The organism is Gordonia sp. (in: high G+C Gram-positive bacteria) (assembly GCF_047602025.1).
Classification (GTDB): Bacteria; Actinomycetota; Actinomycetes; order Mycobacteriales; family Mycobacteriaceae; genus Gordonia.
In genome coordinates this window covers 1,414,479-1,471,216 of sequence record NZ_JASGII010000001.1, presented here as the reverse complement: position 1 = coordinate 1,471,216, position 56,738 = coordinate 1,414,479, and the positions used below count along the sequence as shown (strand labels likewise).

Sequence of the window (56,738 nt, the reverse complement as noted above, 5' to 3'; positions counted from 1 at the left end):
CGGTAGACGAAGTCCCAGTCCGAATCGTCGTTCACGTCAGCGACCGCAGGATCAGCGCCGAGGCGAGCGCGGCGTTCATCGCCTGCGCTCCCTTGTCCTCGGTGGAATCGGGCAGGCCGGCTCGGGCCAACGCCTGTGCCTCGGTGTCGACGGTGAGGATTCCGTTGCCGACCGGCGTGGACTCGTCGAGGGACACCCGGGTCAGCCCGGCGGTCACCGCGTCGCAGACATAGTCGAAATGCGGCGTCTCACCGCGGATGACGACGCCGAGTGCGACGACCGCGTCATAGCGGCGGGCCAGTGCCTGAACGATGACGGGGAGTTCGATAGCCCCCGCCACCCGGACGACCACCGCTTCGGCGACCCCGGCGTCGGTGGCGGCCCGGGTCGCGCCGTCGAGCAGTGCGGTACAGATCTGCTCGTGCCACTGCGACGCGACGATGGCCACGTGCAGCGCGTCGGCGCGCTTGAGGTCCAGGGTCGGTTCGCCGACACCGCTCATGACCGCTTCCCTTCCTCGGGCAGGTCCTCATCGTATTCGTCGAGGCCGACGAGGTCGTGGCCCATCCGATCGCGCTTGGTGCGCAGGTACCGCAGGTTCTCCTTGTTGGCGCGCACCGGCATCGGCACCCGCTCGGTGATGGCGAGGCCGTAACCGTCGAGCCCGACGCGCTTGGCCGGGTTGTTCGTCAGCAGCCGCATCGACCGCACGCCGAGGTCGACGAGGATCTGGGCTCCGATGCCGTAATCGCGCGAGTCGGCGGGCAGGCCGAGCGACAGGTTGGCATCGACGGTGTCGGCGCCGGCGTCTTGCAGCTGGTAGGCCTGCAGCTTGTGCAGCAGCCCGATCCCCCGGCCCTCGTGGCCCCGCATGTAGAGCACGATCCCGCGTCCCTCGTCGGCGACCATCTGCATGGCGGCGTGCAGCTGCGGGCCACAATCGCAGCGCAGCGAACCGAAGACGTCGCCGGTCAGGCACTCGGAGTGCACCCGCACCAGGACGTCGTCGCCGTCGTCGGCCGAGATGTCGCCCATGACGAGGGCGACGTGCTCGACGTCGTCGAAGTCGGAGGTGTAGCCGACCGCGCGGAAGTCTCCGTATTCGGTGGGAATCCGCGCGTCGGCGACCCGCGTCACGTGCTTCTCGTGGCGCCGCCGCCAGGCGATCAGGTCGGCGATCGAGACGAGGGCCAGACCGTGGTCGTCGGCGAAGACGCGCAATTCGTCGGCCCGCGCCATCTCGCCCTCGTCCTTCTGGCTGACGATCTCGCAGATGACTCCGGCGGGCGTGAGCCCGGCCAGCGTGGCCAGGTCGACCGCGGCCTCGGTGTGACCGGGACGGCGCAAGACGCCGCCCTCCTTCGCCCGCAGCGGCACGACGTGGCCGGGGCGGGTGAAGTCGACGGCCTTGGCCTCGGGACTCGCCAACAGGCGCATCGTGGTGGCGCGATCCGCTGCGCTGATCCCCGTGCCGATCCCCTCCCGGGCGTCGACGGTCACCGTGTAGGCGGTGCCGTGCTTGTCCTGGTTGGCCGACGTCATCGGCGGCAGACCGAGGCGGTCGCAGTCGTCGCCGGTCAGCGGCACGCAGAGGTAGCCGGAGGTGTAGCGCACCATGAAGGCGACCAGCTCGGGGGTCGCCTTCTCGGCGGCGAAGATCAGGTCTCCCTCGTTCTCCCGGTCCTCGTCGTCGACGACGACAACGGCTTTGCCGTCGCGGATGTCGGCGATCGCCCGCTCGACGGTGTCGAACTGGATCGGCTTCTTCTGCTCAGTCATCTCCGCCTCCGGTCAACTTCTCCACGTACTTCGCGATCACGTCCGCCTCCAGGTTCACCGGGTCGCCGACGGATGCCTCGCCGAGCGTCGTGTGCGCCAGGGTGGTGGGGATCAGCGAGATCTCGAACCAGTCATCAGCGGTGGCCGACACGGTGAGGGAGACGCCGTCGACGGTGATCGAGCCCTTCTCCACGACGTACCGCCGCAACGCCTCGGGCAGGCCGATGCGGATCACGGTCCAGTTCTCGGCCGGGGCGATCGACACGATGGTGCCGACGCCGTCAACGTGTCCCTGCACGATGTGGCCGCCGAAGCGTCCGTCGGCGCGCATGGCGCGCTCGAGGTTCACCGTCGAACCGACGGCCAGTGCCGCCAACGAACTCCGGTCCAGAGTCTCGGCCATGACGTCGACGGAGAACTCGTCGCCGCTCAATTCGGTGACGGTGAGGCAGACGCCGTTGACCGCGATCGAGTCGCCGAACGATGCGTCGCTGGTCACCGTCGGACCGCGCACGGTCAGCCGTGCGGCGTCGGTCAACTCATCACGTGCGGTGATGGTTCCGCGCTCTTCGACGATTCCGGTGAACACCTCGGGCTCCTCTCCTGCTCACCGAGTGCTCGGGGCGGGGGCCACAAGGGTCCGACGACGACGGCGGCGGTGCCGCGCGTCGCGCTGGTTCTCTCGCATCCGGACTATGACCGTCGGCTCCGGAATCACACCGGATCTGCTGACCCCGTCGCGGCCGTGCCGGCCGAACGGGCGCTCGCGGGCTGGATCGATCGCTCGATCATCACCGCCGGTAGGGAATCTCACCCTGCCCCGAGAACTCTGTTGAAAACGCTAGCACGCACCAGCTGCGGCGCGTAACCGCCGACTCCTTGGGATCGGGTCGAATCAAACTTGTCGCGATGACGGCCGACCGACGATGCGGTGTGCGATGCTTGGCGCATGAGTAACGAAGCAAAGAGCGGTTCGGGCATCGAGCACCTGTTGAAGCGGCACTGGTTCACCATCCTGGTGGCGGTCATCGCGGTCGTGTTCATCGCGCTCAACCGCACGCACACGGAGATCAACTTCCTGTTCGCCACGGTCGACACCGCGAAGTGGCTGGCCCTTTCGGTCGCTGCCATCCTGGGTCTGCTCGTCGGCTACTTCCTCGGCCGCAAATAGCGGCCGCGTACCCCGGGCTATAGGTCGGGGTGCCGTCGCAGCACCAGCTTCACATCGGCGTCCGGGGTGACCAACCCGGCCTGGACGATCACGAAGCGGTGCGCCTCGGCGAGCGTCGACACCGTTGAGTCGTCGACGGCATTGGCACCCGCTCCCAGGATCGTCGGCGCGATGTAGGCGTGCACCTCGTCGACCAGTCCGGCGGCGAGGAACGCGCCCAGAACCGCGGGACCGCCTTCCACCAGGACGTTCAGCGCGTCGGGAACAGCGGCCAGAACGTCGTGCGGATCGTGTGATCTCACCAGCTTCGTCGGCGCCGAGTCGTCCAGCACGGCGGCATCGTCGGGCAATTCCCGCTTGCCGACGACGATGCGCGTCGGCTGGTGCTCGTACAGACTTCCGTCCGGCTTGCGGGCGGTGAGCGACGGGTTGTCGGCCAGCGCCGTCCCGGTTCCGACGACGATCGCATCCATGCCGGCCCGTACCCGGTGGGCGTCTTCCCGCGCGCCCTCGCCGGTGATCCACCGGCTGGTGCCGTCGGCTGCCGCGACGCGGCCGTCGATGGTCGTCGCCGTCTTGGCGATCACACACGGCCGCCCGGTCTCCTGCCGGTGCAGCCAGCCCCGTAGCGGCCCGTTGAACGCCTCGCCCCCGCCGACGCCGACGATGACGTCGATCCCCGCCTTCCGGAGCGTGTCGGCCCCGTCGGCCGCCTCCGGATTCGGGTCCGACACCGCGAAGACCACGCGGGCGATCCCCGCATCGATGAGCGCCCGCGTGCACGGACCGGTGCGGCCGGTGTGGTCGCACGGTTCGAGGGTCACGACTGCTGTGGCCCCACGGGCCCTGTCCCCCGCCTCGCGCAGCGCCATGATCTCCGCGTGGGCCCCGCCGGCGGCTTGTGTGTGGCCGACGCCCAGCACCGCGCCCGCGTCGTCGACGATGACCGCACCCACCGGCGGATTGGGCGACGAGACCCCCATCGCCGCGCGCGACTCCGCGATGGCGCGGGCCATCGCCGCCCCGTACGGCTGGTCGGTGTTCATCGCCCTACTCGGTGCCCACGGCCGACGGCCAGTGCGCGGCGGCCTGCTCGCGCAGCGCGGCAACGGCGCGCCCCGGGTCGTCGGCGCTGTAGACCGCGGAGCCGGCGACGAAGCAGTCGACACCCGCCTCGGCGGCTTGCTCGATGGTGTCGGCGTTGATGCCGCCGTCGATCTCCACCAGAACGCTGAGCTCGCCGGCGTCGACGAGGCGTCGCGCGGTGCGCACCTTCGACAGCACCTCGGGGATGAAGCTCTGACCGCCGAAGCCGGGTTCGACGCTCATCACCAGCAGGGTGTCGATGTCGCGGAGGATCTCCAGGTAGGGCTCGAGGTTGGTGCCGGGTTTGATCGCCAGGCCCGCCTTGCCGCCGGCCGCGCGGATGTCGCGGGCGACCCCGCGCGGATCATCGGTGGCCTCGGCGTGGAAGGTGACGTTGTGGGCGCCCGCCTCGGCGTAGGGCGGTGCCCACCGGCCCGGGTCGTCGATCATCAGGTGACAGTCCAGGGGGATGTCGGTGGCCTTCAGCAGGCTCTCCACCACGGGGAGGCCCAGGGTCAGGTTGGGCACGAAGTGGGCGTCCATGACGTCGACGTGCAGCCAGTCCGAGCCGTCGACGGCGGCGGCCTCGGCGGCGAGGTTGGCGAAGTCGGCCGACAGGATGGACGGCGCGATCATCGGCGCGCTGGGTCGCTGGCACATGCTGATCAGTCTATGTCCGGCGGAGCACGGCGAGGAACATCGCGTCGGTGCCGTGCAGGTGTGGCCACAGTTGCACGTGCGGACCGGGCCCGAGGTCGTCGATGGGCATCCCGTCGGTCTGGACGAAGGTGCGCGCGTCGAGCTGTTCTGCGCCGGTGGCCGCGCAGACCGCGTCGACGACGCCGGCCGTCTCCGCCGGATGCGGCGAACAGGTCGAGTACACGACCGCGCCACCCGGCCGCGTGAGGCGGATCGCCTCGGTGAGCAGTTCACGCTGCAGCGGCACCAACTCGTCGACGTCGCCGGGGCTGCGCCGCCACCGGGACTCCGGCCGCCGTCGCAGCGACCCCAGGCCGCTGCACGGCGCGTCGACGAGCACGCGGTCGTAGCCGGGTTCCAAGTCGGTGGCGCGACCGTCGGCGACGTGGACGGTCACCGGCAGGTCGGCGGTGACCGAGCGGATGAGGTCCGCGCGGTGCTCGGACACCTCGACCGCATTCAGCCGTGCCCCGCCGACCTCGGCCAACGATCCGATCAGCGCGGCCTTGCCACCCGGTCCGGCGCAGAGGTCGAGCCACCGTCCGCCGTCGGGACCGTCGAGTTCGGCGCGGGTGAAGGCGATGGCCACCAGTTGGCTGCCCTCGTCCTGGACTCCGGCCAGCCCCTCCCGGATGACGTCGAGTTGGCCGGGGTCGCCCCCGGGAAGGTAGACGCAATAGGGCGACAACCGCCCCTCGTCGCCGCCGGACACCAGCGCCAGCTCGGTGGCGGTGATCTGGCCCGGTCGGGCCACCAGGTGTACCGGCGGACGAGAGTCGTCCGCGGCGAGGGCGGCCTGCAACGACCCGAAGGAGCCGCCGAGGGCGTCGGCGAACACCTCACCGATCCACCTCGGGTGCGCGTAGCGGAAGGACAGGTGACCCACGGGGTCCGCGGCGATGGGCGGGGCCAGCTCGTCGGCCCAGAGGTCCTCGTCTCGCTGGGAGATCTTGCGCAGTACGGCGTTGACGAAGCCCGCGGGCCCCTGACCGTCCTCGGCGCGGACCAGGTCCACGGAGGTCGAGACAGCCGCGTGCGCGCCGATGCGGGTGCGCAGCAGCTGGTAGGCGCCCAGTCGCAGGACGTCGAGCAGTCGCCCGTCGATCTCGTCGACCGGACGCCCGGCGGCGGCGCCGATGATGGCGTCGAGCGTGCCCTGGGCACGAGCGGCACCGTAGGTCAGCTCGGTGGCCAGCGCGGCGTCTCGCCCGCTGATGTCGCGCTCGCGCAGCAGCGCCGGGAGCAGCAGGTTGGCGTAGGCGTCGCGTTCGCGCACCGCGCGCAGGACGTCGCGTGCGGCCCGGCGCACCGGGTCGACGGCCTTGTCGCGGGTCTTGGTCCCCCGCCGCTGCTCGGTCATCGCAGCGACTGTCCCGGTTCCAGGCGTGCGCCGCGCGCCCAGTCGGCCGCCGGCATCTGCTTCTTGCCTGGCGGGACCACCCAGCCGAGCGCGACGACCTCGTCGGCGGTACCGACGTAGACCGCCTTCTTCGTGACGGCGATCTCGCCGGGGGCCAACGACTCCGGGGCCGCGGGTTCGGCGGCGACGCCCCGCCGGATCGGACCCAGGCGCAGGCGGATCTCACTGCCGCCCGCGTCGACCGTCGCCCAGGCGCCGGGGTCGGGCGTGTACGCACGGATGAGGCGGTCGACGATGTGCGCCGGCCTGCTCCAGACGACATGGGCGTCGTCGACGGTGATCTTGGGGGCGTGGGAGATGTCGTGGTCGGGTTGCGCGACCGGCGCCAGCTCATCGGTGGCGATCCCGTCGAGGGTCGCCACGAGGAGGCGCGAGCCCGAGTCGGCCAGCCGGGCGAGGAGTTCACCGCTCGTCTCGGTCGGGCCGATGTCGGTGGTGAGGGTGCCGTAGACGGGACCGGTGTCGAGACCGGCCTCGAGTTGGAAGGTGCTCGCGCCCGTGGTCGCGTCCCCGGCGGCGATGGCGGCCTGGACCGGAGCGGCGCCGCGCCACGCGGGCAGGAGCGAGAAGTGCAGGTTCACCCATCCGTGCGGCAGCAGGTCGAGGAGGCCGGGTGGGATCAACCCGCCGTAGGCGACGACCGCAGCGCAGTCCGGCGCCCACCGGGTGAGGGTGGCGAGCACGTCCGGGTCCACTTCCCCACCGCGCGACAGCCGCTCCGGTTGGCACACCGGCAGACCGAGTTCATCGGCCCGCTGCGCCACCTCGCTGCGGCTCACCTTGCGACCGCGGCCCGATACCGCGTCCGGCCGGGTCAAGACGCCGACGACCTCGTGATGAGGAGAGTCGACGAGTGCGTTCAACGAGGGCACCGCCACAGCGGGGGTGCCGGCAAACAGGACGCGCATTGGGCCAATACTAGGCGGGCCCGACTACGGCGGGTGACCCACTGGTCGGCGCACCGGTGCGACAGTCGCCTCGGCCCCGGCGGCGTCGGATCAACCGATGGTCGGCGGATCGACCTGCACGCGCAGGGGGCCACCGTCGTGACCGCCGACCCGGCGGGCCTGCGCCCGGCTCAGGGCCTCGGCCAATTCCCGGCCGTGGCTGCGGGCCACCCGCAACAGCAGCCGCTCGAAGTCCTCCCCCGGCTCGAACTCGCCGGGCGGCGGACGCACCCCCGGCGGCAGGGGCACCGGGCCGAGGACCTCGGCTCCGGCGGGCAGGTCCATCAGGTCGACGAATTGGCGGACGGCGTTCGGGGTGCCGTCGACCGCGGCCATGGTGACCGCGGGCGGGAAGCCCAATTCGACGCGCTGGTCGAGTTGTTCGGCCGCGAAGCCGACCGGGTCCCAGCGCACCAACGCCTGGACGACGGGCAGATCGTTCTCCGCGAGGAGGACGACGGTGCCGCCGTCGCCGCCGCTGCGGGTGAGGGCGGCGATCGCGAACCAGTGACGGGCCGCGTCCTCATCGGCCCGCAAGTCTTCCCGGTCCAGGTGCGCCCAGGTGTCGACGGCAATGGTCGTCCCGTACCCGCCGGTGACCACAGGCTCGGCGCCCGGCGTGGCAACGACGAGCCGCGCGTCGTCGGGAACCTCGTCGACCATGCGAGAGCCGTCACTGGTGACAACCGGGACGCCGCGGAAGGCGCGCCCCAACTCCTCGGCGGTGCGGGCGGAACCGATTGTGCGCGCCCGGATCTCGGTGGAACCGCACACCGCGCAGCGGGGCGCGGGATCGACGCGGCCACACCACCGGCACGCGACGCTGTGGTCGGCGGCCATGGCCAGCGGTCCGTTGCACGACCGGCAGCGGGCGTGGGTCCGGCATTTCGCGCACGCCAACGACGGCAGATATCCGCGGCGCGGCACGCTGATCAACACCGGGTGTCCGTCGTCGAGGCTCTTGCGGGCCAGGCGGAAGGCGAATTCGGGAACCCGGGCGAGGCGCACGAGGGGGTCGTTCCCGATGGCCCGGTTCTCCTCGGCGAGGGCCTGGATGCGCGGTCCCCGCTCGCGCACCACCGCGCGGTCGGCGACGAGGTCGTGCGCCCAGCCGGCCGCAACCAGTGCTTGCGCCTCCGCGGTGCGCGCGAAGCCGCCGAGCAGCAGCCCGCAACCCTGCTGGTGCGACCGCAGCACGGCGACCTCCCGGGGGTGCGGATACGGCGCCCGCGGCTCGTCGAGGCTCGGATCCCCGTCGTCCCACACGATGACCAGCCCCAGGTTGTGCACCGGTGCGAAGACGGCGCTGCGCGTCCCCAGCACCACCTGCGCCGTGCCGCGCAAGACCGAGAGCCAGCGGCGATAGCGCGCCGTCGGCCCCAGTCCGGCGGCCAGCGTCACACAGCGCTCCTGCAGCGCGCCGCACGCCGCCTCGAGGCGGTCCAGGTCGCGTTGGTCGGGCACGACGGCGATCACTCCCCGCCCCGTGGCGACCGTGTGTCCGATCAACTCGGCCAGTCGGGCCGGCCAGTCCTCGCCGGGTGTCGCCTGCCAGACCGCGCGCGGCCCCCTCCCGTCGGCGATCGCCCCGCCGTACGACGCGGCGCCGCGGTAGACCGACCAGCTGGCCAGGTCCGGATCGGGGTCGAGGAACGGGGCGCCGGGGGCCGACGGCCGTTCTTCCTTCTCCGTGCGGGCGTGCCGGGGCGGGATCGCCAAGCGCACGACGTCGGACATCGTGCCCGCGTAGCGATCAGCGACGGCACGGCACAGCGCGGCGATCTCGGGGGTGAGGACGGGCTCGGGCGAGACGACGCGATCGATCCAGCCGAGCTTGCCGTCGTGCTCGCTGGCGTCCAGCCGGCGCAGCAGGTAGGCGTCGACGAGTCGGCCGGAGAATCGCACCCGCAGTCGGGCGCCGGGCACGGCGTCGGCGTCCTGCTCGGTATCGACGAGATAGTCGAACGGCCGGTCCAGGTGCGCCAGGCCGAGCATCGGCAGCACCTGCGCCACGGGTGCGACGGCCGCCGGCTCGCGGGTGCTCACGAAACGGCTCTTCCCGCTCCGGCTGTCGGATCAGAGTCCGACGGTCGCCTTGAGCTCGGCGGCCTTGTCGGTGCGCTCCCACGGCAGGTCGACGTCGGTGCGGCCGAAGTGGCCGTAGGCGGCGGTCGGGGCGTAGGTGGTGGTCAGCAGGTCCAGGTCGCGGACGATCGCGCCGGGGCGGAGGTCGAAGACCTGGGTGATGGCCTTCTGGATGAGCTCAGGATCGACCTTCTCGGTGCCGAAGGTCTCGACGAACAGGCCCACCGGGGCGGCCTTGCCGATCGCGTAGGCGACCTGGACCTCGATGCGGTCGGCCAGCCCGGCGGCAACCGCGTTCTTGGCGACCCAGCGCATCGCGTAGGCGGCGCTGCGGTCGACCTTCGACGGATCCTTGCCGGAGAAGGCGCCGCCGCCGTGGCGGGCCATGCCGCCGTAGGTGTCGACGATGATCTTGCGGCCGGTCAGGCCGGCGTCGCCCATCGGACCGCCGAGGACGAAGCTGCCGGTGGGGTTCACCAGCAGTCGGGGGCTCGACGTGTCGAGTCCGTCGACCTTGAAGTCGGCCAGCACCGCGTCGAGGACCTTCTCCTTGAGCGCGGGTGCCAGCGTCGAGTCGCGGTCGATCCCCTCATCGTGCTGGGTGGAGATCACGACGGTGTCCAGGCGCACTGGCTTGTCGCCGTTGTACTCGATGGTGACCTGCGTCTTGCCGTCCGGACCGAGGAACGGGATGTCACCGCTCTTGCGGGCCTCGGTCAGGCGGCGGGCCAGGCGATGTGCGAGCGCGATCGGGACCGGCATGTACTCGGGGGTCTCGTTGGTGGCGTAGCCGAACATCAGGCCCTGGTCGCCGGCGCCCTGCTTGTCGAGGTCGTCGTCGGCGGCGCCGGTCTGGGTCTCGTGCGAGCCCGTCAGACCCTGGTTGATCTCGGGCGACTGGGCGCCGATGGCGACGTTGACGCCGCACGATGCGCCGTCGAATCCCTTGATCGACGAGTCGTAGCCGATGTCGAGGATGCGTTCGCGGACGATCGTCGGGATGTCGGCGTAGGCGGTCGTGTTGACCTCGCCGGCAACGTGCACCTGACCGGTGGTCACCAGCGTCTCGACGGCGACCTTGGCGTTCGGGTCCTGGGACAGCAGGGCGTCGAGAATCGAGTCGCTGATCGCGTCACAGATCTTGTCCGGGTGTCCCTCGGTGACGGATTCACTGGTGAACAGTCGCGACGAGATTGTCATCGGGTCCCTCTCGAGCCTCGTGGGTGCGGCGGCCGCGCATCGGCCCGCCGGGTAATCGCTTCCAACCTACACACCGCCGGTGACGCTCTCCGGCGGCGGTCTGGTGCGGCGGGCAGCCTCAGCGCTGCGGGAGCAGCGGCGCCAGCGCGTCCAGGATGCGGCTCGCCAGCAGGGTCTTGGAGGTCAGCGGCAGCGCGGTTTCGGTGCCTGCGCTGCTGAGCAGCCAGCCGGTGTTGTCCTCGGTGCCGAATGCCTTGCCCGAGCCGACCGGGTTCACCACGAGCAGGTCGCACCCCTTGCGCTCGAATTTCGCCCGGCCGTGGTCCAATACGCCGCCGTTCTCGTCGCCGGTCTCCGCGGCGAAGCCGACGATGACGGTGTCGGCGGCCAGCTCGCCCCGGCCGCGCGCCTGCACCAGTCCGGCAAGGATGTCCGGGTTGGTCTCCAATTCGATCGGTGCGGGGCCGGCGGCGCCCTTCTTGATCTTGGCGTCGGAGACCGCGACAGGTCGGAAGTCGGCGACCGCGGCGGCCATGATGATCACGTCCGACTCGGCGGCGCGCTTGGTCATCTCGTCGGAGAGTTCGACGGCGCTGTTGATCTGCACGAGTTCGACGCCGGCCGGATCACCCGCGTCGTTCGTGGAACCGGCGACCAGGGTGACATCGGCGCCGCGCGCCGAGGCGGCACGGGCGAGCGAGAAGCCCTGCTTTCCGGAGCTGTGGTTGCCGAGGTACCGGACCGGGTCCAGCGGCTCGCGCGTCCCCCCGGCGCTGATCAGCACGCGGACGCCCGCGAGGTCGTGCGGGAGGGCGTCGGGATCGTCGAGCAGCAGGTCGCCGAGGAGACCGATCTCGCCGGGGTCGGGCAGGCGGCCCGCACCGGAGTCGCGACCGGTCAGCCGGCCCGTGGCGGGCGGCATGACCGTCGATCCGTGGCGGCGCAGGGTCGCGACGTTGTCCTGGGTGGCCGGGTGCTCCCACATCTCCGTGTGCATCGCCGGGACGAAGAGGACCGGACAGCGCGCCGTCAGCAGCGACGCGGTCAGCAGGTCGTCGGCGCGGCCGGTCGCGGCCCGCGACAGCAGATCGGCGGTGGCCGGTGCCACGACGACCAGGTCGGCCTCCTGGCCGAGGCGGACGTGGGCCACCTCGTCGACGTTGTCGAACACGGTCGTCGAGACCGGGTGGCCGGACAGCGCCTCAAAAGTCGCGGCCCCCACGAAGTTGAGGGCGGCCGCGGTGGGAATGACGTGGACGTCGTGACCGGCCTCGGTGAAGTGCCGGATGACCGAGCAGACCTTGTACGCGGCGATGCCGCCGCCGACGCCGACGAGGATGCGCTTGCGCGCCGGAGACGTTGACGCCATGGGAGGGAGCTATTCGCCCTCGGTGTGCTCGAGCAGGTCGGAGTGGATCTCGCGCAGGGCGATCGACAGCGGCTTCTCGTGCATCCCGGGCTCCACCAGCGGGCCGACGAACTCGAGGATGCCGTCGCCGAGCTGGTTGTAGTAGTCGTTGATCTGACGCGCGCGCTTGGCGGCGAAGATCACCAGGGCGTACTTGGACGACACGCGGTCGAGCAGGTCGTCGATCGGCGGGTTGGTGATGCCCAGCGGGGTGTCGTACGCCGGTGCATCGGCGATCTCGGTGACATCAAGGTTCTGGGTGCTCACGCAAACTCCTGCTCAAACGGGCTTCGAGGATCCGGGCCGGCCCGGAGGTCTGATCGGACGCGGCGACGTTATCGATCGGGTCCGACCAGCAAGGATACCAACTTATCGGCCACCGAGTCGACTTCGCGGTTCACCAGCGTGTGGTCGTAGGTGTGGGCCAGCTCCATTTCGGCGCGGGCCGTCTCCAGTCGGCGCTCGATCACCTCGGGCGCCTCGGTGCCGCGACCGGTGAGCCGTTGCACCAGCGCATCCCAGGACGGGGGTGCCAGGAACACGGTCTGCGCCTCGGGCAGTCGCTCCACGAGGTTGGCCGCGCCCTGGATGTCGACCTCGATCAGCACGGGCACGCCCGATGCCAGCGCGTCGAGGACGGGGGTGGCGGGAGTCCCCGACCGCTGCAGGCCGCCGTGGATCTCCGCCCATTCCAGCAGCTCGTCGTCGGCGATCATCCGGTCGAAGCGCTCGGGGGTGACGAAGTGGTAGTCGCGGCCGTCGACCTCGCCGGGGCGCGGTCCGCGGGTCGTCGCCGACACGCTGAAGAACAGTTCCGGCAACCGCTGCCGAACCGCGTTGACGACGGTCGACTTACCAACGGCCGAGGGGCCGACCAGTACAACCAGTCGGCCCCTCGGCGCGGAAAGCTCGGTAGAGCGATCAGGCAAGGTCAAACTTCTCCAGCAAAGCCTTGCGCTGACGGTCGCCCAGGCCGCGGACGCGGCGGGTGGGAGCGATCTCCAGCTCCTCCATGATCTCGCCGGCCTTCACCTTGCCGACCTTGGGCAGGGCCTCCAGCAGCGCCGAAACCTTCATCTTGCCGAGGATCTCGTTGCTCTCGGCCTCCTTGAGGACCTGCTTCAGGTCCGTGCCGCCGCGCTTGAGGCGCTCCTTGAGCTCAGCGCGGGCCCGGCGGGCGGCCGCAGCCTTTTCCAGCGCTGCTGCGCGCTGCTCGTCAGTCAACTGGGGAAGGGCCACAGGATCCTCCAAAAATAGTGCTTGATCAGGTCTGTCCGAGTCGGAAAACTCGTTCGGCTGCGACCCTACACCGGGTCGCGGCACTGCATAGACGCTACCGAATGGGTCGTCGCCGACTACAGGGGCACCCCGTGAAAACCCCAGGACACAGGTGCTGTAGCGTGCCGCTTTCCACACCGCCGCGGCGACGGTAATCGAAGGCCTGTCGCGGAACATATGCCCAGTTCAGAGGGGATATCGCCCCCGCCCGTCCGCGAGGACGACGACCGCCGGCGGCCCGTCTCCGACCGCAGGTCCGCCAGCCGGCCCCGAGGGTCGAAATGCCCTATCGTGAATCTCGCGTTTCGCGCGTGTCGCGCGAGGTCAGAGCGCCTCGAGCGCTGTTTCCACCTCGTCGCGGGTGCGCTGCGCCGCGGTGGTCAGCGCTGCGACGTCGGGTCCGGCGCCGAGGATGCCCCGCGAGCTGGCCGGCAACAGCCATTCGGTCTGCGCGCCGGCGAAGACCTGGGCGAGATCGGCGGCGGTGGCGCCCTGGGCGCCGAGCCCCGGAGCGAGGACCACGCCGCCCAGCTCCGACAGGTCCAGCCCGTGTGCGCGCGTGGCGCCGACGACGACGCCGACCGTGCCGCGGCCATCGGCGTTGACTGCGGCGGCCTCGTCGACGATGTGCTGCCCGACGATTCCGTCCTCGGTCCGCGCCAGCTGGACCGGGGCCCCTTCCGGGTTCGACGTCCGGGCGAGCACGATGACCGCCCGGTCGGCGGCGCGCGCGGCGTCGACGGCCGGCGCCAGCGACCCGAACCCCAGATAGGGCGAGGCTGTGACGGCGTCGGAGCACAGCGGTGATTCGTCGGCCAGCCACGCCCGGGCATAGGCGGCCATCGTGGAGCCGATGTCGCCGCGCTTGGCGTCGGCCAGGACGATCGCCCCCGCTGCCCGGCACCCGGTGATGACCCGCTCCAGGGCGGTGAAGCCGGCGGCGCCGAAGGCCTCGAAGAAGGCCACCTGGGGCTTGATAACGGCGGCGACGGGTCCGAGTGCCTCGACGCAGATCTCGCCGAAGCGGGTCACTCCGGCAGCGCTGACCGGCAGACCCCACTGCTCGAGGAGTTCGGGGTGGGGGTCGATACCGGCGCACAACCGGCCGCGCGAGGCCACCGCGTCCCGGTAGCGGGACGCGAAGCCGCCGGTCGCGGTGCCGGTCACCGGTCTGCGGCCTCGGGATTGTTGACCAGGGCGGCGTGCAGGTTCTGCAGCGAGTTGACGCCCAGGTCGCCGGTCATCATCGCCTCGATGCCCTGCACTGCGGCACTCGCGCCCTGCACGGTCGTGATGCACGGGATCGTGGCGCTGACCGCGGCGGTGCGGATCTCATAGCCGTCGACGCGCGGGCCGGAGTTGCCGAAGGGGGTGTTGATGACCATGGCGACCTCGCCGTCGCGGATCTGGTCGACGATCGACCGCTCCCCCGCGGCAACCTCCGGATCCGAGTGCTTGCGCACCCGGGTGCACTTGATGCCGTTGCGGCGCAGCATGTCGGCGGTCCCCTCGGTGGCCATGACCTCGAAGCCGAGGTCGGCCAGCCGCTTGACCGGGAACAGCAGGGCCCGCTTGTCCTTGTTCGCGACGGAGACGAAGACCGCGCCGCTCTGCGGCAACGAGCCGTACGCGGCGGTCTGCGACTTGGCGAACGCGCGGCCGAAGTCGGCGTCGATCCCCATGACCTCGCCGGTCGACTTCATCTCGGGGCTCAGCAGCGAGTCGACGCCCGTGCCGTCGGCGCGCCGGAAGCGGTGGAACGGCAGGACCGCCTCCTTGACCGCGATCGGCGCGTTCACCGGGGTGTTGCCGCCGTCCCCGGTGGCGGGCAGCAACTGCGAGGTGCGCAGCTCGGCGATGGACTCGCCCATCATCACCCGAGCACACGCCTTGGCCAGCGGCACCGCCGTCGCCTTCGACACGAATGGCACCGTGCGGCTGGCCCGCGGGTTGGCCTCCAGGACGTAGAGGATGTCGTCCTTCAGCGCGTACTGGACGTTGATCAGACCGCGCACACCGATGCCGTGGGCAAGCGCCTCGGTGGCCTTGCGGACCGCTTCCAGGTCCGCCCGGCCGAGCGTGACCGGCGGGAGCGCACACGCGGAGTCGCCGGAGTGGATGCCGGCCTCCTCGATGTGCTCCATGATGCCGCCGAGGTACACCTCGGTGCCGTCGCACAGGGCGTCGACGTCGATCTCGACCGCGTCTTCCAAGAAGCGGTCGACGAGGACCGGGTGGTCCTTGGTGAGCTCGGTGGCGCGGGCGATGTAGCCGCGCAGCGACTCCTCGTCGTAGACGATCTCCATGCCGCGGCCGCCCAGGACGTACGACGGGCGCACCAGCACCGGGTAGCCGATGCGGTCGGCGACCTTGATGGCCTCGTCGACACTGGTCGCCGTGCCGAAGGCGGGCGCGGGCAGGCCGGCGGCGGTGAGGACCTTGCCGAACTCGCCGCGGTCCTCGGCGAGGTCGATGGCCTCGGGGCCGGTGCCGACGATGGGCACCCCGGCCTTCGCGAGGCGGTGCGCCAGACCGAGCGGGGTCTGCCCGCCGAGTTGGACGATGACGCCCGCGACGGTGCCAGACTCGGATTCGGCCCGATAGACCTCGAGAACGTCCTCGAAGGTCAGCGGCTCGAAGTACAGGCGGTCGGCGGTGTCGTAATCGGTGGATACCGTCTCCGGGTTGCAATTGACCATGACGGTCTCGTACCCGGCCTGCGACAGGGTCATGGCCGCGTGGACACAGGAGTAGTCGAACTCGATGCCCTGGCCGATGCGGTTCGGGCCGGAGCCGAGGATCAGCACCTTCGGCCGCTCGGTCTGCGGCGCGACCTCGCTCGTCGCGGCGGGGTCGAGCTCGTAGGTCGAGTAGTGGTACGGCGTCTTGGCCTCGAATTCGGCCGCGCAGGTGTCGACGGTCTTGTAGACCGGGTGCACCTTCAACTTGTCGCGCAGCGCCGCGACCTTCTCCTCGGTGCCGAGCTTCTTGTCGCCGCCGGCCGCGCGCAGGACGGCGATCTGCCGGTCGGACAGACCCGTCGACTTCGCCTCCCGCAGCAGCGGCTCGTCGAGCTTGTCGGCGTCGCGCACCGTCGCCCCTACCTCGCCGATCCACGCGAACTCTGCCAGGAACCAGGGGTCGATCGCGGTGGCCTCGTACAACTGCTCGATGCTCGCGCCGGCTTCCAGCGCCAGCATGATGTCGTAGAAGCGCCCGTCCTTCGGGGTGCGCACCTTCTCCAACAGCGCCGGCAGGTCGACGGAGGCGGGGTCGGGGCGGTCCGGTTCGGTCCAGAACCCGGCCGCCTTGGTCTCGAGCGAGCGGAGCACCTTGCCGAAGGCCTCGGCGAAGCTGCGGCCCAGGCTCATCGCCTCGCCGACCGATTTCATGGTGGTGGTGAGGGTGTCGTCGGCACCGGGGAACTTCTCGAACGCGAATCGCGGCGCCTTCACGACGACGTAGTCGAGCGTCGGCTCGAAGCAGGCCGGCGTCTCCTTGGTGATGTCGTTGACGATTTCGTCGAGGCTGTAGCCGATGGCGAGCTTGGCCGCGATCTTGGCGATCGGGAAGCCGGTGGCCTTGGAGGCGAGCGCCGACGAACGGGAGACGCGCGGGTTCATCTCGATGACGACGAGGCGTCCGTCCCGCGGGTCCTGGGCGAACTGGATGTTGCAGCCGCCGGTGTCGACGCCGACTTCGCGCAGGATCGCGATCGAGAGGTCGCGCATCTTCTGGTATTCGCGGTCGGTCAGGGTCATCGCGGGTGCGACGGTGACCGAGTCGCCGGTGTGGACGCCGACCGGGTCGACGTTCTCGATGGAGCAGATGACCACGACGTTGTCGCGGTGGTCGCGCATGAGCTCGAGCTCGTACTCCTTCCAGCCGAGGATCGACTCCTCGATGAGCACGTTGGCCGTCGGCGACGCGGCGAGGCCGCCGCCCGCGATCCGGTTGAGGTCGTCCTCGTCGTAGGCCATGCCGGAGCCCAGGCCGCCCATGGTGAACGACGGGCGCACGACGACCGGGTAGCCGAGCTCGGCGACGGTGTCGCGGACCTCGGCCATGGTGTGACACACGCGCGAGCGGGCACTCTCGCCGCCGACCGTGGCGACGATGTCCTTGAACATCTGCCGGTCCTCGCCGCGCTGGATGGCGTCGAAGTCGGCGCCGATCAGCTCGATGCCGTACTTCTCCAGGGAACCGCGCTCGTGCAGCGCCACCGCGGTGTTGAGCGCGGTCTGGCCGCCGAGGGTCGCGAGGACCGCGTCGATGGGGTGGCCGGCGTCGCGCTCGGCCTCGATGACCTTCTCGACGAACTCCGCGGTGATCGGCTCGACGTAGGTGGCGTCGGCGAACTCGGGGTCGGTCATGATCGTCGCCGGATTGGAGTTGACCAGCGACACGCGCAGGCCCTCGGCCTTGAGGACTCGGCACGCCTGGGTGCCGGAGTAGTCGAACTCGCAGGCCTGGCCGATGACGATCGGGCCAGACCCGATGACCAGGACGTGGTTGAGGTCGGAGCGGCGTGGCATTAGGAGCGCTTCCCTTCCGCCGCCGCGCTCATCGCGGCCGCGAACTTGTCGAAGAGGTAGGCGGCGTCGTGCGGGCCGGCCGCTGCCTCCGGGTGGTACTGGACCGAGAACGCCCGGCCGTCGATCAGCTCGACGCCCTCGACCGTCCCGTCGTTCGCGCACACGTGGCTGACGCGCGCCCGGCCGAAGTCGGTGTCGAACTCCTCGCCCGCTTCCCCCTCCAGGGCGAAACCGTGGTTCTGCGAGGTGATCGACGCCTGCCCGGTGGCGACGTCGAGGACCGGGATGTTGATGCCGCGGTGGCCGAACCGCATCTTGTAGGTCTTGCGACCGAGTGCCCGGCCGAGGATCTGGTTGCCGAAGCAGATGCCGAAGAGCGGGTAGCCGGCCTCGATGACCTGTCGCGTCAGCTCGACGGCGGCGTCGGCGGTGGCCGGGTCGCCGGGTCCGTTGGACAGGAACACCCCGTCGGGCTCCAGCGCTCTGATCTGGTCGAGGGTGGTGCCGACCGGCAGGACGTGGACCTCCATGCCGCGCTCGGCGAACATGCGCGGGGTGTTCGCCTTGATGCCCAGGTCGAGGGCCGCGACGCGGAACCGGGTGTCGCCCTCGGCGGGGACCACGTACGGCTCGTCGGTGCTGACCTCCGCGGAGAGGTTCGCGCCCGCCATCGGCGGTTGATCCTGGACGCGCCGGCGGAGTTCGTCGTCGCCGGCCAGCGCGGCGCCCGAGAACACGCCGGCCCGCATGGAGCCGTGGTCGCGCAGGACCCGGGTGATCGCGCGGGTGTCGATGCCGGCGATGCCGACGATCCCCTGCTCGCGCAGCTGGTCGTCGAGGCTGCCGGTGGCGCGCCAATTGGAGACCCGTCGGGTCGGGTTGCGGACCGCGTATCCGGCGACCCAGATCTTCCCGGGATCGGGACCGTCGCCCTTGGTGAGTCGGCTCTCCCCGTCCTCGTCGTTCCAGCCGGTGTTGCCGATCTGCGGCGCGGTGGCCACCAGGATCTGCCGGTGGTAGCTGGGGTCGGTCAACGCTTCCTGGTAGCCGGTCATCGCGGTGCAGAACACCGCTTCACCCAGGGTCTCGCCGGTCGCGCCGAAGGGCGTGCCGGTGAAGACCTGGCCGTTCTCCAGAACCAGTTTTGCGGTATCGGTCATCTGCGTGGTCACTCCGCTGCGTCGGGGTCGGTGGGCTGGGCGGCGCCGGGATAGGCGACGAGCCAGTGGGGGTAGTCGCCCTTGTCGTCGGCGCGCAGGGCGGTGGTGAGGGCGGTCCCGCCGGGCATGGTCCAGTCGAGCGCCAGGACGCCGCCGGCGTGCACGACCTTCCCGGCGGCGCGGTCGCTGGCGCGGACGCCGGTGAGCGACTCCGCGGGGATCCAGAGGTCCGTGGCGCCCTTGCGGGCGATGGCGACGCCGTGCGTGTATCCGGTCGCGGTCGCCTGTGCGCGGTCGCCGAGGCCGTCGATGTGGATGCGATCGATCCAGTTGTCCGCGCGCGTCGTGCCGAGGTAGAGGCCGCCGGTGGGGCCGACGACGACCTCGCCCGGGTTGTCGGGGGCAGCCGGGAGTCCGCCCAGCTGTTCGTATTGGGCGCGTCCCTTGCGCCCTCGGCCGGTGAAGACCAGCCAGAGGAGCCAGCCGATGAAGACCAGGAAGGCGGCGACGCCGGCCAGGAAGACGATGTTGAAGACGATTTCGCCGGCGCTCACCAGCGCACCTCCCCGCCGAGTTGGGTGATCCGGCCGCGCAGCAGCGTGGCCGTGATCGTGGCGGGCATGGTCATGCCGCCGTAGGGCGTGTTCTGCGACTTGCTGGCGAGCTCGTCGGGCTCGACGTCCCAGGCCCGGTCGGGGTCGACGAGGACCAGGTTGGCCGGTTCGCCGACGGCGATCGGCCGGCCCTGGTCGGGCAGGCCGACGATTTCGGCGGGCCGCTCGCTCATCACCCGGGCGACCCCGCGCCAGTCGAGCAGACCCGGCTGCACCAGGGTCTCGACGACGATGGGCAGCGCGGTCTCGAGGCCGAGCATCCCGGGACGGGCGTGGGCGAACTCGCAGCACTTGTCCTGCATGGCGTGCGGCGCGTGGTCGGTGGCGACACAGTCGATGATCCCCTCGGCGAGCGCGGTGCGCAGCGCCTCGGTGTCGCTCTTCTCGCGCAGCGGCGGGTTGACCCGGTTGAGGCCGTCGTAGCCCTCCAGCCGCTCGTCGGTGAGGAGCAGGTGGTGCGGTGTGACCTCGGCGGTGATGGCGATCCCCTGGCCGCGCGCCCACTTCACCAGTTCGACGGTGCCCGCGGTCGAGGCGTGGCAGACGTGGATGCGGGCCCCGGCGTCGCGGGCGAGGAGGGCGTCGCGCGCGACGATGGACTCCTCGGCGGCGCGCGGCCAGCCGGCCAGGCCGAGGCGGGCGGCGGTCGGGCCCTCGTGGGCGACGGCGCCGACGGTCAGGCGCGGTTCTTCGGAGTGCTGGGCGATCAGGACGCCGAGCCCGGTCGCGTACTCCAGCGCGCGGCGCATGACCAGCGGGTCGTCGACACACTTGCCGTCGTCGCTGAACATTTTCACCTTGCCGACGCCGGCGGCCATCATGCCCATCTCGGCGAGCTGTTTGCCCTCGAGACCGACGGTGACGGCGCCGACGGGGTGGACGTCGACCAGGCCGATTTCCCGTCCGGTGCGGTAGACGTTGTCGGTGATGGTGGCGTTGTCGGCGACGGGATCGGTGTTGGCCATCGCGAACACGGCGGTGTATCCGCCGCGCGCGGCCGCCGCCGAGCCGGTGGCAATCGTCTCGGTGTCCTCGCGGCCGGGTTCGCGCAAGTGGGTGTGCAAGTCCACGAAGCCGGGCAGCACGATCGCTCCCCCGCCGTCGACGACCTCGGCGCCCTTGGCCGCCTTCAGGCCGACGCCGATCTCGGTGATCGTGCCATCGGCGACGGCGATGTCGACTTCGTCGCCGCCGTAGGGGCGCACACCGCGCAGCAGCACGCTCATCGGTCCTCCACCTGGTCTCCTTGTGCTGAATCAGTGCCGACGAGCAGGCGCAGCAGGACGGCCATGCGCACGTGGACGCCGTTGCGCACCTGTTCGAGAACGGTCGCCTGCGGCGCGTCGGCGACCGAGTACCCGATCTCCATGCCGCGCAGCATCGGTCCCGGGTGCAGCACGACGGCGTCGTCGCGCAGCATCGCCAGGCGGGTGTCGCCGAGGCCGTATCGCACCGCGTACTCGCGGGGGCTCGGGAAGAACCCGCCGTTCATCCGTTCGGCCTGGACGCGCAACATCATGACCGCGTCGGCGGCGGGCAGTTGGGCGTCGAGGTCGTGGGCGACGGTGACGGGCCACGTCTCGACGCCGGTCGGCAACAGCGTCGGCGGGGCGACCAGGACGACTTCGGCGCCGAGCGTCGACAGCAGGTGCGCGTTGGAGCGGGCCACCCGCGAGTGCACGATGTCGCCGACGATTACGACGCGGCGGCCATCGATGCTCCCCAGCCGCTGGCGCAGCGTGAGCGCGTCGAGCAGGGCCTGGGTGGGGTGTTCGTGGGTGCCGTCGCCGGCATTGATGACGGCGGGCCCGGTCACCGCGCCAGCGGCGTCGACACCGGCGGTCCACTCGGCGATCTGATGGGCCGCTCCGGAGGCCGGGTGGCGGACGATGAGCGCATCGGCACCGGCGGCGTGCAGGGTCTTGGCGGTGTCGCGCAGGGATTCGCCCTTGCCGGCGGACGATCCGGTCGCACTGACATTGATGACGTCGGCGCTCATCCACTTGCCCGCGACCTCGAAGGAGACGCGGGTGCGCGTGGAGTTCTCGTAGAAGACGGTCATCACGGTGCGTCCGCGCAGGGTGGGCAGTTTGCGGATCTCCCGGCCGAGGAGTGCTTCGGCGAAGGCGTCGGCATCGTCGAGGATGCCCTCGGCGTCGTCGCGGCTCAGGTCGGCGGTGGACAGGAGGTGGCGCATCTCAGGCACTCCCCTCGCCGCGACCGCCGTCGAGGACCACCTCGTCGACCCCGTCCTGCTCGGTGAAGTGCACGGCGACGTCCTCGTCGCGCGCGGTCGGGAGGTTCTTCCCGACGTAGTCGGCGCGAATCGGGAGTTCCCGGTGACCCCGGTCCACCAGGACGGCCAGCTGGACGGTGGCCGGGCGGCCGAGGTCGCGCAGCGCGTCGAGCGCGGCGCGCACGGTGCGGCCGGAGAAGAGGACGTCGTCGACGAGGATCACGTGGGCGTTGTCGATGCCGCCGGCGGGCACGGCCGTGCGTTCCAGCGGCCGATGCGGCTGGGCGCGCAGGTCGTCGCGGTACAGGGTGATGTCGAGGAAGCCGGTCGGCACCTCGACGCCGGAGAATTCGGCGATCTTCTCGGCGAAGCGCTGCGCCAGGATCGGTCCGCGGCTGGGGATGCCCAGGAGGACGACGCGGTGGTCGCCGCCGTCGTCGAGAGCGGTTTTCTCGATGATCTGGTGCGCGATGCGGGCAATGGTCCGCGATACGTCGGCACCGTCGAGCAAGACCCTGCGGGCAGCACTGGTCAAGGTCGACCTCCTTCTCCGCCTCACCGGACGGATCGTTAAAGGATGTCTATCGCCTACGAGGCTACACGCTGCCGTCGTGCCCGGCGCACGCGAGGGTCGGCGCGTCCGACGCTACTGCGGCTTCGCGTCGTCGGTCTCCGCCGCGGCGGCGGCACGCACCTGCGGAGCCAGTTCCGCGATCTTCGCCAGCACCGCGTTGACGAAGGCCGGCGAGTCGTCGGTGGACAGTTCCTTGGCCAGCTGGACCGCCTCGTCGACGATCACCCACGGGTCGACGTCGTCGGCGTTGAACAGCTCCCAGGTGGCCAGGCGCAGAATCGCGCGGTCGACGGCCGGCAGGCGGTCGAGCTGCCACTTGTCCAGGTGCGAGGAGATGACGGCGTCGATCTGCGCGCTGTCGGCGACGACGCCGGCGACGCTCGTCGCGGTGTAGTCGTGGACGGTGCCGACACTGTCGTCGACGGTGTAGAGCTCGCGTCGCTGGTCGATCAGAACCAGCGGCGACACTCCCTTGGCCTCCGCCTCGAAGAGGAGGTCGACGGCGCGGTTGCGCGCCTTGTGGCGGGTGCCCGAGTGCTTCACGGTGCGGCGGTCAGGAGTTGACGCGGCCGAGGTAGCTGCCGTCGCGCGAGTCGACCTTCAGCTTGTCGCCGGTGTTGATGAACAGCGGGACCTGGATCTCCGCGCCACTCTCCATGGTCGCGGGCTTGGTGCCGCCGGTCGAACGGTCGCCCTGGACGCCGGGGTCGGTGTGGGTGACCTCCATCTCGACGGTCACGGGCAGCTCGATGAACAGCGGGACGCCCTCGTTGAGGGAGACCTGGACGGTCATGTTCTCGAGCAGGAAGCGGGAGCCGTCGCCGACGGTGGCCGGCGGAATCGAGAACTGCTCGTAATCGGTGGCGTCCATGAACACGAAGTCGGAGCCGTCGTTGTAGAGGTAGGTCATGTCGCGGCGGTCGACGGTGGCGGTCTCGACCTTCACTCCGGCGTTGAAGGTCTTGTCGACGATCTTGCCGGAGAGGATGTTCTTGAGCTTGGTGCGCACGAAGGCCGGGCCCTTGCCGGGCTTGACGTGCTGGAACTCCAAGATCTGCCAGAGCTGGTTGTCAATCTTCAGCACGAGGCCGTTCTTGAAATCCGCGGTCGTCGCCATGGGCGTGCCTTTCTGTCATGCGTGTATCGCAGTCGGTTCGTCGAATACCCGTCGGCCCGCCGGCGGCTGCCGGTCAGTCCAGGACGGTGAAAGTCCGGTCGGTCGCAGTGAGTATCCGGCAGGGCCCGTCGGACACGACCACCGTGTCCTCGATGCGGACTCCGCCGCGTCCGGGCAGGTAGACCCCGGGTTCCACCGTGACCACTGCGCCGTCAAGCAGTGTACCCGCCGCCGTCGCACCCACCGACGGGGCTTCATGGATCTGCAGGCCGACGCCGTGGCCGAGTCCGTGGACGAAGTTGTCGCCGTATCCGGCGGCGGCGATGACGCGGCGGGCCGCCCCGTCGACGTCGCTCGCCCGGGCTCCCGCGCGGGCGGCGTCCCGACCGGCCTGCGCGGCATCGGCCACGACGTCGTAGATCTCGCGCTGCCAATCCTGCGCGGCGCCGAGGACGAAGGTGCGGGTCATGTCCGAGTGGTAGCCGTCGACCACGGCGCCGAAGTCGATCTTGACCAGGTCGCCGCGGCGCAGCACCGCGTCGGTCGGGCGGTGGTGCGGGACCGCCGAGTTGGGCCCGGTGGCCACGATCGTTTCGAAGGCGATGGCTGCGGCGCCCGCGGCGTACATCGCCCATTCGAGGGTGCGCGCCACGTCGCGCTCGGTGCGGCCCGGTGCGATGACGCCGTCGGCGAGGATCGTCGCGAGCCCGCGATCGGCGACGGCGCAGGCCGATGCGATGGCGTCCACCTCGCCGTGGTCCTTGACCTCGCGCAACGCCTCCACCATGCCCGACGTCCGGACGAGCTCCGTCCCGCCGACAGCGGCGAGACGGTCGAACTCGCCCACACTCATGGCGTCGGCCTCGAACCCGATGCGCTTGCCGCCCGCTTCCGTGGCGGCCGCCAGCAGCCCCCCGGCGACATCGCGCGCGAGGACCAGGGGCAGGTCGCCGGCCTGCTCCCCCACCTGCACGGTGTACCGCCCGTCGGTGCTGATCCGATCGCCGCGCGCCGCGTCCGCCCAGACCAGCAGCGCGCCGTTGGAACCGGTGAAGCCGCTGAGGTAGCGGACATTGACGAGATCGGTGACCAGCAGCGCGTCGACACCCGGGTGGGCGGCGCCCAATGCGGCACGCAGGCGGTCGCGGCGGGCGGCCGCAGCAGAGCGGTCGGCGGACGGCGCGGGCATGCCCGCCACGCTAGCGCAACCCTGTGATTGGCTTCACTTCGACGGCCCGCTAACCTGGGTCCATGATTTCGTGGCTACTGCGCGGCCTGTCCATGGGTGCGATCGTGACGACCGCCTGGGTTCTGGTCGGTGTCTTCATGAAGGCGTCGGCGACGACCGGCTCGCTCTGGAAGGTGCTCGCGGTCGCGCTGATCGTGCTCCTCGCGCTCCTCTGGGGCGGACTCGACGGTATTCGGGACGCCCGCGCCAACCCCGATCCCGACGACTACGCCGACCTCACCATGGTGTGGCTCAAGGCCGGTTTCCTGGCGGCGGCCATCGCCGTGGTCATCGGTTACATCGTCGGCAACACGATCCTGCCGCAGATGGGTCCGCGACCGTTGTTCGTCGCGCTCACCGCGGGCATCTCGTTCCTCACCCTGCTGGTCTACGTCCCGGCCTTCGTCGGCGTCAGCGTCGGCCGCTGGTTGATCCGCCGCGAGGACAAGCGCGCCGATTCGTGGGCCGATGACGAGGCAGAGACCGTCGACGAGGCCGTCGAGGACGCGGACTACTCCGCTGCCACCGCCGAGTAGGCGGCGGCGATCAGCGACGGGTCCGGCCCTTCCAGGCGCCCGGGCTCGGCCAGACCGTCCAGCACCACGAACCGCAGCACTCCCGATCGGTTCTTCTTGTCGCCCGCCATGCCCTGCAGGAGATCGGGCAAGGCATCGGCGTCGTAGGACGTCGGCAACCCCAGCAGCTCGAGGATCGTGCGGTGGCGATCGGCCGTCTCGTCGTCGAGACGTCCCGCCAGGCGCGCCAGCTCGGCCGCGAAAACCAGCCCGACCGATACGGCCGCGCCGTGGCGCCACTGGTAGCGCTCGCGGCGCTCGATGGCGTGGCCCAGCGTGTGGCCGTAGTTGAGGATCTCGCGCAGCGACGATTCCTTGAGGTCGGCGGACACGACGTCGGCCTTGACCTGCACCGACCGCCGGATCAGCTCGGGCAGCAGCTCGCCACTCGTGTCGAGCGCGCCCGCCGGGTTCGCCTCGATGAGATCGAGGATCTCCGGATCGGCGATGAAGCCCGTCTTGACCACCTCGGCCATGCCCGCGATCACCTCGTTGCGCGGCACCGTCTCCAGGGTCGCGATGTCGATGATGACGGCATCGGGTTCGTGGAAGGAACCGACGAGGTTCTTGCCGGCGTCGGTGTTGATCCCGGTCTTGCCGCCGACCGCGGCGTCGACCATGGCCAGCAGCGTCGTCGGGATGTGGATGACGCCGATTCCCCGCATCCAGGTCGCCGCGACGAACCCGGCCAGGTCGGTGGCGGCACCACCGCCGAGACTGATGATCTTGTCGTTGCGCTTGAGGCCGATGCGGCCGCACACGTCCCAGCAGAAAGCGGCAACCTGCAGCTCCTTGCCGGCCTCGGCATCCGGGATCTCGACGCGGTGGGCGTCGAAGCCCTGCTCCGCGAGGTACGTGCGGATCGCCTCCGCGGTCTCCTGCAGCGGCGGCTGGTAGAGGATGGCGACCGAATCGGCTCCCTGCGCGGCGAGCGCCACCTCGTCGAGGAGGCCCCGCCCGATGATGACCTCGTACGGGTGGGCGGCGTTCACGCCGATGCGGATGGGCTCGGTCATTGCTGGGGACCCTTTCGGTCGGTGGCCGCGGGAAGCTTCGCCAGGATCGCGGCGACCACGGTGTCGACGTCCTGGTCGGCGTCGACGGTGAACGCGGAGACGTCGTCGTAGAGTGCCGCGCGCTCGGCGAGCAGGCTCGCGTAGGTGCCCGCCGGATCGGCGCCCGCGAGCAGCGGGCGGTCCGACCCCTCGACGCGGGCGTAGCCGGACTGGGGGGTGATGCGCAGGTGCACGACCCGGTGGTCGGCGAGCGCGTCGCGGATGTCGGGCACGGTCACCGACCCACCGCCGAGCGCCACGACCCCGTCGTGGCCGGACAGGACGTCCAGCACGGTTTCCCGTTCGAGTGCACGGAAGGCCGCCTCGCCCTGGGCGCCGAAGACGTCGGCGATGCTGCGGCCGGTGCGCCGCTCCAGTTCGGCGTCGGTGTCGAGGAACGCGACTCCCAGTGCATCGGCAAGGGCGGGCCCCACGGTGGACTTCCCGGATCCCATGAACCCGGTGAGCACGACGACCGGTCGCGTCATGGCCGCGGCGGGCGCCCGGCGATCCGCTCCAGGTAGGCGTCCAGGTTGGCCTTGGTCTCGACGAGCGAGTCGCCGCCGAACTTCTCCAGCAGGGCCTGGGCGACGACCAGCGCGACCATCGCCTCGGCGACGACGCCGGCCGCGGGCACCGCGCACACGTCGGAGCGCTGGTGGATGGCGCTGGCGGTCTCGCCCGTGCTCATGTCGATGGTGGCGAGGGCCCGCGGCACGGTCGAGATCGGCTTCATCGCGGCTCGGACCCGCAGGTCCTGGCCGTTGGTCATGCCACCCTCGAGGCCGCCGGCCCGATTGGTGGAACGCTCGACCCCGTCGGGGCCGGGCAGGATCTCGTCGTGGGCCAGGCTGCCGCGGCGCCGGGCGGTCTCGAATCCGTCGCCCACCTCGACGCCCTTGATCGCCTGGATGCCCATCAGGGCGGCGGCGAGCCGCGCATCGAGCCGGGTCTCGCCGCTGATGTGCGACCCGAGACCGATCGGCAGGCCGGTGGCGACGACTTCGACGACGCCGCCGAGGGTGTCGCCGTCCTTCTTCGCCGCTTCGATCTCGGCGATCATCGACGCCTCGGCGTCGGCGCCGAACGCCCGGACCGGGCTGTCGTCGATGGCGGCGAGGTCGCCGGAACCCGGTGTCGGACCGTCGTAGGGCTCGCTGGCGCCGATGGAGACCACGTGCGACACGATCTCGATGCCCGCGACCTGGCGCAGGAACTCGCGGGCGACGGTGCCCGCGGCGACGCGTGCGGCCGTCTCCCGGGCGCTCGCGCGCTCGAGCACCGGCCGGGCGTCGTCGAAGCCGTACTTCAACATGCCTGAGTAGTCGGCGTGGCCGGGGCGCGGGCGGGTCAGCGGGGCGTTGCGCGCGCTCGACTCCAGTTCGGCGGCGTCGACCGGGTCCGGCGCCATGACCTGCTTCCACTTCGGCCATTCGGTGTTGCCGATCTCGATGGCGATCGGGCTGCCGAGGGTCACCCCGTGCCGGAAGCCGGCGAGGAGGGTCACCTCGTCGGCCTCGAACTTCATGCGCGCACCGCGGCCGTATCCCAGGCGGCGGCGGGCCAGCTGTTCGGCGATGTGGCCCGAGGTCACCTCGACCCCGGCCACCATTCCCTCCACGAGCGCCACCAAGGCGCGCCCGTGCGATTCTCCAGCGGTGATCCAGCGCAACACGGTTCCCAATTGTTCCATGCGCACCGCCGGGCTCCGAATCCGGTCAGCCGCCGAGTACCAGGACGGCCGCCACACCGGTCAGCGCGGGCCCGTGGGGCCGTCGTCGGGGCCCCGCGCGGCGGAATCCGACCAGCGCCACCGCTTGCGCCACGAGCACCGCGGCGAGGGCTCCGGCGGGAGTGCCGACGAGGGCCCCTACGATCAGCGCGAGCTTCACATCTCCCCCGCCGACGGCGCCGAGTGCATGCGCCAGCAGGTACGGGGCGGTGGCGACGAACGCCGCCGCGAGTGCGTCAGGGGTGCCCGACGCCAGTACGCCGACGACACCGGGCAACAGCAGCGCGTTCGGCAACCGCCCGGTCCGACGGTCGCGATCACCGACGGCGAGCAGCCACGACGCGACGATCAATCCCATCCGCCAACGATCGCCCGCGTCGGTACGGCCGACGCCGACGACCGCGCCGTCGGCCGTCGCCTCTGTGGACGCGGCCGAACTGTGGACGCGCCTACGCCAGAGCGGCAGCCATCGCCGCCTTCGGCGCGGGTTGTCCGGTGAACAGCTCAACCTGTCGGTAGGCCTGGTTGAGCAGCATCACGAGGCCGCCCGCCACCTGGCCCCCGAGGGCGGTCACGCGGGCGGCGAGCGGGGTGGGCCAGGGCGCGTAGATGGCATCGACGAGGCGGATCGGCGTCGCAACCGCGTCGACCAGTCCGGCCGCCGCCTCGGCGGGAACCGTCGAGACGAGCACTGCCGCGTCCGCAATCGTCCGGTCCAGGTCCGGGGCGTCGAATCCCGCCGTGCGCGCCGACAGTCCCAGGGCCTCGGCGAGTTCCAGTGCCGCGCGGGCGCGGGCGGCGTCGCGGACGACAACGACCACCCCGTCGGCACCGGCCGCGGCGAGCGCCGCGAGCGCGGGCCGCGCCGTGCCGCCGGCGCCGAGCAGGACTGCGCTGCCGCCGCCGGTGAAGTCGGCGCCGACGGTTTCCAGCGCGCCGGTGACGCCGTCGATGTCGGTGCAGTCGGCGGTCCATCCGTCCGCGCCGCGCACCAGCGTGTTCGCCGATTCGACCAACTGCGCCCGCGGCGTCACGGTCGTGGCGTACGCCAGTGCCTCGGGTTTGCCCGGCATGGTCACCGACAGCCCGACGTACGCGTCGTCGAGCCCGTCGACAATGCCGGCCAGCTCACCGGCCCGACATTCGATCCGCTCGTAGGTCCAGCCCTCGAGCCCGAGGGCCCGGTAGGCAGCGCGGTGCAGATCCGGCGAGCGCGAGTGCTCGATCGGATACCCGAGGACGGCGGCTTTGCGGCTCACCGGACTCGGATCAGCAACCGGTCTTGAGGAACTTGTTCTCGCACGCGATCTGGCGCTTGCGCACGTGCTCGTCGAAGTTCTCCGAGAACAGGGTCTTGCCGTCCTTGTCGACGGTCAGGAAGTAGAGCCAGTTCCCCGGCGGCGGGTCGAGCATCGCCTTGAGGGCGCCCTCGCCGACCGTGGCGATCGGCGTCGGCGGCAGGCCGAAGATCTTGTAGGTGTTCCACTTCGTGTCGGCCTTGTAGTTCTCGCCGTGCACGTCGATGTTGGTCTCGGCCGCCGTGTAGTTGGTGGTCGAGTCCATCTCGAGGCGCTGGTCCTTCGCCAGGCGGTTCAGGATCACCCGCGCGACCTTCGGCAGGTCTTCGGGGTGGCGCACCTCGCGCTCGTTGATCGACGCCGCGATGAGGACCTCGTAGAGGCTCAGCTTCGTCTTGTTGCCGGCCTTGGTGAGGCCCCAGGACTCGTAGCGTCGGGCGCTGTCGGAGATCAGTTGGTTCAAGATCTCCTGCGCCGACGCCTCCGGGTTCACGGCCTCCCAGGTACCCGGGGCGATCAGCCCCTCGATCCGCCGGTAGTCGCCGGGCAGCTTCGCGACGGCGTCGCGCGCCCAGGACGGGATGCCCAGCTCATCGGCCGACGCGGTCTTGGCGGCCTGCTCCAGCTGCTCGGTGGTCACGCCGACCTTCTTGCCGTTGAGCTCGACCGAGGTGGCATCGGCGATGAGGTCGAACACGCCCGGGGTGGTCTTGCGGTCCACGCCCTTCTTGTTCTCCAACTGGACGCCCTCGGGGACGACCAGGCGGCCGACGCGGTGCTCGGTGCCGCTCATCATCTTCACTGCGGTCTTGGCGGAGATGCCCTTGCGCAGCTTGTACACGCCCGCGGACAGCGCGGTGCCATCCGACGCCAGGATGAAGGCGTGGGTCGAACCCACGACGCCCGCTTCCTCGAGGATGGCACCCATGTTCGTCAGCGACGAGTTGGCCGGGATCGTGACCAGCACGTCCTCCGAGCCGGTCGTGTCCGAGTAGTCCTTCTTGTTCTTCATCAGGTTGCTGACGCTGGCCGGGAGCCAGCCCTGACGGTTCGCGACCTTCAGACCGCCGTAGCCGACCACCAGGACGGCGACGAGCGCCGCGGCGACGAGCACGAGCTTCTTGCCGCGGCCACGGCCGGGCATCTCGTCGGCGTCGGCGGCAGCGGCCTTCTTCTCGGCCTTGGCCGCCTTCTTCGCAGCCTTCTTGTCTTCCTTGTCGGCCTTCTTGGCGTCGGCGTCGTCTTTCTTGGCCTGCTTCTCGGCTTCCTCGGCGTCGTCGTGGTCGGCGTGCCAGGCGGGGGTGGCGGGAGCCGCGGGCTCGTCGACCGGCTCGTCGGAGGCCAGCGCGGCGACGGCCGCTGCGGCATCGGCCTCGGCCTGCTTCGCCGCCTCGTCCGACACGACCGGGGCCGCAGGTGCCGGTTCGGGCTCGGGATCGGGCGTCTCGTCGACGACGGGCTCGGGCGCCTCGACCGGCTCGGCGGCCTTCGCCGCCGGTCGCTCCACGCGCTTGACGACGTTGGGCGTCACGTTCGGCTTCTCGGCCTCGGCGGACGCGTCATCGTCGCCGACGGCCGGAATCTCGCCCGTCATCCACGCGGGTGCGCCGGACTGGCCGGTCGACTGACCGCGCCGGGTGCGATGTCGCGTGGAGGGCGCAGGCTGGTCATTCTTGTCATCGGAGCCGGTGGCCCCCATGTCATCGCTCACGCGCCTCTTCCCTTCGTCGTGTCGTCGGATCCTTCGGGTTCTCCGACTGTATCGGCTGGCCGGTGCCGGGCATTACCGTTGCCCGCCGGGCGGCGCCGCGGCTACCGAACGCCATCCAACCATCCTTGCAGAATAGCGACCGCAGCGGCTTGATCTATGACTCCCCGCGCGCGGCGCGAGTCGCGGCCCGCTTCGCGCAGCGCCCGGCCCGCGGTCACCGTCGTCATCCGCTCGTCGACGAAGGTGATCGGCACTGGCGCGATCGCCGTCGCGAGCAAGTCGGCGAAGGCGCGTACCGCGTGCGCGGCCTGCGCCTCGGCGCCGCGCAGATCGCGCGGCAGGCCAACGATGACCTCGACCGCCTCATACTCGGCGACCAGTTCTGCCAACCGTTTCACCGCGGCCGCATCCTGGGCGGCGTCGGAGCGGCCGTCACGTCCGCGGGGCACCGTCTCCACCGGGGTGGCCAGAATCCCGTCCGGGTCGCACACCGCGACACCGATCCGCACGGTGCCGACGTCCACCGCCAATCGCCGACCGCGCGGCTCCAGCACTAGGACCCGTCCCGAACGACGTCGGCCAGCCGTGCCATCGCGGCGTCGATCCCGGCGGCGTCGCTGCCCGATCCCTGGGCGAGGTCCGGCTTGCCGCCGCCGCGCCCGCCGACGAGCGGGGAGATCTCCTTGACGATGGCGCCGGCCGCCAGACCGCCGTCGCGGGCCGCCGCGGTGGTGGCGACGACGAAGGGGACCTTGCCGTCGTCCGGCGAGAACAGGACGACGACCGCCTTGTCCGACTTGGCTCGGCCGCGCAGGTCCATGGCCAACTCGCGCAGCTCGCCCCCGCCGAGTCCGTCGGCGACCCGCCCGCCGATGATGTCGACGTCCCCGACGCGTGTCGCGGAGTCCACCAGGTTGGCCGTCGCGGCCCGCGCCTGTTCGGCGCGCAGCCGGGCGACCTCGCGCTCGGCGTCTTTGAGGCGCGTGACGAGTTGTTCGACGCGACCCGGCACCTCGGCGCTGGGCACCTTGAGCGACGAGGCGACCCCGGCGAGTAGCGCCCGCTCGGTCGACAGGTGGCGGAACGAGTCCATGCCGACGTACGCCTCGACGCGGCGGATCCCCGATCCCACCGACGATTCGCCGATAAGCGTGATCGGACCGATCTGCGCCGACGACCCGACGTGCGTGCCGCCGCACAGCTCCATCGAGAAGGGGCCGCCGATCTCGACGACGCGCACCACGTCGCCGTAGTTCTCGCCGAACAGCGCCATGGCACCCATGGCCTTGGCCTCCTCGAAACCGGTCTCGAAGGTGTTCACCGGGTAGTTCGCCTCGACCGCGCTATTCGAGATCTCCTCGATCTGGGTGCGCTGGTCGTCGGTGAGCGGGCCGGCCGCGTGGAAGTCGAACCGCAGGTAGCCGGGTTTGTTGAGCGATCCCGCCTGGGTCGCGGTCGGACCGAGGACCTCGCGCAGGGCGGCGTGCACCATGTGGGTGCCCGAGTGCCCCTGGGTGGCGCCGTGCCGCCATGCGGCGTCCACGGCGGCGAGGACGTCGTCGCCCTCCGCGATCTCACCGGCCTCGACGCGGCCACGGTGCAGCCACACCGACTTGCCGACCTTCTGCACGTCGGTCACGGTGACGCGCACGCCCTCGCTGGTCGTGATCGTGCCGATGTCGGCCAATTGGCCGCCGCCCTCGGCGTAGAGCGGCGTGCGGTCGAGGATGATGTCGACCTCGCTGCCCGGCCCCGCCCGGCCGATGCGCCGGCCATCGCCGAACACCGCCAGCACGCGGGCGTCGGTGACCAGCTCGTCGAAGCCGACGAACTCGGTGGGGTGGGCGTCGATGAACTCGCGGTAGACCGACAGGTCGGCGTGCCCACTCTTGTTGGCGTTGGAGTCCTCCTTGGCGCGCCGGCGCTGCTCCCCCATCAGCTCGGCGAAACCGTCCCGGTCGACGGTCAGCCCGGCGGCGTCGGCCATCTCCAGCGTCAGGTCGATCGGGAACCCGTAGGTGTCGTGCAGGGTGAAGGCGGCGGTGCCGGCGATCTGCGAACTGCCCGCTGCCTTCGTCTCCTCGACGGCCTCGGTGAACAGGGCCGAACCGGATTCGAGGGTGCGGGTGAACGCGGTCTCCTCCCCGACTGCGACCGTCAGGATGCGCTCGCGCTCGCCGCCCAACTCCGGGTACGACGGCGCCATGACGTCGATCGCCGTGCCGATGAAGTCGGCCATCGTCGGCCCGGTGGCGCCGAGGATGCGCACCGAGTACACGATGCGGCGCAGCAGGCGGCGCAGGATATAGCCGCGGCCCTCGTTCGACGGCAGCACGCCGTCGCCGATGAGCATGGCTCCGGTGCGGGCATGGTCGGCGATGACGCGGAACTTGACGTCGGCGGCCGCGTCGGCGCCGTAGGCCTGGCCGGTCAACTCGACCGCGCGGTCGATGATCGGTTTGAGCAGGTCGGTCTCGTAGACGTTGTCGACGCCCTGCAGGATGCAGGCGACGCGCTCGATGCCCATGCCGGTGTCGATGTTGCGCTTGGGCAGCGGGCCGAGGATCTCGTAGTCCTCCTTGGCGCCGCCCGCGCCGCGCTCGTTCTGCATGAAGACGAGGTTCCAGATTTCGATGTAGCGGTCCTCGTCGACTTCTGGGCCGCCCTCCTGCCCGTAGTCCGGGCCGCGGTCGTAGAAGATCTCCGAGCACGGCCCACACGGGCCGGGAACGCCCATCGACCAATAGTTGTCCTTCATGCCGCGGCGCTGGATCCGCTCGGCGGGCACACCGATCTCCTCGCGCCAGATCTGCTCGGCCTCGTCATCGTCGAGATAGACCGTCGGCCACAGGCGCGTCGGGTCGATGCCGTAGCCGCCGTCGGCCACCGGGCTGGTCAGCAGGGTCCAGGCGAACGCGATGGCCTCGCGCTTGAAGTAGTCGCCGAAGGAGAAGTTGCCGGCCATCTGGAAGAACGTGTTGTGCCGGGTGGTGATCCCGACCTCTTCGATGTCGAGGGTCCGGACGCACTTCTGCACGCTGGTCGCCCGCGCGAAGGGCGGCGTCTGCTCGCCGAGGAAGTACGGCTTGAACGGCACCATGCCCGCGTTGACGAACATCAGGTTCGGATCGTCGAGGACCAGCGGCGCACTCGGGACCTCGGTGTGACCGGCACGGATGAAGTGCTCCAGGAATCGCTTGCGGATCTCGTGCGTCTGCACTGGGCGGCTGTCCTTCGTCGGTGGGGGCGGCGGTGCGGTGGGCACCGAGGAACTGAGTCTACCGGCGACGATCAGGGGCGCAGGCGGCGGATGATCGCCCGCAGCCGCGGCAACCGTGCGGCCAACTCGCGCTCGGCGCCGCGCTCGGTCGGCGCGTAGTAGTCGACGCCGACGAGCTCGTCCGGCGGGTACTGCTGCGCGACGACGCCGTCGGGATCGTTATGCGGGTAGGCATAGCCGACGGCACTGCCCAGGTCTTTCGCCCCCGCATAGTGGCCGTCGCGCAGGTGCGGCGGCACCGAACCGATCTTTCCGGCGGCGATATCGGCCATCGCCGCACCGATCGACGACACAACGCCGTCGGACTTGGGCGCCGTCGCCAGATGGATCGTCGCCTGGGCCAGCGCCAGTTTCGCCTCCGGCATGCCGACCAGCGCCACCACCTGGGCGGCGTTCACCGCCGCCGTCAGAGCGGTCGGGTCGGCCATGCCGATGTCCTCGCTGGCGTGGATCATCAGGCGGCGCGCGATGAAGCGAGGATCCTCCCCCGCCGTGATCATGCGCGCCAGGTAGTGCAGGGCCGCATCGACGTCGGATCCGCGGATCGATTTGATGAAGGCGCTGATCACGTCGTAGTGCTGGTCACCGTTGCGGTCGTAGCGCACGGCGGCCTGGTCGATCGCCGCCTCCACGTCGGCGACGGTCAGCTCACCGCCGCGCTCGCCGGCGCCGGCGGCAGCGGCTTCCAACGCCGTCAGCGCGCGCCGCGCATCGCCCCCCGCCACCGAGATCAGGTGGGCGCGGGCCTCCCCGTCGAGCCGGACGGTGCCCGCCAGACCCGCCTCCGCCGCAACGGCGCGGTCGAGCACCGTGCCGATCTCCTCGTCGGACAACGGCTGCAGGGCCAGGACCAACGATCGCGACAGCAGCGGTGCGACGACAGAGAACGACGGGTTCTCGGTGGTCGCGGCGACCAGCAGGACGATGCGGTTCTCCACGGCGTCGAGCAACGCGTCCTGCTGGTTCTTGGAGAAGCGGTGGACCTCGTCGATGAACAGGACGGTCTGTTCGCCGGCGACCAGGCGCCGCCGCGCGAGGTCGATGACGGCGCGCACCTCCTTGACCCCCGCCGACAGTGCGGACAGGGCCTCGAAGCGCCCACCCGTGGCGCGCGAGATCAGCGACGCCATGGTGGTCTTGCCGGTGCCGGGCGGGCCGTACAGCAGCACCGACGCGGCGCCGGAGCCCTCGATCAGGCGGTGCAGCGGCGAACCCGGCCGCAGCAGGTGCTCCTGGCCCACCAGGTCGTCGAGGGATTGCGGGCGCATCCGCACCGCGAGGGGCGCCGACGGCGGCGGGGCCGACGGCGCAGCGGTTCCGTCGGGGTCGGTGTCGAAGAGGCTGTCCACTCCGCGCGTCGCCTAGGACAGCCAGTCCCGGCGCAGCGCGGCCGCGAAGTCGGTGGCGAAGGCGGCCAGCTCGCCCAGGGACGGGTTCGCCGCGGACCGCCGGGTCGCGCCGTCGGCCAACTCCAACCACCGGTCACAGGCGACGGCGGGATCGGTCGTGGTGATCGCCCAGTCGTGCACGAGCATCGCCTCTTCGGCGGCGTCGGTGGGGCCGTCGCCCGAGGCGCCGACGAAGACCACGGTCGACAGCCACACCCAGAGCAGCCGGGCCGAGGCGAGCACGTCGTACACCGCGTGCTCGTCGCCGAGCGCGGGCCACATGCCCTGCGCCTCCGACCGCCACGCGTCGACCAGTGCGGTCTCCAGTTCGGCGCGCACCGCGGGCGACCGCGAGCCGAGGTGTTCGGGGAAGGTCACCAGGCCGTAGGCGACGTCCAGCGTCGCGTCGCGGAATCCGCCCCACTCGTAGTCCATGAACCGGACGCCGTCGGCGTTGATCAGGATGTTCTCCGGTCCGACATCGGACGGGCTGAAGGCGCGGAAGTCACCCTCGGCGAACAGGCGAACCGCCGCGGCGAGCCGGTCGGCCACCGAATCGGGCACCGGGACCCGCAACGATTCGGCGATCGCCGGCAGTTCGGCCGCCACCCGGCGCGCCCAGCCGGTCGGCACGCCGTCGACCGCGCTGGAACGGCGCAGCAGTGCGTTGAAGTCTTCCTCGCCGCCGACGGTCGCAGCATGCATGCGGCCCAGCGCCTGGCCCCACGCGCTGACCGCGCGCGACACCTCCTCGAGGTCGGTGCCGGCCAGCAGATCCGTCATCGCCCGGCCGGTGCCGAGGTCGGACAGCACAATGACCCGGCGCACCGGGTCGTGGGCGATGAGCTGCGGTCCAGGCCGACTCTCGCTGGGCAGCGCGGTCGCGTACTGGTAGGCGGTCACCTCGCGGTGGAAGGACTCCGGATGGTCGTCGGCGCCGAGCGATTTGATGACCAGGGTGCGGTGTGTGGACACCGGGTTGTTCGACACCCGCGCACGGGCGACGACGCTGCGCCCGCTGCCGCCCAGATCCTCCGGGTCGGTGAGCGATACCGCGGCCCCGGCCCGCGCCGACAACACGGACTCTGCCGTGCTCAGCGCACCCTCGATCTCACTCGTGGCGATGGCGGTCATGATGGTTCCAACGTACCCAAGAAAGCGGGAAGCGTCACTTGCCGCCGGCGGGGGCAGCCGTGCCCGGCTCGGCGGCCGGCTTCGGCTTCGCGTCGATCCCCGACTCCTTCCGCTGCGCCGGCGTGATCGGCGCCGGAGCATCGGTCAGCGGGTCGACGCCGCCGCCCGACTTCGGGAAGGCGATGACCTCGCGGATCGACGGCTCGCCGGCCAGCAGCGACGTGATGCGGTCCCACCCGAAGGCGATGCCGCCGTGCGGCGGGGCGCCGTAGGCAAAGGCGTCGAGCAGGAAGCCGAACTTCTCCTGCGCCTCGTCCTCGCCGATGCCCATGATCGCGAAGACGCGCTCCTGGATGTCGCGCCGGTGGATGCGGATCGACCCGCCGCCGATCTCGTTGCCGTTGCAGACGATGTCGTACGCGTAGGCCAGCGCCGCGCCGGGGTCGGCTTCGAGCGAGTCCAGCGACTCGGGCTTGGGCGAGGTGAACGCGTGGTGCACCGCGGTCCACGCGCCGGAACCGACGGCGACGTCGCCCGAGGCCGTCGCCTCGTCGGCCGGTTCGAACAGCGGGGCGTCGACGACCCAGGTGAAGGCCCAATCGCCGTCCTTGATCAAACCCAGCTTCTCGGCGATCTCGCCGCGGGCCGCGCCGAGCAGGGCGCGCGAACTCTTCACGGCCCCGGCGGCGAAGAACACGCAGTCCCCCGGCTTGGCGCCGACGTGGGCGGCGAGACCGTCGCGCTCGGCGTCGGAGAGGTTCTTGGCGACCGGGCCGCCGAGAGTGCCGTCCTCCTGCACGAGGACGTAGGCGAGGCCCTTGGCGCCGCGCTGCTTGGCCCACTCCTGCCACGCGTCGAGTTGGCGCCGCGGCTGCGACGCCCCGCCGGGCATGACGACGGCACCGACGTACGGCGCCTGGAAGACGCGGAACGGGGTGTCTTTGAAATACTCGGCGCACTCGACGAGTTCGAGGTCGAAGCGCAGGTCCGGCTTGTCGCTGCCGTACCGGCGCATCGCGTCGGCGTAGGTCATGCGCGGGATCGGCGTGGGGATCTCGTAGCCGATGAGCTGCCACAGGGCCACCAAAACCTCTTCGGCGAGGGCGATCACGTCATCTTCGTCGACGAAGCTCATCTCGACGTCGAGCTGGGTGAACTCGGGCTGTCGGTCCGCGCGGAAGTCCTCATCGCGGTAACAGCGCGCGATCTGGTAGTACCGCTCCATGCCGGCGACCATCAGCAGCTGCTTGAACAACTGCGGACTCTGCGGCAGTGCGTAGAACGAGCCGGGCTGCAGGCGGGCGGGCACCAGGAAGTCGCGCGCACCCTCGGGCGTCGAACGGGTCAGCGTCGGGGTCTCGATCTCCAGGAAGTCGTGGCCGGCCAGCACCTCGCGGGCCGCGGCGTTGGCCCGCGAGCGCAGGCGGATGGCCTTGGCCGGATTCTCCCGGCGCAGATCCAGATAGCGGTACTTGAGGCGCGCCTCCTCGCCCGGCTGCTCGTCGAGCTGGAACGGCAGCGGCGCCGACTCGTTGAGGACCTCGAGGCTCGCCGCGTTGATCTCGATGTCGCCCGACGCCAGGTTGGGGTTCTCCGAGCCGTCGGGCCGCACCTCGACCACACCGGTGACTGCGATGCAGAACTCGGCGCGCAGCTTGTGCGACGCCGCAGCCACCGCTTCATCACGGAAGACGACCTGGACGAGGCCCGAGGTGTCGCGCAAGTCGATGAACACCACGCCGCCGTGGTCGCGCCGACGGGCCACCCAACCGGCGACCGTGACGGTCTCGCCGGCCGATTCGCGACGCAGCGAGCCTGCAAGATGGGTGCGCAGCACGGTGGGGCCCTCCCGGGGTCAGATGTGAGTGCGGATTCGACGACCGAGTCTACGTCCCCGCCCGACGCGCCGAGGAAGCCAGGGGCGAAACCTCGCCCCGCCGGGCTCACCCGAATATGCTGGGAAACCGATGCGTTCGATGACAGGAGAACAATGACATTCCAAGGCAGCGGCCCGCTCGACACCTCCACGGTCTCCAGCGGCGGCACGGGCGGCGGCGGCTACGGCGGTGGCGGGGTCGGCTACGGTGGCGGCGGCTTCGGCTCCGGCGGCGACGGCGGCCGCATCGCGATGGGCGGCGGAAGTGCGCTGATCATCCTGCTGATCTGCCTGTTCCTCGGCGTCAACCCCGGCAACCTGCTCGGTTCCACCGGGGCGCCCGGTGCCGGTGTCGGCCCGGCCCAGCCGCAGAGCACGGCCAACGACGAGATCCAGCAGCAGATCAGCCAGTGCACGATCGAGAAGGCCAACGAGAACGACATCTGCCGGATCGTCGCGACCGTCGAGAGCGTCGACAAGGTGTGGGCGCGCCTGCTGCCGGGCTACACCAACCCGAGCACCAAGATCTTCAGCCGCGCGGTGAACACCGGCTGCGGCCCGGCGTCGTCGGGCATGGGCCCCTTCTACTGCCCGGCCGACCAGACCGCCTACTTCGATCCGTCGTTCTTCGCCGAACTCAAGCGGATGGGCGGTGACGACGGCCCGCTGTCGCAGATGTACGTCGTCGCGCACGAGTACGGGCACCACGTGGAGAACCTGCTCGGCGTGCTGCAGAAGGGCAACCGGATGGGCAACAACGGCTCCGTGCGCATCGAGCTGCAGGCCGACTGCCTGGCCGGTGTCTGGGCGGCCAACGCCGACAAGGGGCCCGACGCGATGCTCGCGCCGATCACCCAGGATCAGATCTCCTCGGTCATCACGACCGCGAAGGCGATCGGCGACGACACCATCCAGGGCGCCCGCTCGAACCCGGAGGGCTGGACCCACGGCTCGGCCGAGCAGCGCACCCGCTGGTTCATGACCGGCTACCAGTCCAGCGATATGCGTCGCTGCGACACCTTCGCGACCAACGACCTGTAGGTCGCGGCGCAACCACCGCCTGGCCCCCGACCCTCTGGTCGGGGGTCAGCGCGCTTCTTGCTCCAGCAGTTCGCCGACCAGCAGCCGGATTTCTTCGACGACGGTGGAGAGCGAGACGCGCTCCTGCGTGCCGTTGGTGAGGTTCTTGACCTCGATGCCCCCCTCGGCGAGTTCGCGCTCGCCCAACACGAGCGCAAAGGCGGCGCCGGAGCGGTCCGCCGCCTTCATCGCACCCTTCATGCCGCGGTCGCCGTAGGCGAGGTCCACGGGGATCCCGACGGCGCGCAGCTGCGCGGCGATCGCGACGAGTTCGGCCTTGGCGTCGGCCCCCATGGGGACGCCGAACACCCGGCAGCGCGGCGGCTCCTCCTGCGCGACGCCCTCGGCCGCCAGCGCGAGCACGGTGCGGTCGACGCCGATGCCGAAGCCGATGCCCGACAGGTCCTGCTTGCCGCCCAGCTGGCTCATCAGTCCGTCGTAGCGGCCGCCGCCGCCGATGCCCGACTGTGCGCCGAGGCCGTCGTGGACGAACTCGAAGGTCGTCTTGGTGTAGTAGTCCAGGCCGCGGACCAGTCGCGGGTTGATCACGTAGGCGACGCCCAAGCGGTCCAGGTGGGCCCGGACCTCCGTGAAGTGTTCCGCGGACTCCGCCGACAGGTGGTCGAGCAGCAGCGGCGCGTCGGCGGTCATCGCCCGCACCTCGGGGCGCTTGTCGTCGAGGACGCGCAGCGGGTTGATCTCGGCGCGCGCCCGCGTCGGCTCGTCGAGGTCGAGCCCGGCGAGGAACGACTGCAGGCGCTCGCGGTAGGCGGGGCGGTCCGCGGCGGTGCCCAACGACGACAGCTCGAGGCGGTAACCGGACAGCCCGAGTCGGCGGAAGCCCTCATCGGCCACCGCGATGACCTCGGCGTCGAGCGCCGGATCGTCGACGCCGATCGCCTCCACGCCGACCTGCTGGAGTTGCCGGTAGCGCCCCTCCTGCGGCTTCTCATACCGGAAGAACGGGCCCGCATAGCAGAGCTTCACCGGCAGCGCGCCGCGGTCCAGGCCGTGCTGCAGGACCGCCCGCATGACGCCGGCGGTCCCCTCCGGGCGAAGGGTGACGCTGCGGTCGCCGCGGTCGGCGAAGGTGTACATCTCCTTGGAGACGACGTCGGTGGACTCGCCGACGCCGCGCGCGAACAGCGCGGTGTCCTCGAAGACGGGGAGCTCGATGTGCCCGTACCCGGCGCGCACCGCCGACTCGGTCAGCGTGTTGCGCACCCGCACGAAGTCGGCCGACTTCGGCGGGTAGTAGTCCGGGATCCCGCGCGGTGCCTGGAACTCGCTCACAGTCCGTAACGTCCTTTCGCCGGGCCGTCCGCACCGCCCGCGCCGCCGATACCGGCGAGGAACGGGTTGGTGGCGCGCTCGGCACCGATCGTCGTCTGGGGCCCGTGGCCCGGGAGGATCAGGGTGTCGTCCGGAAGCGGCAACAGCTTCGCGGCGATCGAGTCCAGCAGCTGCTGGTGGTCACCGCCGGGCAGATCGGTGCGCCCGATGGACCCTTGGAACAATACGTCCCCGGCGAACGTCACCCGCACCGGCTCGCCGTCGGGCTCGCCCGCGTCGGGCACGTCGATCCCCAGCAGCACCGAGCCCTGGGTGTGCCCGGGCGCCAGGTCCACCCCGAACCGCAGCCCGGCGAGTTCGAGTTCGTCGCCATCGGCGAATTCGATCACCTTGTCCGGCTCGTGGAAATCCAACACCCCGACCATGGCGCCCAGGGCCCGCCCGATCCCCTTCGACGGATCCGCCAGCATCGGTCGGTCGGCCGGATGGATGTAGCACGGGATGCCGTAGCGCCGACAGACCTTCTCCGCGTTCCACGTGTGGTCGAGGTGCCCGTGCGTCAGCAACACGGCCACCGGGTTCAGTCCGTGCTCGGCGCACAGCGCCACGATCTGCTCCTCGGCGTCCTGACCGGGATCGATGATCACACAGTCGCCGCCCGGCCCGCCCGGCTCCGCGTCGGCGGAGACGAGGTAGCAGTTCGTCGCAAACATCCCCGCGGGGAAACCGGTGATCAACATGGCCGCCATTCTCGCAGAAATCCACCGCTGCCGACCGACGCGGTCGATACCCGGTGTCCCCGCGACCGCGGCGGAACTGGCAAGATGACAGCAGACCTTCGACCACTCCCAGGAGAACAGTCCCACGTGAGCAGCAACGAGCCTTTGACCAACGAGGACCGGCGACTGGCCGCCAAGCGCAAGCTCGAGGCACGGCTCGACGCGGAGCGGGCCCGGCGCAAGCGCACCATGACGATCACCGTGACGATCCTCTCGGTGCTCGGCCTGGTCGCCGCGACGACCATCGTCTGGCTGGCCGAGACCTACGTCGGCACCGTCAACTGCGAGTGGGGCAAGTCGAAGAACACGCTGGCCGACACCGTCAAGGACCGCGACAAGATCATCAAGGAGCAGCCCGCCGAGCGCCAGGGCGATGCCGCCAAGTACCTGGACGAGCTGGCCGCCGGCGTGCCCAAGGAGCGCGACGCACCCGAGCCCGCCTCCAACGTCCCGGTCCCCTTCCCCGGCAGCCACCGGTATGTGAAGAAGGGCTTCCTGTTCGTCAGTTCGAAGACCCCGATGACCCTCGAGACCAGCCGGGGCTCGCTGCCGATCACCCTCGACCACGCCTCGGCGCCGTGTAACACCGCGGCCGTCGAGTCCCTCGCCAAGGGCGGCTACTACAACGGCACCGACTGCCACCGGTTGACCAACAGCGCCAACCTGAAGGTCCTGCAGTGCGGCGACCCGACCGGAACGGGCATGGGCAACCCCGGCTGGACCAGCCCCGACGAGGCGCCCGAGGGCCTCAAGTCGGCCGGCGGCATGCAGAACCCGATGATGAGCCCCGGTCCGGTCGTCTATCCGCGGGGCACGGTCGCCATCGCCAACTCGAACAACGCGATGCTCGGCCGCTCCAACACCGGTGGCGCCCAGTTCTTCATCGTGTACGCCGACTCCCAGCTGACCCCGGACTTCGCGGTCGTCGGCCACCTGGACAAGCAGGGCCTGGCCACGCTCGACGCCATCGCCAAGACCCCGATCGTCCCGGGTCTCGACGGCAACAAGGAGAGCGGCAAGCCCAAGGACCCCGTCACCATCAAGGCCGCCGTCGTCAAGTAGCCGCTGCGGCTGCTCGCAGACCGACTAGGCGGCCGAGGTGACGCGGTAGACGTCGTACACGCCCTCGATGTTGCGGACGACGTTGAGGACGTGGCCCAGGTGTGTCGGGTCGCCCATCTCGAAGGTGAACTTGCTGACCGCAACGCGGTCGTTGTTCGTGGTCACCGACGCCGACAGGATGTTCAGCTTCTCGTCGGCGAGCGCCTTGGTCACGTCCGACAGCAGACGGTGACGGTCGAGCGCCTCCACCTGGATCGCCACGAGGAACACCGACGAGTCCGACGGCGCCCACACGACGTCGATGAGTCGTTCGTCCTGTTGCTGCAGTGAATCGGCGTTCGGGCAGTCGGTCCGGTGCACGCTCACCCCGCCGCCGCGGGTGACGAAGCCGAGGATCTCGTCGCCGGGCACCGGCGTGCAGCACTTGGCCAGCTTGATCAGCACGTTGTCGACGCCTTCGACGACCACGCCGGCGTCGGTGCCGGTCTGGCGCCGCGCCGGGATCGTCGACGGGGTGGTGATCTCGGCGAGCTCCTCCTCGGCGCTGTCGATGCCGCCGAGTTGGGCCACCAACCGACTGACGACCTTCTGCGCCGACACCTGGTTCTCGCCGACCGCGGTATAGAGCGCGGTGACATCGGGATAGCGCAGCTCGGCGGCAACCGCACTCATGTTGTCGCTGGTCAACAGCCGCTGCAACGGCAGTCCGCCGCGCCGGACCTCCTTGGCGATGGCGTCCTTGCCGGCGTCGAGCGCCTCTTCGCGGCGCTCTTTGGCGAACCACTGCCGGATCTTCGACTTGGCGCGCGGGGACACGACGAAGTTCTGCCAGTCCTGCGACGGCCCGGCGTTCTCCGCCTTCGACGTGAACACCTCGACGACCTCGCCGTTGTCGAGTTTGCGCTCCAGTGCCACCAGGCGGCCGTTGACCCGCGCACCGATGCACCGGTGGCCGACCTCGGTGTGGACCGCGTAGGCGAAGTCGACCGGCGTCGACCCGGCCGGCAGGGTCAGCACGTCGCCCTTGGGCGTGAAGACGAAAATCTCCTTGACCGCGAGGTCGTAGCGGAGCGATTCGAGGAACTCCCCCGGGTCCGCCGCCTCCCGCTGCCAGTCGAGCAGTTGGCGCATCCACGCCATGTCGTCGATCTCGGCGAGCTCGGCCCGGCCGCGGCCCTTGCGCCCCGAGTAGCCGCCCTCCTTGTACCGCCAGTGCGCGGCGATGCCGAACTCGGCCGTCCGGTGCATGTCGCGGGTCCGGATCTGCACCTCGAGCGGCTTGCCCTCGGGACCGATGACCGTGGTGTGCAGCGACTGGTAGACGCCGTAGCGGGGCTGGGCGATGTAGTCCTTGAACCGGCCCGCCATCGGCTGCCAGAGCGAGTGGACGACGCCGACGGCCGCGTAGCAGTCGCGCACGTCGTCGCAGAGGATCCGGATGCCGACCAGGTCGTGGATGTCGTCGAAGTCGCGGCCCTTGACGATCATCTTCTGGTAGATCGACCAGTAGTGCTTCGGCCGGCCTTCGACGACGGCGGACAGCCGCGCGCCGGAGAGGGCCTCGTTCACCTCGTCGCGCACCTTGGCCAGGTAGGTGTCGCGGGAGGGGGCGCGATCGGCGACCAGGCGCACGATCTCCTCGTAGCGCTTGGGGTGCAGGATGGCGAACGCCAGATCCTCGAGCTCCCACTTGACGGTCGCCATGCCCAACCGGTGGGCCAGCGGCGCGATGACCTCGAGCGTCTCGCGGGCCTTGCGCGCCTGCTTCTCCGGCGGCAGGAACCGCATGGTCCGCATGTTGTGCAACCGGTCGGCGACCTTGATCACCAGGACCCGCGGGTCGCGCGCCATGGCGATGATCATCTTGCGGATCGTTTCGGCCTCGGCTGCCGAACCCAGGGCCACCTTGTCGAGCTTGGTGACGCCGTCCACCAGGTGCGCGACCTCGGGACCGAAGTCGTCGGTGATCTGTTCCAGCGAGTACCCGGTGTCCTCGACGGTGTCGTGCAGGAGTGCCGCCACCAGCGTGGTCGTGTCCATGCCGAGGTCGGCGAGAATGGTGGCAACCGCGAGCGGGTGCGTGATGTAGGAGTCGCCGGACTTGCGGTACTGGCCCTCGTGCTGGACCTCGGCGATGTCGTACGCCTTCTGCAGCAACGACACGTCGGCCTTGGGGTAGACCTCGCGGTGCAGCGCCGCCAACGGTTCCAAGACCGGCCGCACCGACGACTTCGTGGACGTCATGCGACGGGCCAGGCGGGCGCGCACCCGGCGGGTGGCCGACGCCTGCGGCTCCGGCTGGGGTGCCGGTGGGGCGGGCGCGTCGGCGCTCGGCGGGGCGTCGGCGTTCGTCGCTTCCTCCATCAGCCCTCCCCTCGTCGCTCGTACCGCGTCCAGTTTAGCCGCGCGCCGCTCGGTCGCGCTGCGCTCTAGCCGGTCGCCAGCGCGTTGATCAGTGCTCCCGCGGGCAGGTGTCGGTCGACTCGCGCCCGACCGCCGAGGTCGGCCAGTTCGAGCACGACGCCCACGCCGACGATCTCCGCGCCCGCCGCGCGCAGCAGATCGACTGCGGCGACGATCGTCCCGCCGGTGGCGAGGACGTCGTCGAGGATCAGCACGCGCCGGCCGGTGAGGTCTGGAGCATCGGCCGGGATCTCCAGCGCGGCCGTGCCGTACTCGAGGTCGTAGGACCGCGACCGCACCGGCGGCGGGAGCTTGCCCTGTTTGCGGATCGCCAGCACCCCGGTGCCGAGTCGCTGTGCCACGCCGCCGCCGAGGAGGAACCCGCGGGCGTCGATGCCGGCGACGAGGTCGACCGGCCCGACGGTGGCGGCGAGCGCCTCGATCACGGCCGCGTAGCCGTCCGCATCGGCGAGGACCGGCGTCAGATCCCGGAAGGTCACCCCGGCGACCGGGAAATCATCGGTCGTGCGGGTCAGTGCCGCAATGGCCTCGCGCGCACGGGCCAGGCTCACTGCCGGGCCCAGCGATCCATGTTCCACCCGGTGCCGTTGCGGGCGCGCCCGGCGACGACGCCGGTCAGCTTGGTGTCCCACTTCTGCTCGCGCGGCGTCGCGAAGAGCGGAATGGCGGCCACGTCGCGCCAGGCGGCGGTCTCCATGGCCCGCGACTGGGCGAGCTGGTCCCCGGCGACGGTGGTCACGGAGAACTTCGTCACCGCGTCGGCGGCCATCGGGTCCCCGAAGTCGCCGAGGTTCAGCGGGTCGCCGCGGAACAGGCCGTAGGCGTCGCGGACCACGTCGGCGGCACCGGCCGCCGCGAAGCTCGCCCCCGTGTTGAGGAGCACGGCGTCCAGCGCACCGGTGCGCAGCGCGGTTGCCGCCACGTCCGGACTGGCCGCATCGACGACCTCGATCCCGGCCCGGCGGCAGGAGTCGGCGATGTCGGAAACCATCTTCTTGCGGCGGGCGTCCGGTCCGAGGTAGCCCAGGCGCACTTTGAGTGGCGGCGCCGGCGCGCCGGTCGGCGACGGTGGCCGCTGCTTGACGAGTTCGCGCGCGCGCACGACGTCGGCGCGCGCGTATCGCTGGCCGAATTGGCCGTTGATCGGGTCGGCGAGGTCGCTGGCCGGGGTCAGCACGTGCAGGTTCCACGGCTGCGAGCCGTACCCGTAGGCCCTGGCCAGCGCGTCGCGGGGCACGCACGAGGCGAAGGCCTGTCGCGCGGGCAACGGCGCCAGCGCCCCCTTGTGCGCAATGACGATCTGTTCGGTCGACAACGCCCCCGACGCGGGCGACACCTGCGGCGGTTCGGCGCCGGCCGCCGGTTCGGTCAGGCCCGCCGTGGCATCGGCGACCTCGAACCCGCCCGCCCCGGTCCGCGCCGCGGTGTCGGTGTTGCGCCCGTAGACGATGATCGTGGCCAGCGTCGCCGGCGCACCCCACCATTTGTCGTTGCGCACGAGCCGCAGGCCCGTTTTCTGATCGAAGGACTCGGCCCGGTACGGGCCAGACGACAGGAAGCGCTTGGCGTCGAGTTGCCCGCTGGGCAGCGCGAAACCGGTGTTCCAGGACTTGGCGATCGCGGTGAGCGCCGGGGCGTTCCGGGTGCGCACCGCGTCGACGACGCTCGTTACGCCGGCGTCCTTGGCGACGACGTGGGCCGGCAGCATCGACCCGGCGCCGAAGAGGCCGCGCCAATCGCGATAGCTGCGCCCGTTGGCGAACCGCACCTTCGCGGTCTGTGCGCCCGGCATGCACTCGACGCGGTCGATGTCGCGGTAGCCGGCGGTAGTCGCCGCGTCAAAGCCGCGGAAACGGCCGCTCTGCGCCACCCAGGCCAGCACCAGATCGTCGCAAGTCATCTTCGCGCCGTCGGAGTACACCGCCTTGGGCGAGAACGTGTACTGCAGGGTCAACGTCGGGCCGGGGGCCAACTCGACCGTGCCAACGTCCCGGTCGGAGATCACCTGCCCCTGCGGACCCAGGACGCTGAATCCGCCCTGCACCCGGGTGAAGGCCATCAGCACGCCGTCGGAGTTGCCGGTGGCACTGGCCGCGTTGTAGGTGCTGAGCCGGGCATCGGTCCGGTAGTGCAGCGGACTGTCCTGGTCGGCGGCACACCCCGACAGCAGGCCGGCGCCCACGGCTGCGACCGCGACCGTCACCGCCGCCGACCGGCGCATCTGTTTCCGCACGGTCGCCAGACTAGCGCGAACGGCGCCGCTTCCCGGTGGGACGCGCGGCGTCGCCGGCCGGGACGTCATCAACTGCGTGCCGGGCCGCATGGCGCCCCGACGACACGGGCTCGCCCGCCGCGATCGCGGCACGGCGCGCCAGCACCTTGCGAGTGTGGGCGGCCACCGCCGGGTTGCGCTCCTTCAGCGTGACCAGCAGCGGGGTCGCCAGGAAGACCGAGGAGAACGTGCCGATCACGATGCCGACGAGCTGGATCAGCGCCAGGTCCTGCAGCGTGCCGACGCCGAGCATCCACACCGCGATCACCATCAGGGCGATGATCGGCAGCGCGGAGATGACGGTCGTGTTGATCGACCGCATCATGGTCTGGTTGACGGCGAGGTTGGCCTGTTCGGCATAGGTGCGTCGGGACGTCTTGAACACCGACCGCGTGTTCTCCTCGACCTTGTCGAACACGACCACCGTGTCGTAGATGGAGAAGCCCAGGATCGTGAGCAGTCCGATGACGGTCGCCGGGGTGACCTCGAAGCCGACGAGCGAATAGACGCCGGCGGTCACCGCGACGTCGAAGAACAGCGTCGCCAGCGAGGCGATCGCCATCTCCTTGTCGAAGCGGATCGCGATGTAGACGGTGACGATCACCAGGAACACCACGAGCGCGATCAGCATCTTCCGGGTGATTTCCGCGCCCCACGTCGAGCTGACGTCCGATGAGGACACGTCGGCGCGCTGCAGGGCCGGCGAGAACTCCGCGACGACGGCGTTGACGACCTTGTTGGCCTGCTCCTCGTCGAGGTGCTCGGTGCGGACCTGGATGGTCTTGGCCGACCCCGAGCCCGCCGTCTGCACCAGCTCCGGAGCAGTGCCCAGCGCCTGGGTGAACGCCTTCTCCACCTTCTCCACGGTGACCGACGAGCTCGTCGCCGGGATCGACACCTGGGTGCCGCCCTCGAAGTCGATGCCGAAGGTGAAGCCGCGCACGATCATCGACAGCAGGCAGATCCCGAGGATCACCGCGGTGACGATGTACCACTGCTTGCGGTGCGCGACGACCTCGAAGGCGCCGGTACCGGTGTACAACCGCGACAGGAAGGACCGGTTGGTGTCGGCCTCGAAATCGGCGTCGGCAACCATGGTCTCCGCCGCCTCGACCGCCGATCCCGCATTGCGGTCCAGGGTGTAGCCGCCGAGCCGGTCGGGACCGTCGCCCACACCCCGCTTGGACAGGCCGTCGACGCTGTCGCTGCCGAATCCGCCCCTGCTGAAACTCATCGCTGTCCTCCTCGGCGCGCGGTCGCACGCGCTTCGCGGCTGTCGGGGGCAAGGCCCACGGCCCGTCGGGCGGCTTCCCGGCGTTCCCGGGCGACGTCGCTGACCGCGCCGAGGCCGTTGACCGACGGCTTAGACAGGAACGTGCTGCGCGTCGCGAGCACGACCAGCGGGTGGGTCACCAGGAACACGACCATGACGTCGAGGATCGTCGTCAACCCGAGGGTGAACGCGAAGCCGCGGACCGAGCCGACCGCCAGGATGTAGATCACGACGGCGGCGATCAGACTGACCGCGTTACCGGTCCACACCGTGCGCCGCGCGCTGGCCCAACCGCGCGGCACCGCGGACCGGAACGAGCGGCCCTCGCGCATCTCGTCCTTGATGCGCTCGAAGTAGACGACGAACGAGTCCGCGGTCATGCCGATGCCGATGATGAAACCGGCGACACCGGCCAGGTCCAGCGTGAAGCCGATCCACCGGCCGAGCAGCACGATCAGGCCGTACGACATGGCTCCGGCCAAGACCAGTGCGCCGAAGGTGAGAACGCCGAGCATCCGGTAGTACGCCAAGGCGTAGACCAGGACGGCGAGGATGCCGACGAGTCCGGCGATCAGACCGGCCCGCAGCGCCGAGAGGCCCAGCGTCGACGACACCGTCTCGGCGTCGGAGGCCTCGAAGGACAGCGGCAGCGAGCCGTACTTGAGCACATTCGCCAGGTCCTTGGCCTCGGTCTCGCTGAAGCCGTTCTGGCCGCCGCTGATCTCGGTGGAACCGGCGATGGCCGACTGGATCTGCGGCGCGGACACGACGCGGGAGTCCAGGGTCATTGCGGTGGCGGTGCCGATGTTCTTGCCGGTGTAGTCGGGCCAGATTTTGGCGCCGTCGCCCTTGAAGTCAACGTTGACCGTCCACTGGTTGGTCTGCGTGGACAGGTTGGGTGCCGCCTTGCCGATATCGCGGCCGTCGATGATCTGCGGTTCGAGCAGGTAGACCTGCTTGCCGTCGGTGCTGCAGGCGACGAGGTAGGCGTTCGGATCGTCGTTGCCCAGCAGCGGGTCGTCGGCCTTCGGGTCGCAGTTCAGCTTCGGCATCTGCGCCTTCAGCGCGGCCAACTGTTGCGGCGTCGCGCCCTTGGGCGCCTGCCGCAGCCGGCGCTGTTCGTCGACGGCGGCCTTGCGCTCCTCCGGGGTCAGCGACTTGCGATCCTTCGCCTCGACGGTCTTGTGCGGGGTGGCCGGGACCATCCCATCTGCGTCCTTGACGACCGGCCGGATGTAGAGCCGGGCCGTCTGGCCGAGATTGCGGGCCTGCCGGCCGTCGTCGCCGGGCACCGTGATGACCAGCGTGTCGCCGCTGACCACGACCTCCGAGCCGGCGACGCCGAGACCGTCGACGCGCTGCTGGATGATCTGCTGCGCCTTCTCCAGCTGGTCTTTCGCCGGTCGCGCGCCGTCCGGGGTGCGCGCGGTCAGGGTGACGCGGGTGCCGCCCTGCAGGTCGATGCCGAGCTTGGGCGTCGTCTGGCGGTCGCCGGTGAAGAACACCAGGCCGAACACGATGGCGAGCAGGGCGAAGAAGGCCAGGAGCGGCTGCCAGGGCGGGGTCTCCCCGCGGGGGCGCTGCGCCGCTTGGCGACGAGGGGTGGTCACGGTGGTTCGGTTCTCCTGGGATTACTTGTCGGCTGCGTCGTCGGCGGAGGGCGTGCCCGACTCGAGCTCGGGGGCCGCTTCCTCGACGACGGCGCCGACATACGTCTGTGCTGCGCGCTCGGTCGCCACGACCTCGCGCACGGCGATCTTGTCGTAGCGGCCCACGACGCCGGGAGCGGTCTCGATGTCGACGAAATCGCCGTTGACGTCGATGATCGTGCCGTACAGGCCGGAGATCAACTGGACCCGCGCGCCGGTCGTGAGCGCGGCCCGCATCTCATTCGCGGCGGCCTGCTGCCGCTTGAACCGGCGCGCGTTGAAGAACATCATCACGCCCAGCAGGATCAACAGCAGCGGCAAGAACAATTCCATGCCGACCAGTCTGCCAGACGAACTACTCGACCTCGTCAAACAGGTTGGGTTGGCCCTGGCCGCGCACGCCCCAGGTGGCGCTGAGCGCCCCGGCGGGCGGGACCAGGCCCAGGTGGTGCCATGCCGCGGCGGTGGCGATCCGGCCGCGCGGGGTCCGCGCGATCAGCCCGGCGCGCACCAGGAAGGGCTCGCAGACCTCTTCGACGGTGGTCGGCTCCTCGCCCACCGCGACCGCCAGCGTCGAGACGCCGACCGGGCCGCCGCCGAAGCCCTGCACCAGTGCCGACAGCACCGCCCGGTCCAGCCGGTCCAGGCCCTTGTCGTCGACGTCGTACACGGCGAGCGCGGCCCGGGCGATCGGCAGCGTCACGGCGCCGTCGCCGCGCACCTCCGCGTAGTCGCGGACCCGGCGCAGCAGGCGATTGGCGATGCGCGGGGTGCCCCGGGAGCGTCCGGCGACCTCGACGGCCGCGTCGGCGTCCAAGTCGACACCGAGGATGCCCGCCGAGCGCGCCAGCACCTCGACCAGCTCCTCGGTCTCGTAGAACTCCATGTGCGCGGTGAAGCCGAAGCGGTCGCGCAGCGGTCCGGTGAGCGCACCCGAGCGCGTGGTCGCACCAACGAGGGTGAACGGGGCGACGTCGAGCGGGATCGACGTCGCGCCGGGACCCTTGCCGACGACGACGTCGACGCGGAAGTCCTCCATCGCCAGGTAGAGCATCTCCTCGGCGGGCCGCGCGATGCGGTGGATCTCGTCGATGAACAGCACGTCGCCCTCGACGAGGTTCGACAGCATCGCCGCGAGGTCACCGGCGCGTTCGAGCGCCGGTCCGGACGTGACGCGGATCGCCGAGCCGAGCTCACCGGCGATGATCATCGCGAGCGACGTCTTGCCCAGTCCCGGCGGTCCGGACAGCAGGATGTGGTCCGGTGTGCCGCCGCGCCCCTTGGCGCCGCTGAGCACCAGTTCCAGCTGTTCGCGCACCTTGGCCTGCCCGATGAAGTCGGCGAGCGACCGGGGCCGCAGATTCGCGTCGAGCTCGCCGTCGGCCACCAGTCGCCCGGCGCTCAGGGTGCGGTCGTCGTCGGGATCGTAATCGGATGCGTCCATCGGCTACTTCTTTCCCAGGAGGGCCAGACTCGCCCGCAGCGCCGCGGCGGAGTCGGCATCGGGCTGGTCGGCGAGGACCGTGGCGACGGCCTTCTCGGCGGACGATTCGGGGAAGCCGAGTCCGACGAGGGCCTCGGTGACCTCGGTGCCGACGCGGTTGCCGCCGAGCACCGGCGCCGCCGAACCGTCGGCGACGACGCCCACCTTGTCGCGCAGTTCGACGACCAGGCGCTCGGCGACCCGTTTGCCGATGCCCGGCACGCTCGTGAGCGCCTTGGTGTTCGACGACGCGATCGCGGCGGCCAAGTCGGCCGGTTCGTGCACCGCGAGGGCGGCCATGGCCAGTCGCGGGCCGACTCCGGTCACAGTCTGCAGCAGCACGAACAGGTCGCGCGCGGCGGCGTCGGTGAAGCCGTACAGGGTCATCGAGTCCTCGCGCACGATCATCGTGGTCAACAGCGTCGCCTCGGCGCCGCGGCTCAGGCCGGCGATGGTCGCCGGGGTGACCAGGACCCGGTAGCCCACGCCGGCGCAGTCGACGACGACGTGGTCGAGGGCGATGTCGAGCACCGGGCCCCGCAGCGCGGCGATCATCGGCGGCCCGCCCGCACCGCCGCGGCCGCCTCCTTGAGGCGCTGCCGGTGGGCGTGCGCGAGGTCGTCGGCCTTGGCGCGGGCGGCAACGATCCGGTCGTCCATCGGGCCGCGCCAGCACTGGCAGATCGCCAGCGCGAGGGCGTCGGCGGCATCCGCGGGTTTCGGGCGGGTCTGCATGCCCAGGATGCGGGTGACCATCGTCGTCACCTGCGCCTTGTCGGCCCGACCGGAACCGGTGACCGCCGCTTTGACCTCGCTGGGCGTGTGGAAGCGCACCGGGATGTCGCGCTGGGCGGCGGCGAGGGCCACCACGCCCGCGGCCTGGGCGGTGCCCATGGCGGTGCCGGCCTGGTTCTGCGCGAAGACCCGCTCGATGGCGACGACCTGCGGCTCATGCGTGTCGAGCCAGTGGGCGGCCGCGGTGTGCACCGCCAGCAGGCGGTCGGCCAGGTCCATGTCGGCCGGTGTGCGCACGACGTCGACGTCGAGCGCGGTCACCGCCCGCCCGGCGCCGGACTCGACCAGTGCGATACCGCACCGCGTCAGCCCCGGGTCGACGCCCATCACCCGCATCTGCGCACTCCTGCCACCTGTTCGCGAACAACTGTTCGATATCTTAGGCGGCCGGGTCGACTCCGCGCGGTTTCGACACGCGATCGTGACCGGGTGGTTCCGGCGGCGGGTTACGCGTCGTCGTCGAGCTCGGCGAGCACCTCGTCGGAGATGTCGACGTTGCTGTAGACGTCTTGCACGTCGTCGAGGTCCTCGAGGGCGTCGACCAGCTTGACGACCTTGCGGGCGCCGTCGGCGTCGACCGGCACCTCGACCGAGGCGCGGAAGTCGGGCTCGGCCGATTCGTAGTCGATGCCGGCATCCTGCAGCGCGGTGCGGACGGCGACCAGGTCGGTGGGCTCGCACACGACCTCGTAGCTGTCCCCCAGGTCGTTGACCTCTTCGGCGCCGGCGTCCAGGACGGCCAGCAGGATGTCATCCTCGCTCTGGTCGCCCTTCTCCAGGGTCACGACGCCCTTGCGGGTGAACAGGTAGGCCACCGAGCCGGGGTCGGCCATGTTGCCGCCGTTGCGGGTCATCGCCGTGCGGACCTCGCCGGCGGCGCGGTTGCGGTTGTCGGTGAGGCACTCGATCAACAGGGCGACGCCGTTGGGGCCGTAGCCCTCGTAGGTGATGTTCTGCCAGTCGGCGCCGCCCGCCTCTTCACCGGCGCCGCGCTTGCGCGCCCGCTCGATGTTGTCGTTGGGCACCGACGACTTCTTGGCCTTCTGGATCGCGTCGTAGAGCGTCGGGTTGCCGGCCGGGTCACCGCCGCCGGTGCGCGCCGCCACCTCGATGTTCTTGATCAGCTTGGCGAACATCTTGCCGCGCTTGGCGTCGATGACGGCCTTCTTGTGCTTGGTAGTCGCCCATTTGGAGTGTCCACTCATGGCGTGAAGCTTACTTCGCGCACCAAATCGGCGAAGTAGGCGTGCACCCGGAGGTCGCCGGTGACCTCCGGATGGAACGACGTCGCCAGCACGGCGCCCTGTCGGACCGCCACGATCCGGCCGTCGGCGCGCCCGTCCGGCGTCGCCCCGGCGGGCACCGTCGCCAGCACGTCGACCGCCGGACCGGTCGACTCCACCCAGGGCGCCCGGATGAACACGCCGCGCACCGGCGGCTCGGCCGGCCGGTCGGTGATCCCGGCGAACGCCAGGTCGGCCTCGAAGGACTCGACCTGGCGGCCGAACGCGTTGCGACGCACCGTGATGTCCAGCGCGTCCAGGTGACGGGCATCGGGCCGCGTGTCGAGAATCCGCGAGGCCAGCAGGATCATGCCCGCGCAGGAACCGTAGGCCGGGAGTCCGGCCGCCAACCGTTCGCGCAGCGGCTCATACAGCTCGAAGACGTCCAGCAGTTTGGACATCGTCGTCGACTCGCCGCCGGGAAGGACGATCCCCGCCAGGCCGTCGAGTTCGGCCGCACGGCGGACCGGCCGGGGCTCGGCGCCCACCGCGCGCAACGCCGCGGCGTGTTCGCGCACGTCGCCCTGGACGGCCAACACGCCGATAGTCGGCGCGGTCACGACGTCGTCTCGTCTGGTTTCTCGTCGCGCAGCGGGATGCCCTGCACGGTCGGATCGGCGATGATCCGCGAGAGCCCCTCCTGGACGACCGCGGCGACCATCCGGCCCTGGCGGTCGAAGATCCGACCCTGGGTCAGCGCACGGCCGTGCCCGGCCGACGGCGAGGTCTGGTCGTACAGCAGCCACTCATCGGCGCGGAACGGGCGCAGGAACCACATGGCGTGGTCGAGCGAGGCCGACTGCACGTGGTCGTCGTGGACCGACTTCGCCGACGCCAACAGCGTCATGTCGCTCATGTACGCGAGGACGCACACCTGGGAGACGTGGCTGTCGTCGAGTCGGTGGCGGTAGCGGAACCACACGCGCTGTTGGGCGGCCAGCGACTTGGAGAGGACAAGCTGGTCGCGCGGCACGATCCGGATGTCGAAGTTCTCCCACTCCGAGTACAGGCGCCGGTCCTCCTCGGACGCCGCGTCGCGCCGGTCCTTGATGTCTTCGGGACCGATGACGTCGGGCATCGGGTCCTGGTGCTCGATCCCCTCGTCGGTGCCGACGTGGAAGGACGCGGACATCGAGAAGATCGCCTCGCCGTTCTGGACGCCGGTCACGCGGCGCGTGACGAAAGAGCGGCCGTCGCGGATGCGGTCGACGAGGAAGACGGTCGGCAGGTCGGGATCGCCGGGGCGCAGGAAGTAGCCGTGGAGCGAGTGGACGCCGAACTCGGCGGGCACCGTGCGCGTCGCCGACACCAGTGCCTGGCCGGCCACCTGGCCGCCGAACGTGCGGCGCAGCACGCTCGGGTACGACGGCCCGCGATAGATGTCGGTCTCGATCCGTTCCACGCGCAAGATCTCGTCAATGGTGGCCATGCCACCCATTATCGCTCAGAGCTCGTCGAGCGAGATCAGCTCGTCCTGCACGGCCCGGGCGACGAGCCCGGCCTTGGTCGGGGCCGGACGGCCCAGTTCCGCGTACTTGGCCCGGATTCGGGTCAGGTGGGTGTTCACGGTGCCGAGCGAGATGCCCAGGTCCTGGGCCACCGCCGGCTTGGAGTCCAGCAGCAGCCAGGTGCGCAAGACCTCGACCTCGCGGGTGGTCAGCGCGGGGCGCGGCAGGTCGAGCTCGGCCGACTCGGTCAGGCGCGCAGCGTCGATCGGGACCTCCGGCTCCTCCGGCGCCTTCTCGAACACGACCACCCCGCCGGGCAGCCGGCCGACGACGCGGGCGCCGAAGTCGTAGTCGGGTCGCGGGGCGGACATGCCCGAGGGGACGGCCATCCGGCGGGCGGCGAGCTGCTCCAGCGCGCGGCGGCGGCGTTCGGCGGTGGCGGCGGCGCGGCGGCGGGCCGCCTCCTCCATGCGACGCGCCTCGTCAATGGCGCGGTAGTTCGGGTTCCACGGTGCTGCTGCGGTCATCGTCTGACTCCTGTCTCGGGCGTCTCACCGAAGGGGATCTCGCGGTGCTGCCAATGACGCTAGGGCGGCCCGGCAGGTTCGGAAATGGGGAGAACTACCCATGGTGTATGCGCAGGTCAACCCATATTTATCGCTGGGTCCCGCGTGTCGGCGGGGAGCAGGCGCGCTTACGCGTTGCGCTGCGCCTCGGCGTCGAGCAGCGGCAGGTCGGCGCGGGAAACCATCTGCGAGGACAGCGCGAACTCGACCAGCCGGGCGCGCCGGTTCGTCGCGAGCTTGCCGCCGCCGGCGCGCATGCCCGACACCCCCATCTGGTCGAGCTTGTCGCAGACGTTGTCGAGCTTGCGGTTGAACTTGGTGATCGACCAGCCCAGGCGGGCGGCGGCCTGCGCCGAGCTGGGAATCGCGCTGGTGCCGCTCCCCTCGTGGCGCAGGATCTGTTCGGCCAGCACGATGATGAGCAGTCGCTGACTCTCCGTCAGGCTGGGCACGCCGACCGTCGTATCGCCGCGCTGACCGGCCTCGGTCAGCGCCACCGACCCCTCGCCCGGGGTGGCGTGGATCTCGACTTCATAGGTCGTCGGACCGGCGGTGAACACGACCACCGTCCGCCCGAAGACCAGCGGTAGGTTCGCGCCCGGGGCGATCTGCCCGGAGAAGCCCGCCTCGGCGGCCACGACCGTGGCCGAGAGGTGCGCGCCGACGTTGGAGAGGTACCAGAGGCCGCCCACACCGCGGTGGATGAGCAGGAACCGCCGGTGTAGGTAAGGGTTGTCGTCGACGGC

At 70.7% G+C, this 56,738-nt stretch carries 55 protein-coding genes and 1 riboswitch (2 of these 56 cut by a window edge); of the genes, 4 read left to right on the top strand and 51 right to left on the bottom strand.

Annotated features, from left to right (window positions below; translation table 11 throughout):
- The 4 genes in view from QM728_RS07330 to QM728_RS07315 are tightly spaced (each overlapping or abutting the next) and all read right to left on the bottom strand, a layout consistent with a single transcriptional unit that may run on beyond the window.
- Positions 1-35, bottom strand: partial view of a PH domain-containing protein gene (locus QM728_RS07330; protein WP_415031372.1) — the 5' portion only. 460 nt of this gene lie to the left of the window's left edge; 35 of the gene's 495 nt are visible here — the first part of the coding sequence; the start codon lies at positions 33-35; the stop codon falls past the left edge of the window.
- Positions 32-502 (bottom strand): 6,7-dimethyl-8-ribityllumazine synthase, encoded by a 471-nt coding sequence (gene ribH / locus QM728_RS07325; protein WP_415031371.1) that lies wholly within the window; start codon positions 500-502, stop codon positions 32-34. The genes QM728_RS07330 and ribH overlap by 4 nt, the downstream gene beginning before the upstream one ends.
- On the bottom strand, positions 499-1,779 hold the full coding sequence (locus tag QM728_RS07320; protein ID WP_415031370.1) for a bifunctional 3,4-dihydroxy-2-butanone-4-phosphate synthase/GTP cyclohydrolase II: 1,281 nt from the start codon (positions 1,777-1,779) through the stop codon (positions 499-501). Before QM728_RS07320 ends, ribH begins: the two co-directional genes overlap by 4 nt.
- Complete coding sequence (locus QM728_RS07315; RefSeq protein ID WP_415031369.1) at positions 1,772-2,368, bottom strand: riboflavin synthase; 597 nt, start codon at positions 2,366-2,368, stop codon at positions 1,772-1,774. The genes QM728_RS07320 and QM728_RS07315 overlap by 8 nt, the downstream gene beginning before the upstream one ends.
- An 83-nt stretch (positions 2,369-2,451) precedes the next feature.
- Positions 2,452-2,611, bottom strand: a riboswitch (FMN riboswitch).
- A gap of 117 nt (positions 2,612-2,728) precedes the next feature.
- Between QM728_RS07315 and QM728_RS07310 the strand changes: the two genes are divergently transcribed.
- The gene (locus tag QM728_RS07310; protein WP_415031368.1) at positions 2,729-2,950 is read left to right on the top strand and encodes a DUF1049 domain-containing protein; all 222 of its coding nucleotides are present in this window, start codon (positions 2,729-2,731) and stop codon (positions 2,948-2,950) included.
- 17 nt (positions 2,951-2,967) lie between these two features.
- Here the strand turns inward: QM728_RS07310 and ribD are convergent, their stop codons facing one another.
- The 20 genes from ribD to QM728_RS07210 form a co-directional block, all read right to left on the bottom strand.
- Positions 2,968-3,996: a bifunctional diaminohydroxyphosphoribosylaminopyrimidine deaminase/5-amino-6-(5-phosphoribosylamino)uracil reductase RibD gene (gene ribD, locus QM728_RS07305; protein WP_415031367.1), complete on the bottom strand. Its 1,029-nt coding sequence runs from the start codon at positions 3,994-3,996 to the stop codon at positions 2,968-2,970.
- A 4-nt stretch (positions 3,997-4,000) separates the two neighbouring features.
- Complete coding sequence (gene rpe / locus QM728_RS07300; protein ID WP_415031366.1) at positions 4,001-4,696, bottom strand: ribulose-phosphate 3-epimerase; 696 nt, start codon at positions 4,694-4,696, stop codon at positions 4,001-4,003.
- A 10-nt stretch (positions 4,697-4,706) separates the two neighbouring features.
- Positions 4,707-6,095, bottom strand: a complete 1,389-nt coding sequence (locus QM728_RS07295) for an RsmB/NOP family class I SAM-dependent RNA methyltransferase (RefSeq protein ID WP_415031365.1) — start codon at positions 6,093-6,095, stop codon at positions 4,707-4,709.
- Positions 6,092-7,063, bottom strand: coding sequence for a methionyl-tRNA formyltransferase (fmt, locus tag QM728_RS07290; protein ID WP_415031364.1), 972 nt, complete (start codon positions 7,061-7,063; stop codon positions 6,092-6,094). The genes QM728_RS07295 and fmt overlap by 4 nt, the downstream gene beginning before the upstream one ends.
- 90 nt (positions 7,064-7,153) lie before the next feature.
- Complete coding sequence (locus QM728_RS07285; RefSeq protein WP_415032851.1) at positions 7,154-9,097, bottom strand: primosomal protein N'; 1,944 nt, start codon at positions 9,095-9,097, stop codon at positions 7,154-7,156.
- A gap of 81 nt (positions 9,098-9,178) precedes the next feature.
- A complete protein-coding gene (metK, locus tag QM728_RS07280) occupies positions 9,179-10,387 on the bottom strand; it encodes a methionine adenosyltransferase (protein WP_415031363.1) in 1,209 nt (402 codons plus the stop codon).
- Between the two features lie 118 nt (positions 10,388-10,505).
- Entirely contained in the window at positions 10,506-11,756 is a 1,251-nt protein-coding gene (gene coaBC / locus QM728_RS07275) for a bifunctional phosphopantothenoylcysteine decarboxylase/phosphopantothenate--cysteine ligase CoaBC (RefSeq protein WP_415031362.1), read from the bottom strand.
- A 9-nt stretch (positions 11,757-11,765) separates the two neighbouring features.
- On the bottom strand, positions 11,766-12,062 hold the full coding sequence (gene rpoZ, locus QM728_RS07270) for a DNA-directed RNA polymerase subunit omega (protein WP_007323126.1): 297 nt from the start codon (positions 12,060-12,062) through the stop codon (positions 11,766-11,768).
- A 68-nt stretch (positions 12,063-12,130) separates the two neighbouring features.
- Positions 12,131-12,724, bottom strand: a complete 594-nt coding sequence (gene gmk, locus QM728_RS07265) for a guanylate kinase (RefSeq protein WP_415031361.1) — start codon at positions 12,722-12,724, stop codon at positions 12,131-12,133.
- Positions 12,717-13,034, bottom strand: coding sequence for an integration host factor, actinobacterial type (gene mihF, locus QM728_RS07260; protein ID WP_415031360.1), 318 nt, complete (start codon positions 13,032-13,034; stop codon positions 12,717-12,719). The genes gmk and mihF overlap by 8 nt, the downstream gene beginning before the upstream one ends.
- 363 nt (positions 13,035-13,397) lie before the next feature.
- Positions 13,398-14,240, bottom strand: a complete 843-nt coding sequence (gene pyrF / locus QM728_RS07255; protein WP_415031359.1) for an orotidine-5'-phosphate decarboxylase — start codon at positions 14,238-14,240, stop codon at positions 13,398-13,400.
- Entirely contained in the window at positions 14,237-17,608 is a 3,372-nt protein-coding gene (gene carB, locus QM728_RS07250) for a carbamoyl-phosphate synthase large subunit (RefSeq protein ID WP_415031358.1), read from the bottom strand. The genes pyrF and carB overlap by 4 nt, the downstream gene beginning before the upstream one ends.
- A complete protein-coding gene (carA, locus tag QM728_RS07245; protein WP_415031357.1) occupies positions 17,608-18,768 on the bottom strand; it encodes a glutamine-hydrolyzing carbamoyl-phosphate synthase small subunit in 1,161 nt (386 codons plus the stop codon). Before carA ends, carB begins: the two co-directional genes overlap by 1 nt.
- An 8-nt stretch (positions 18,769-18,776) precedes the next feature.
- Positions 18,777-19,322, bottom strand: a complete 546-nt coding sequence (locus QM728_RS07240; protein WP_415031356.1) for a hypothetical protein — start codon at positions 19,320-19,322, stop codon at positions 18,777-18,779.
- Positions 19,319-20,608, bottom strand: coding sequence for a dihydroorotase (locus tag QM728_RS07235; protein WP_415031355.1), 1,290 nt, complete (start codon positions 20,606-20,608; stop codon positions 19,319-19,321). Before QM728_RS07235 ends, QM728_RS07240 begins: the two co-directional genes overlap by 4 nt.
- Positions 20,605-21,579, bottom strand: a complete 975-nt coding sequence (locus QM728_RS07230; RefSeq protein ID WP_415031354.1) for an aspartate carbamoyltransferase catalytic subunit — start codon at positions 21,577-21,579, stop codon at positions 20,605-20,607. Before QM728_RS07230 ends, QM728_RS07235 begins: the two co-directional genes overlap by 4 nt.
- A 1-nt stretch (position 21,580) precedes the next feature.
- On the bottom strand, positions 21,581-22,153 hold the full coding sequence (pyrR, locus tag QM728_RS07225; protein ID WP_415031353.1) for a bifunctional pyr operon transcriptional regulator/uracil phosphoribosyltransferase PyrR: 573 nt from the start codon (positions 22,151-22,153) through the stop codon (positions 21,581-21,583).
- A 111-nt stretch (positions 22,154-22,264) separates the two neighbouring features.
- The gene (gene nusB / locus QM728_RS07220; protein WP_415031352.1) at positions 22,265-22,735 is read right to left on the bottom strand and encodes a transcription antitermination factor NusB; all 471 of its coding nucleotides are present in this window, start codon (positions 22,733-22,735) and stop codon (positions 22,265-22,267) included.
- Between the two features lie 10 nt (positions 22,736-22,745).
- A complete protein-coding gene (efp, locus tag QM728_RS07215) occupies positions 22,746-23,309 on the bottom strand; it encodes an elongation factor P (RefSeq protein WP_415031351.1) in 564 nt (187 codons plus the stop codon).
- 73 nt (positions 23,310-23,382) lie between these two features.
- Positions 23,383-24,498 carry an aminopeptidase P family protein gene (locus tag QM728_RS07210; protein ID WP_415031350.1) on the bottom strand — a complete coding sequence of 372 codons (1,116 nt, stop codon included), beginning with the start codon at positions 24,496-24,498 and terminating at the stop codon, positions 23,383-23,385.
- Between the two features lie 62 nt (positions 24,499-24,560).
- Between QM728_RS07210 and QM728_RS07205 the strand changes: the two genes are divergently transcribed.
- Entirely contained in the window at positions 24,561-25,073 is a 513-nt protein-coding gene (locus tag QM728_RS07205; protein ID WP_415031349.1) for a B-4DMT family transporter, read from the top strand.
- Here QM728_RS07205 and aroB read toward each other — a convergent pair.
- From aroB to aspS, 11 genes are all read right to left on the bottom strand, one after another.
- Positions 25,049-26,128: a 3-dehydroquinate synthase gene (gene aroB / locus QM728_RS07200; protein WP_415031348.1), complete on the bottom strand. Its 1,080-nt coding sequence runs from the start codon at positions 26,126-26,128 to the stop codon at positions 25,049-25,051. The two genes, QM728_RS07205 and aroB, sit on opposite strands and share 25 nt — an antisense overlap.
- Positions 26,125-26,655: a shikimate kinase gene (locus tag QM728_RS07195; protein ID WP_415031347.1), complete on the bottom strand. Its 531-nt coding sequence runs from the start codon at positions 26,653-26,655 to the stop codon at positions 26,125-26,127. The genes aroB and QM728_RS07195 overlap by 4 nt, the downstream gene beginning before the upstream one ends.
- Positions 26,652-27,860, bottom strand: a complete 1,209-nt coding sequence (aroC, locus tag QM728_RS07190; protein ID WP_415031346.1) for a chorismate synthase — start codon at positions 27,858-27,860, stop codon at positions 26,652-26,654. The genes QM728_RS07195 and aroC overlap by 4 nt, the downstream gene beginning before the upstream one ends.
- Positions 27,861-27,885: 25 nt before the next feature.
- A complete protein-coding gene (locus QM728_RS07185; RefSeq protein ID WP_415031345.1) occupies positions 27,886-28,257 on the bottom strand; it encodes an A24 family peptidase in 372 nt (123 codons plus the stop codon).
- A gap of 91 nt (positions 28,258-28,348) precedes the next feature.
- Entirely contained in the window at positions 28,349-29,158 is an 810-nt protein-coding gene (locus tag QM728_RS07180; RefSeq protein WP_415031344.1) for a shikimate dehydrogenase, read from the bottom strand.
- A gap of 10 nt (positions 29,159-29,168) precedes the next feature.
- Positions 29,169-30,908, bottom strand: coding sequence for an endolytic transglycosylase MltG (gene mltG / locus QM728_RS07175; protein WP_415031343.1), 1,740 nt, complete (start codon positions 30,906-30,908; stop codon positions 29,169-29,171).
- A gap of 101 nt (positions 30,909-31,009) precedes the next feature.
- Positions 31,010-31,462 carry a Holliday junction resolvase RuvX gene (gene ruvX / locus QM728_RS07170; protein ID WP_415031342.1) on the bottom strand — a complete coding sequence of 151 codons (453 nt, stop codon included), beginning with the start codon at positions 31,460-31,462 and terminating at the stop codon, positions 31,010-31,012.
- A complete protein-coding gene (gene alaS, locus QM728_RS07165) occupies positions 31,462-34,128 on the bottom strand; it encodes an alanine--tRNA ligase (protein ID WP_415031341.1) in 2,667 nt (888 codons plus the stop codon). The genes ruvX and alaS overlap by 1 nt, the downstream gene beginning before the upstream one ends.
- 71 nt (positions 34,129-34,199) lie before the next feature.
- Complete coding sequence (locus tag QM728_RS07160; protein ID WP_415031340.1) at positions 34,200-35,537, bottom strand: replication-associated recombination protein A; 1,338 nt, start codon at positions 35,535-35,537, stop codon at positions 34,200-34,202.
- Between the two features lie 12 nt (positions 35,538-35,549).
- On the bottom strand, positions 35,550-36,710 hold the full coding sequence (locus tag QM728_RS07155) for a hypothetical protein (RefSeq protein WP_415031339.1): 1,161 nt from the start codon (positions 36,708-36,710) through the stop codon (positions 35,550-35,552).
- Positions 36,711-36,744: 34 nt separating this feature from the next.
- On the bottom strand, positions 36,745-38,547 hold the full coding sequence (gene aspS, locus QM728_RS07150; RefSeq protein ID WP_415031338.1) for an aspartate--tRNA ligase: 1,803 nt from the start codon (positions 38,545-38,547) through the stop codon (positions 36,745-36,747).
- Positions 38,548-38,700: 153 nt separating this feature from the next.
- On the opposite strand from aspS, the gene QM728_RS07145 reads away from it, so the two are divergent.
- Positions 38,701-39,627, top strand: a complete 927-nt coding sequence (locus QM728_RS07145) for a neutral zinc metallopeptidase (RefSeq protein WP_415031337.1) — start codon at positions 38,701-38,703, stop codon at positions 39,625-39,627.
- 45 nt (positions 39,628-39,672) lie between these two features.
- On the opposite strand, the gene hisS is transcribed toward QM728_RS07145, so the two are convergent.
- Positions 39,673-40,959, bottom strand: a complete 1,287-nt coding sequence (gene hisS / locus QM728_RS07140) for a histidine--tRNA ligase (protein WP_415031336.1) — start codon at positions 40,957-40,959, stop codon at positions 39,673-39,675.
- A complete protein-coding gene (locus QM728_RS07135) occupies positions 40,956-41,699 on the bottom strand; it encodes an MBL fold metallo-hydrolase (RefSeq protein ID WP_415031335.1) in 744 nt (247 codons plus the stop codon). Before QM728_RS07135 ends, hisS begins: the two co-directional genes overlap by 4 nt.
- A gap of 126 nt (positions 41,700-41,825) precedes the next feature.
- On the opposite strand from QM728_RS07135, the gene QM728_RS07130 reads away from it, so the two are divergent.
- Positions 41,826-42,800: a peptidylprolyl isomerase gene (locus tag QM728_RS07130; RefSeq protein WP_415031334.1), complete on the top strand. Its 975-nt coding sequence runs from the start codon at positions 41,826-41,828 to the stop codon at positions 42,798-42,800.
- A 24-nt stretch (positions 42,801-42,824) separates the two neighbouring features.
- Here the strand turns inward: QM728_RS07130 and QM728_RS07125 are convergent, their stop codons facing one another.
- From QM728_RS07125 to QM728_RS07060, 14 genes are all read right to left on the bottom strand, one after another.
- Positions 42,825-45,164 (bottom strand): RelA/SpoT family protein, encoded by a 2,340-nt coding sequence (locus tag QM728_RS07125; protein WP_415031333.1) that lies wholly within the window; start codon positions 45,162-45,164, stop codon positions 42,825-42,827.
- Between the two features lie 65 nt (positions 45,165-45,229).
- Positions 45,230-45,775 (bottom strand): adenine phosphoribosyltransferase, encoded by a 546-nt coding sequence (locus QM728_RS07120; protein ID WP_415031332.1) that lies wholly within the window; start codon positions 45,773-45,775, stop codon positions 45,230-45,232.
- Positions 45,772-47,457, bottom strand: a complete 1,686-nt coding sequence (locus tag QM728_RS07115; protein ID WP_415031331.1) for an ABC transporter substrate-binding protein — start codon at positions 47,455-47,457, stop codon at positions 45,772-45,774. The genes QM728_RS07120 and QM728_RS07115 overlap by 4 nt, the downstream gene beginning before the upstream one ends.
- Positions 47,458-47,467: 10 nt before the next feature.
- On the bottom strand, positions 47,468-48,592 hold the full coding sequence (gene secF / locus QM728_RS07110; protein ID WP_415032850.1) for a protein translocase subunit SecF: 1,125 nt from the start codon (positions 48,590-48,592) through the stop codon (positions 47,468-47,470).
- 134 nt (positions 48,593-48,726) lie between these two features.
- Complete coding sequence (gene secD / locus QM728_RS07105) at positions 48,727-50,379, bottom strand: protein translocase subunit SecD (protein WP_415031330.1); 1,653 nt, start codon at positions 50,377-50,379, stop codon at positions 48,727-48,729.
- A gap of 21 nt (positions 50,380-50,400) precedes the next feature.
- A complete protein-coding gene (gene yajC, locus QM728_RS07100) occupies positions 50,401-50,751 on the bottom strand; it encodes a preprotein translocase subunit YajC (RefSeq protein WP_415031329.1) in 351 nt (116 codons plus the stop codon).
- Positions 50,752-50,773: 22 nt separating this feature from the next.
- Positions 50,774-51,862: a Holliday junction branch migration DNA helicase RuvB gene (gene ruvB, locus QM728_RS07095; protein ID WP_415031328.1), complete on the bottom strand. Its 1,089-nt coding sequence runs from the start codon at positions 51,860-51,862 to the stop codon at positions 50,774-50,776.
- A 3-nt stretch (positions 51,863-51,865) separates the two neighbouring features.
- Complete coding sequence (ruvA, locus tag QM728_RS07090; RefSeq protein ID WP_415031327.1) at positions 51,866-52,456, bottom strand: Holliday junction branch migration protein RuvA; 591 nt, start codon at positions 52,454-52,456, stop codon at positions 51,866-51,868.
- A complete protein-coding gene (gene ruvC, locus QM728_RS07085) occupies positions 52,453-53,031 on the bottom strand; it encodes a crossover junction endodeoxyribonuclease RuvC (protein WP_415031326.1) in 579 nt (192 codons plus the stop codon). Before ruvC ends, ruvA begins: the two co-directional genes overlap by 4 nt.
- Positions 53,032-53,141: 110 nt before the next feature.
- The gene (locus QM728_RS07080) at positions 53,142-53,900 is read right to left on the bottom strand and encodes a YebC/PmpR family DNA-binding transcriptional regulator (RefSeq protein WP_415031325.1); all 759 of its coding nucleotides are present in this window, start codon (positions 53,898-53,900) and stop codon (positions 53,142-53,144) included.
- Positions 53,897-54,538: a pyridoxal 5'-phosphate synthase glutaminase subunit PdxT gene (gene pdxT / locus QM728_RS07075; protein ID WP_415031324.1), complete on the bottom strand. Its 642-nt coding sequence runs from the start codon at positions 54,536-54,538 to the stop codon at positions 53,897-53,899. Before pdxT ends, QM728_RS07080 begins: the two co-directional genes overlap by 4 nt.
- A complete protein-coding gene (locus QM728_RS07070) occupies positions 54,535-55,407 on the bottom strand; it encodes an acyl-CoA thioesterase (RefSeq protein ID WP_415031323.1) in 873 nt (290 codons plus the stop codon). The genes pdxT and QM728_RS07070 overlap by 4 nt, the downstream gene beginning before the upstream one ends.
- Positions 55,408-55,422: 15 nt before the next feature.
- Positions 55,423-55,953: a helix-turn-helix transcriptional regulator gene (locus QM728_RS07065; protein WP_415031322.1), complete on the bottom strand. Its 531-nt coding sequence runs from the start codon at positions 55,951-55,953 to the stop codon at positions 55,423-55,425.
- A gap of 167 nt (positions 55,954-56,120) precedes the next feature.
- Positions 56,121-56,738, bottom strand: partial view of a hypothetical protein gene (locus QM728_RS07060; RefSeq protein ID WP_415031321.1) — the 3' portion only. Its footprint extends 99 nt past the window's final position; the window shows 618 of its 717 coding nt (coding positions 100-717); the start codon falls outside the window, past its right edge — the gene reads right to left on this strand; the stop codon is at positions 56,121-56,123.

Bases quoted from the DNA above. Each gene is read 5' to 3' on its own strand.
- ribH (WP_415031371.1), bottom strand. From the start codon at position 502: ATGAGCGGTGTCGGCGAACCGACCCTGGACCTCAAGCGCGCCGACGCG.
- QM728_RS07320 (WP_415031370.1), bottom strand. From the start codon at position 1,779: ATGACTGAGCAGAAGAAGCCGATCCAGTTCGACACCGTCGAGCGGGCG.
- QM728_RS07310 (WP_415031368.1), top strand. From the start codon at position 2,729: ATGAGTAACGAAGCAAAGAGCGGTTCGGGCATCGAGCACCTGTTGAAG.
- ribD (WP_415031367.1), bottom strand. From the start codon at position 3,996: ATGAACACCGACCAGCCGTACGGGGCGGCGATGGCCCGCGCCATCGCG.
- rpe (WP_415031366.1), bottom strand. From the start codon at position 4,696: ATGTGCCAGCGACCCAGCGCGCCGATGATCGCGCCGTCCATCCTGTCG.
- QM728_RS07295 (WP_415031365.1), bottom strand. From the start codon at position 6,095: ATGACCGAGCAGCGGCGGGGGACCAAGACCCGCGACAAGGCCGTCGAC.
- fmt (WP_415031364.1), bottom strand. From the start codon at position 7,063: ATGCGCGTCCTGTTTGCCGGCACCCCCGCTGTGGCGGTGCCCTCGTTG.
- QM728_RS07285 (WP_415032851.1), bottom strand. From the start codon at position 9,097: ATGCTCGGCCTGGCGCACCTGGACCGGCCGTTCGACTATCTCGTCGAT.
- metK (WP_415031363.1), bottom strand. From the start codon at position 10,387: ATGACAATCTCGTCGCGACTGTTCACCAGTGAATCCGTCACCGAGGGA.
- coaBC (WP_415031362.1), bottom strand. From the start codon at position 11,756: ATGGCGTCAACGTCTCCGGCGCGCAAGCGCATCCTCGTCGGCGTCGGC.
- carB (WP_415031358.1), bottom strand. From the start codon at position 17,608: ATGCCACGCCGCTCCGACCTCAACCACGTCCTGGTCATCGGGTCTGGC.
- carA (WP_415031357.1), bottom strand. From the start codon at position 18,768: ATGACCGATACCGCAAAACTGGTTCTGGAGAACGGCCAGGTCTTCACC.
- QM728_RS07235 (WP_415031355.1), bottom strand. From the start codon at position 20,608: ATGAGCGTGCTGCTGCGCGGTGTGCGCCCCTACGGCGGCGACGAAGTC.
- QM728_RS07230 (WP_415031354.1), bottom strand. From the start codon at position 21,579: ATGCGCCACCTCCTGTCCACCGCCGACCTGAGCCGCGACGACGCCGAG.
- efp (WP_415031351.1), bottom strand. From the start codon at position 23,309: ATGGCGACGACCGCGGATTTCAAGAACGGCCTCGTGCTGAAGATTGAC.
- QM728_RS07210 (WP_415031350.1), bottom strand. From the start codon at position 24,498: ATGCCCGCGCCGTCCGCCGACCGCTCTGCTGCGGCCGCCCGCCGCGAC.
- QM728_RS07205 (WP_415031349.1), top strand. From the start codon at position 24,561: ATGATTTCGTGGCTACTGCGCGGCCTGTCCATGGGTGCGATCGTGACG.
- aroB (WP_415031348.1), bottom strand. From the start codon at position 26,128: ATGACCGAGCCCATCCGCATCGGCGTGAACGCCGCCCACCCGTACGAG.
- QM728_RS07195 (WP_415031347.1), bottom strand. From the start codon at position 26,655: ATGACGCGACCGGTCGTCGTGCTCACCGGGTTCATGGGATCCGGGAAG.
- aroC (WP_415031346.1), bottom strand. From the start codon at position 27,860: ATGGAACAATTGGGAACCGTGTTGCGCTGGATCACCGCTGGAGAATCG.
- QM728_RS07185 (WP_415031345.1), bottom strand. From the start codon at position 28,257: ATGGGATTGATCGTCGCGTCGTGGCTGCTCGCCGTCGGTGATCGCGAC.
- QM728_RS07155 (WP_415031339.1), bottom strand. From the start codon at position 36,710: ATGACCGCCATCGCCACGAGTGAGATCGAGGGTGCGCTGAGCACGGCA.
- QM728_RS07145 (WP_415031337.1), top strand. From the start codon at position 38,701: ATGACATTCCAAGGCAGCGGCCCGCTCGACACCTCCACGGTCTCCAGC.
- QM728_RS07135 (WP_415031335.1), bottom strand. From the start codon at position 41,699: ATGTTGATCACCGGTTTCCCCGCGGGGATGTTTGCGACGAACTGCTAC.
- QM728_RS07125 (WP_415031333.1), bottom strand. From the start codon at position 45,164: ATGGAGGAAGCGACGAACGCCGACGCCCCGCCGAGCGCCGACGCGCCC.
- secF (WP_415032850.1), bottom strand. From the start codon at position 48,592: ATGGTTGCCGACGCCGATTTCGAGGCCGACACCAACCGGTCCTTCCTG.
- yajC (WP_415031329.1), bottom strand. From the start codon at position 50,751: ATGGAATTGTTCTTGCCGCTGCTGTTGATCCTGCTGGGCGTGATGATG.
- ruvB (WP_415031328.1), bottom strand. From the start codon at position 51,862: ATGGACGCATCCGATTACGATCCCGACGACGACCGCACCCTGAGCGCC.
- ruvA (WP_415031327.1), bottom strand. From the start codon at position 52,456: ATGATCGCCGCGCTGCGGGGCCCGGTGCTCGACATCGCCCTCGACCAC.
- ruvC (WP_415031326.1), bottom strand. From the start codon at position 53,031: ATGCGGGTGATGGGCGTCGACCCGGGGCTGACGCGGTGCGGTATCGCA.
- QM728_RS07080 (WP_415031325.1), bottom strand. From the start codon at position 53,900: ATGAGTGGACACTCCAAATGGGCGACTACCAAGCACAAGAAGGCCGTC.
- QM728_RS07070 (WP_415031323.1), bottom strand. From the start codon at position 55,407: ATGGCCACCATTGACGAGATCTTGCGCGTGGAACGGATCGAGACCGAC.
- QM728_RS07065 (WP_415031322.1), bottom strand. From the start codon at position 55,953: ATGACCGCAGCAGCACCGTGGAACCCGAACTACCGCGCCATTGACGAG.